56 protein-coding genes and 1 pseudogene (1 of these 57 only partly in view) are annotated in these 55,236 nt (G+C 64.8%); 32 read left to right on the plus strand and 25 right to left on the minus strand.

The window, feature by feature from the left end; genetic code table 11:
• Positions 1-59: 59 nt before the first annotated feature.
• The 7 genes from GFD32_RS00875 (at position 60) to GFD32_RS00905 (ending at position 3,290) form a co-directional block, all read left to right on the plus strand.
• The gene (locus GFD32_RS00875; protein WP_240455503.1) at positions 60-401 is read left to right on the plus strand and encodes a RidA family protein; all 342 of its coding nucleotides are present in this window, start codon (positions 60-62) and stop codon (positions 399-401) included.
• A 103-nt stretch (positions 402-504) separates the two neighbouring features.
• Complete coding sequence (locus GFD32_RS00880) at positions 505-915, plus strand: VOC family protein (RefSeq protein WP_163574409.1); 411 nt, start codon at positions 505-507, stop codon at positions 913-915.
• A gap of 57 nt (positions 916-972) precedes the next feature.
• The gene (locus tag GFD32_RS00885; RefSeq protein WP_240455504.1) at positions 973-1,137 is read left to right on the plus strand and encodes a GNAT family protein; all 165 of its coding nucleotides are present in this window, start codon (positions 973-975) and stop codon (positions 1,135-1,137) included.
• A 40-nt stretch (positions 1,138-1,177) separates the two neighbouring features.
• Positions 1,178-1,582, plus strand: a complete 405-nt coding sequence (locus GFD32_RS00890) for a hypothetical protein (protein WP_205598993.1) — start codon at positions 1,178-1,180, stop codon at positions 1,580-1,582.
• Between the two features lie 167 nt (positions 1,583-1,749).
• Positions 1,750-2,010 carry an SdpI family protein gene (locus tag GFD32_RS00895; protein ID WP_163574411.1) on the plus strand — a complete coding sequence of 87 codons (261 nt, stop codon included), beginning with the start codon at positions 1,750-1,752 and terminating at the stop codon, positions 2,008-2,010.
• A 182-nt stretch (positions 2,011-2,192) separates the two neighbouring features.
• The gene (locus GFD32_RS00900; protein WP_163574413.1) at positions 2,193-2,582 is read left to right on the plus strand and encodes a VOC family protein; all 390 of its coding nucleotides are present in this window, start codon (positions 2,193-2,195) and stop codon (positions 2,580-2,582) included.
• 93 nt (positions 2,583-2,675) lie between these two features.
• Positions 2,676-3,290 (plus strand): LysE family translocator, encoded by a 615-nt coding sequence (locus tag GFD32_RS00905; protein WP_163574415.1) that lies wholly within the window; start codon positions 2,676-2,678, stop codon positions 3,288-3,290.
• A gap of 69 nt (positions 3,291-3,359) precedes the next feature.
• Here the strand turns inward: GFD32_RS00905 and GFD32_RS00910 are convergent, their stop codons facing one another.
• The 8 genes and pseudogenes from GFD32_RS00910 to GFD32_RS00945 form a co-directional block, all read right to left on the minus strand.
• A complete protein-coding gene (locus tag GFD32_RS00910) occupies positions 3,360-5,450 on the minus strand; it encodes a diguanylate cyclase (RefSeq protein WP_163574417.1) in 2,091 nt (696 codons plus the stop codon).
• A gap of 336 nt (positions 5,451-5,786) precedes the next feature.
• Positions 5,787-5,957: pseudogene (locus tag GFD32_RS00915) on the minus strand (hydroxymethylglutaryl-CoA lyase); the annotation flags it as partial.
• 28 nt (positions 5,958-5,985) lie between these two features.
• Positions 5,986-6,885: a hydroxymethylglutaryl-CoA lyase gene (locus GFD32_RS00920; protein ID WP_163574419.1), complete on the minus strand. Its 900-nt coding sequence runs from the start codon at positions 6,883-6,885 to the stop codon at positions 5,986-5,988.
• Between the two features lie 4 nt (positions 6,886-6,889).
• Positions 6,890-8,956 carry an acetyl/propionyl/methylcrotonyl-CoA carboxylase subunit alpha gene (locus GFD32_RS00925; protein WP_163574421.1) on the minus strand — a complete coding sequence of 689 codons (2,067 nt, stop codon included), beginning with the start codon at positions 8,954-8,956 and terminating at the stop codon, positions 6,890-6,892.
• Positions 8,953-9,798, minus strand: a complete 846-nt coding sequence (locus GFD32_RS00930) for an enoyl-CoA hydratase/isomerase family protein (protein WP_163574423.1) — start codon at positions 9,796-9,798, stop codon at positions 8,953-8,955. The genes GFD32_RS00925 and GFD32_RS00930 overlap by 4 nt, the downstream gene beginning before the upstream one ends.
• Before the next feature lie 133 nt (positions 9,799-9,931).
• Positions 9,932-11,539, minus strand: a complete 1,608-nt coding sequence (locus GFD32_RS00935) for a carboxyl transferase domain-containing protein (RefSeq protein WP_163574425.1) — start codon at positions 11,537-11,539, stop codon at positions 9,932-9,934.
• A gap of 104 nt (positions 11,540-11,643) precedes the next feature.
• Positions 11,644-12,813, minus strand: a complete 1,170-nt coding sequence (locus GFD32_RS00940; RefSeq protein WP_163574427.1) for an isovaleryl-CoA dehydrogenase — start codon at positions 12,811-12,813, stop codon at positions 11,644-11,646.
• 184 nt (positions 12,814-12,997) lie between these two features.
• Positions 12,998-13,939, minus strand: a complete 942-nt coding sequence (locus GFD32_RS00945; RefSeq protein WP_163574429.1) for a sodium-dependent bicarbonate transport family permease — start codon at positions 13,937-13,939, stop codon at positions 12,998-13,000.
• A 119-nt stretch (positions 13,940-14,058) separates the two neighbouring features.
• Here GFD32_RS00945 and GFD32_RS00950 point away from each other — a divergent pair, with 119 nt between their 5' ends.
• Positions 14,059-15,030, plus strand: coding sequence for a LysR family transcriptional regulator (locus GFD32_RS00950; RefSeq protein ID WP_163574431.1), 972 nt, complete (start codon positions 14,059-14,061; stop codon positions 15,028-15,030).
• A gap of 18 nt (positions 15,031-15,048) precedes the next feature.
• On the opposite strand, the gene GFD32_RS00955 is transcribed toward GFD32_RS00950, so the two are convergent.
• The 3 genes from GFD32_RS00955 to GFD32_RS00965 form a co-directional block, all read right to left on the minus strand.
• Complete coding sequence (locus tag GFD32_RS00955) at positions 15,049-15,861, minus strand: substrate-binding domain-containing protein (RefSeq protein WP_163574433.1); 813 nt, start codon at positions 15,859-15,861, stop codon at positions 15,049-15,051.
• A 67-nt stretch (positions 15,862-15,928) separates the two neighbouring features.
• Entirely contained in the window at positions 15,929-16,651 is a 723-nt protein-coding gene (locus GFD32_RS00960) for an ATP-binding cassette domain-containing protein (protein ID WP_163574434.1), read from the minus strand.
• Positions 16,648-17,352, minus strand: coding sequence for an ABC transporter permease (locus GFD32_RS00965; protein WP_089685218.1), 705 nt, complete (start codon positions 17,350-17,352; stop codon positions 16,648-16,650). The genes GFD32_RS00960 and GFD32_RS00965 overlap by 4 nt, the downstream gene beginning before the upstream one ends.
• A 179-nt stretch (positions 17,353-17,531) precedes the next feature.
• On the opposite strand from GFD32_RS00965, the gene GFD32_RS00970 reads away from it, so the two are divergent.
• The 7 genes from GFD32_RS00970 to GFD32_RS01000 all read left to right on the plus strand — a co-directional run bounded on the left by GFD32_RS00970 (position 17,532) and on the right by GFD32_RS01000 (position 22,784).
• Positions 17,532-18,425 carry a helix-turn-helix transcriptional regulator gene (locus GFD32_RS00970; RefSeq protein WP_163574436.1) on the plus strand — a complete coding sequence of 298 codons (894 nt, stop codon included), beginning with the start codon at positions 17,532-17,534 and terminating at the stop codon, positions 18,423-18,425.
• Between the two features lie 290 nt (positions 18,426-18,715).
• On the plus strand, positions 18,716-19,702 hold the full coding sequence (locus GFD32_RS00975; RefSeq protein ID WP_163574438.1) for a thiamine pyrophosphate-dependent dehydrogenase E1 component subunit alpha: 987 nt from the start codon (positions 18,716-18,718) through the stop codon (positions 19,700-19,702).
• 16 nt (positions 19,703-19,718) lie between these two features.
• Complete coding sequence (locus GFD32_RS00980; protein WP_089685224.1) at positions 19,719-20,765, plus strand: alpha-ketoacid dehydrogenase subunit beta; 1,047 nt, start codon at positions 19,719-19,721, stop codon at positions 20,763-20,765.
• On the plus strand, positions 20,762-20,998 hold the full coding sequence (locus GFD32_RS00985; RefSeq protein WP_163574440.1) for a lipoyl domain-containing protein: 237 nt from the start codon (positions 20,762-20,764) through the stop codon (positions 20,996-20,998). The genes GFD32_RS00980 and GFD32_RS00985 overlap by 4 nt, the downstream gene beginning before the upstream one ends.
• 76 nt (positions 20,999-21,074) lie before the next feature.
• The gene (locus GFD32_RS00990; protein WP_163574442.1) at positions 21,075-21,800 is read left to right on the plus strand and encodes a lipoate--protein ligase family protein; all 726 of its coding nucleotides are present in this window, start codon (positions 21,075-21,077) and stop codon (positions 21,798-21,800) included.
• 67 nt (positions 21,801-21,867) lie between these two features.
• Positions 21,868-22,311, plus strand: coding sequence for an antitoxin Xre/MbcA/ParS toxin-binding domain-containing protein (locus tag GFD32_RS00995; RefSeq protein ID WP_163574444.1), 444 nt, complete (start codon positions 21,868-21,870; stop codon positions 22,309-22,311).
• The gene (locus GFD32_RS01000) at positions 22,311-22,784 is read left to right on the plus strand and encodes an RES family NAD+ phosphorylase (protein WP_163574446.1); all 474 of its coding nucleotides are present in this window, start codon (positions 22,311-22,313) and stop codon (positions 22,782-22,784) included. The genes GFD32_RS00995 and GFD32_RS01000 overlap by 1 nt, the downstream gene beginning before the upstream one ends.
• A 44-nt stretch (positions 22,785-22,828) precedes the next feature.
• On the opposite strand, the gene GFD32_RS01005 is transcribed toward GFD32_RS01000, so the two are convergent.
• Positions 22,829-23,302 carry a LabA-like NYN domain-containing protein gene (locus GFD32_RS01005; protein WP_163574448.1) on the minus strand — a complete coding sequence of 158 codons (474 nt, stop codon included), beginning with the start codon at positions 23,300-23,302 and terminating at the stop codon, positions 22,829-22,831.
• 192 nt (positions 23,303-23,494) lie between these two features.
• Here GFD32_RS01005 and GFD32_RS01010 point away from each other — a divergent pair, with 192 nt between their 5' ends.
• The 3 genes from GFD32_RS01010 to GFD32_RS01020 all read left to right on the plus strand — a co-directional run bounded on the left by GFD32_RS01010 (position 23,495) and on the right by GFD32_RS01020 (position 25,637).
• Complete coding sequence (locus tag GFD32_RS01010) at positions 23,495-24,367, plus strand: class I SAM-dependent methyltransferase (RefSeq protein ID WP_163574450.1); 873 nt, start codon at positions 23,495-23,497, stop codon at positions 24,365-24,367.
• A gap of 205 nt (positions 24,368-24,572) precedes the next feature.
• Complete coding sequence (locus GFD32_RS01015) at positions 24,573-25,205, plus strand: TetR/AcrR family transcriptional regulator (protein WP_163574453.1); 633 nt, start codon at positions 24,573-24,575, stop codon at positions 25,203-25,205.
• Between the two features lie 54 nt (positions 25,206-25,259).
• Positions 25,260-25,637 carry a group I truncated hemoglobin gene (locus GFD32_RS01020; protein WP_163574455.1) on the plus strand — a complete coding sequence of 126 codons (378 nt, stop codon included), beginning with the start codon at positions 25,260-25,262 and terminating at the stop codon, positions 25,635-25,637.
• 122 nt (positions 25,638-25,759) lie between these two features.
• Here the strand turns inward: GFD32_RS01020 and GFD32_RS01025 are convergent, their stop codons facing one another.
• The 6 genes from GFD32_RS01025 to GFD32_RS01045 all read right to left on the minus strand — a co-directional run bounded on the left by GFD32_RS01025 (position 25,760) and on the right by GFD32_RS01045 (position 31,038).
• Complete coding sequence (locus GFD32_RS01025) at positions 25,760-26,041, minus strand: DUF503 domain-containing protein (RefSeq protein ID WP_163574458.1); 282 nt, start codon at positions 26,039-26,041, stop codon at positions 25,760-25,762.
• Positions 26,042-26,114: 73 nt separating this feature from the next.
• Positions 26,115-26,726, minus strand: coding sequence for a DNA-3-methyladenine glycosylase I (locus tag GFD32_RS01030; RefSeq protein ID WP_163574460.1), 612 nt, complete (start codon positions 26,724-26,726; stop codon positions 26,115-26,117).
• Between the two features lie 165 nt (positions 26,727-26,891).
• Positions 26,892-28,184, minus strand: coding sequence for a glycerophosphodiester phosphodiesterase family protein (locus GFD32_RS01035; protein ID WP_407081062.1), 1,293 nt, complete (start codon positions 28,182-28,184; stop codon positions 26,892-26,894).
• Between the two features lie 132 nt (positions 28,185-28,316).
• Complete coding sequence (locus GFD32_RS01040; protein ID WP_163574462.1) at positions 28,317-29,420, minus strand: GGDEF domain-containing protein; 1,104 nt, start codon at positions 29,418-29,420, stop codon at positions 28,317-28,319.
• A gap of 284 nt (positions 29,421-29,704) precedes the next feature.
• On the minus strand, positions 29,705-29,833 hold the full coding sequence (locus tag GFD32_RS20040; RefSeq protein WP_276208786.1) for a hypothetical protein: 129 nt from the start codon (positions 29,831-29,833) through the stop codon (positions 29,705-29,707).
• Positions 29,830-31,038 carry an MFS transporter gene (locus GFD32_RS01045; RefSeq protein ID WP_163574464.1) on the minus strand — a complete coding sequence of 403 codons (1,209 nt, stop codon included), beginning with the start codon at positions 31,036-31,038 and terminating at the stop codon, positions 29,830-29,832. The genes GFD32_RS20040 and GFD32_RS01045 overlap by 4 nt, the downstream gene beginning before the upstream one ends.
• Before the next feature lie 167 nt (positions 31,039-31,205).
• On the opposite strand from GFD32_RS01045, the gene GFD32_RS01050 reads away from it, so the two are divergent.
• The 7 genes from GFD32_RS01050 to GFD32_RS01080 all read left to right on the plus strand — a co-directional run bounded on the left by GFD32_RS01050 (position 31,206) and on the right by GFD32_RS01080 (position 37,133).
• Positions 31,206-31,403 carry a hypothetical protein gene (locus GFD32_RS01050; RefSeq protein ID WP_163574466.1) on the plus strand — a complete coding sequence of 66 codons (198 nt, stop codon included), beginning with the start codon at positions 31,206-31,208 and terminating at the stop codon, positions 31,401-31,403.
• Between the two features lie 157 nt (positions 31,404-31,560).
• Positions 31,561-32,595, plus strand: a complete 1,035-nt coding sequence (locus tag GFD32_RS01055) for a histone deacetylase family protein (protein WP_163574468.1) — start codon at positions 31,561-31,563, stop codon at positions 32,593-32,595.
• Between the two features lie 45 nt (positions 32,596-32,640).
• The gene (locus GFD32_RS01060) at positions 32,641-32,997 is read left to right on the plus strand and encodes a RidA family protein (RefSeq protein ID WP_163574470.1); all 357 of its coding nucleotides are present in this window, start codon (positions 32,641-32,643) and stop codon (positions 32,995-32,997) included.
• A gap of 1 nt (position 32,998) precedes the next feature.
• Positions 32,999-33,940 (plus strand): bifunctional Delta(1)-pyrroline-2-carboxylate/Delta(1)-piperideine-2-carboxylate reductase, encoded by a 942-nt coding sequence (gene lhpI, locus GFD32_RS01065; protein ID WP_163574472.1) that lies wholly within the window; start codon positions 32,999-33,001, stop codon positions 33,938-33,940.
• Positions 33,937-35,046, plus strand: coding sequence for a class II histone deacetylase (locus GFD32_RS01070; RefSeq protein ID WP_163574475.1), 1,110 nt, complete (start codon positions 33,937-33,939; stop codon positions 35,044-35,046). The genes lhpI and GFD32_RS01070 overlap by 4 nt, the downstream gene beginning before the upstream one ends.
• On the plus strand, positions 35,043-36,011 hold the full coding sequence (locus GFD32_RS01075; RefSeq protein WP_163574477.1) for a branched-chain amino acid transaminase: 969 nt from the start codon (positions 35,043-35,045) through the stop codon (positions 36,009-36,011). The genes GFD32_RS01070 and GFD32_RS01075 overlap by 4 nt, the downstream gene beginning before the upstream one ends.
• An 84-nt stretch (positions 36,012-36,095) precedes the next feature.
• The gene (locus tag GFD32_RS01080; protein ID WP_163574479.1) at positions 36,096-37,133 is read left to right on the plus strand and encodes an Lnb N-terminal periplasmic domain-containing protein; all 1,038 of its coding nucleotides are present in this window, start codon (positions 36,096-36,098) and stop codon (positions 37,131-37,133) included.
• A 211-nt stretch (positions 37,134-37,344) separates the two neighbouring features.
• On the opposite strand, the gene GFD32_RS01085 is transcribed toward GFD32_RS01080, so the two are convergent.
• From GFD32_RS01085 to GFD32_RS01100, 4 genes are all read right to left on the minus strand, one after another.
• Positions 37,345-38,079 (minus strand): RNA methyltransferase, encoded by a 735-nt coding sequence (locus GFD32_RS01085; RefSeq protein ID WP_163574481.1) that lies wholly within the window; start codon positions 38,077-38,079, stop codon positions 37,345-37,347.
• 205 nt (positions 38,080-38,284) lie between these two features.
• Positions 38,285-39,928, minus strand: a complete 1,644-nt coding sequence (gene groL / locus GFD32_RS01090; protein ID WP_163574483.1) for a chaperonin GroEL — start codon at positions 39,926-39,928, stop codon at positions 38,285-38,287.
• Between the two features lie 61 nt (positions 39,929-39,989).
• A complete protein-coding gene (locus tag GFD32_RS01095) occupies positions 39,990-40,283 on the minus strand; it encodes a co-chaperone GroES (protein ID WP_043518768.1) in 294 nt (97 codons plus the stop codon).
• 228 nt (positions 40,284-40,511) lie between these two features.
• A complete protein-coding gene (locus GFD32_RS01100; protein ID WP_163574485.1) occupies positions 40,512-41,027 on the minus strand; it encodes an FxsA family protein in 516 nt (171 codons plus the stop codon).
• Between the two features lie 312 nt (positions 41,028-41,339).
• Here GFD32_RS01100 and GFD32_RS01105 point away from each other — a divergent pair, with 312 nt between their 5' ends.
• Positions 41,340-42,101, plus strand: a complete 762-nt coding sequence (locus tag GFD32_RS01105; protein ID WP_163574487.1) for an SDR family oxidoreductase — start codon at positions 41,340-41,342, stop codon at positions 42,099-42,101.
• 71 nt (positions 42,102-42,172) lie between these two features.
• On the opposite strand, the gene GFD32_RS01110 is transcribed toward GFD32_RS01105, so the two are convergent.
• The 3 genes from GFD32_RS01110 to GFD32_RS01120 all read right to left on the minus strand — a co-directional run bounded on the left by GFD32_RS01110 (position 42,173) and on the right by GFD32_RS01120 (position 45,269).
• On the minus strand, positions 42,173-42,469 hold the full coding sequence (locus tag GFD32_RS01110) for a ComEA family DNA-binding protein (protein ID WP_163574489.1): 297 nt from the start codon (positions 42,467-42,469) through the stop codon (positions 42,173-42,175).
• A gap of 237 nt (positions 42,470-42,706) precedes the next feature.
• On the minus strand, positions 42,707-43,045 hold the full coding sequence (locus GFD32_RS01115; RefSeq protein WP_163574491.1) for a 4a-hydroxytetrahydrobiopterin dehydratase: 339 nt from the start codon (positions 43,043-43,045) through the stop codon (positions 42,707-42,709).
• Between the two features lie 271 nt (positions 43,046-43,316).
• Positions 43,317-45,269, minus strand: a complete 1,953-nt coding sequence (locus tag GFD32_RS01120) for a RecQ family ATP-dependent DNA helicase (RefSeq protein ID WP_163574493.1) — start codon at positions 45,267-45,269, stop codon at positions 43,317-43,319.
• A gap of 93 nt (positions 45,270-45,362) precedes the next feature.
• Between GFD32_RS01120 and GFD32_RS01125 the strand changes: the two genes are divergently transcribed.
• The 6 genes from GFD32_RS01125 to GFD32_RS01150 all read left to right on the plus strand — a co-directional run.
• Positions 45,363-46,760 (plus strand): hypothetical protein, encoded by a 1,398-nt coding sequence (locus GFD32_RS01125; RefSeq protein WP_163574495.1) that lies wholly within the window; start codon positions 45,363-45,365, stop codon positions 46,758-46,760.
• Positions 46,757-47,581, plus strand: coding sequence for a hypothetical protein (locus tag GFD32_RS01130; RefSeq protein WP_240455505.1), 825 nt, complete (start codon positions 46,757-46,759; stop codon positions 47,579-47,581). The genes GFD32_RS01125 and GFD32_RS01130 overlap by 4 nt, the downstream gene beginning before the upstream one ends.
• A complete protein-coding gene (locus GFD32_RS01135) occupies positions 47,578-52,482 on the plus strand; it encodes a coiled-coil domain-containing protein (protein ID WP_163574497.1) in 4,905 nt (1,634 codons plus the stop codon). Before GFD32_RS01130 ends, GFD32_RS01135 begins: the two co-directional genes overlap by 4 nt.
• A 3-nt stretch (positions 52,483-52,485) precedes the next feature.
• A complete protein-coding gene (locus tag GFD32_RS01140; RefSeq protein WP_163574499.1) occupies positions 52,486-53,592 on the plus strand; it encodes a Wadjet anti-phage system protein JetD domain-containing protein in 1,107 nt (368 codons plus the stop codon).
• 56 nt (positions 53,593-53,648) lie between these two features.
• Positions 53,649-53,957, plus strand: coding sequence for an MTH1187 family thiamine-binding protein (locus GFD32_RS01145; protein WP_163574501.1), 309 nt, complete (start codon positions 53,649-53,651; stop codon positions 53,955-53,957).
• Between the two features lie 114 nt (positions 53,958-54,071).
• Positions 54,072-55,236: the 5' portion of a sodium-dependent transporter gene (locus tag GFD32_RS01150; protein WP_163574503.1), read on the plus strand. Its footprint extends 296 nt past the window's final position; only the first 1,165 of its 1,461 coding nucleotides appear in the window; it begins with the start codon at positions 54,072-54,074; its stop codon lies off the right edge, out of view.

The raw sequence follows: 55,236 nt of genomic DNA on the forward strand, positions 1-55,236 counted from the left end.
TTCGTGTTCGAGACTCTGCCGAGGCTTGGCGAAGATGACGACCTCGACACGCTGCTGCCGTGGCACTGGAAAGACACTCTACCGGGCTGACTCACATCGCAACAGGTGGGGTTACTGGATCGTTTACAGAGGTCGGCCTATACCTTCTGGCGCTCATCAAAGAGGCGCTTGGAAGCTTCGAACGGGTGCAGAGTGTCGTCAAGGTTTTTGGCATGGTGAATGCCGACCCAAACTTCACTTCTCACACGGAAGTCATCAACGGCTGTTCTGACCTGCTTGTTGCAGTTCTTGGTGAGCGCGGTGAGCATGCCCGTTCCGCCATTGGTGTCGGCTCTTTGCCCAAGGGGTTTGCTGTGGAAATCGAGGCCATCGTTGAGTTCTCGGAGAATAGTGACGGCTAACCATTCCACGGAGCGGACGCTTTTCAGCGTGCTGCGCCCGCTTCCGGTCGTCACTCATGAAAGACGTTAGGCGTGATCAACTCCCCTCACCATAGAAGAGCGAATGGAAATCAAGTGCATTGCGGAGTTTGCTTCGATAACCCAAGACCCAAAGGCCAGTACGTCTCTATATCAAGATGCATTAGGGCTGCCGCTGGAGAAGATGGACGATTATCGCTTCATTGATAAATTCCCTGGGGAAAACCATTTTGGTGTATGGCCTGTTTCAATGGCAGCCCAGTCTTGTTTTGGGAAAGACAAATGGCCAGCGATTGTTCCTGTGCCTACAGCCACGATTGAGTTTGAGCTGGCGGATGGAGCGGCTGTCGAGGCGGCAGTGCTAGAAATGAAAGAGAATGGATATGAGTTCATTCACGAAGCCCGTACCGAACCGTGGGGGCAGATAGTCGCAAGGTTCATGAGCCCCGAGGGTATATTGGTGGGGCTGAGTTATTCGCCATGGCTTCATGAATGAACGCTTGGCCGCAATCTTTGTGGCACCAGATGTACAGGGAGAGGAATCGGAACGGCCTTGCTTGATGATGCCAAGAGTAGGCGAGAGAACCTGAAGCTCACTGTTTACAGAGAAGATGATTTGAGCGTTAATTTCTATGAGAAGCATGGCTTCATTTTGTTTGGCGATCAGATCGACAAGCATACTGGCCACTACGAGATCATTATGCAGTGTTGCCCTTAGTAGATCGCAGGCGTTCGTGGTTTGCGGTTGGCGGTGACTCATGAAATCGATACGCAGCCTTGGAGTTATAAGGCTCGTGGTTATGTTGATATTTAGTACTTTTACGATTAAGGGGGTTCGTGTGGCCTTTAGGAAACCTATATCTACGTTGGGCGGTTTGATGTGGTGGAGCAACATCAAGCAGGATGATCACTTCATTATGCAGGAGCACAAGGTCGGTCTTCCGGTTTGGCCTTATAAATATAGAATTTCTCTTCGTGAGAACCGAATGGAAATCGCGAACTCAAATGACAGGGAAGAAATTTTGCGTGACTGGGATTATCTGCAGAGCCACGCTGTTCCCCAGATCAATGAGAGCATAGATGTCGGTAAAACGCTGAAGGATATTGACTACGTTGGTATTGTTAAAGAAGTCGTGTCGGTCTATCGTGGTATCGGCCAATGAGGGCACGCTAGCCACATTGGTTGAATCGCCCATTTGGGTTGCCTGTTGTTAGCGTTTTTTGAAGCAATGGTGTGAGCATGGAAAACATAATTTTGGGAGTCGTCAATATTTCAGTCTCCGCTTTAACCATATTGCTTTCTATCCCGCTCGTTAGACGAAAGATTCGCATGAATGGAATCTACGGAGTCAGAACCAAATACTCATACCATTGCGATGAAGCTTGGTACGAGATCAACGCGTATGGAGGAAAGCAGTTCATTTTTTGGTCGATGATTCTCGCTTTGGTTGGGGTGGTCGCCTTTTTTGTCGAGCTTGAGGATCATCCTGCGTTGACTATGCTATTTGCATTCGCGCCGCTGGTACTCATCGTACCTGCAGTCATGAGCTGGCACTATGGAAAGAAGCTCAATGTTGTAGAGAAAAGATGATGGTCAGTTGCGGCTGGGCAGATTGTGCATTTTATTTACGGCGGCAGGTGAATGGCTGTGGTGAGAGTGTTGGGAGAATGCCCGAGATAGCGTGGCGCTACTTATATTTTTTCTTCTCTATTATATAGGTATTTACCCTGCAATATTGATGCAGTGAGAAGCTTTAGTCTAGGAGAAAGAACGTGATCGCTTTTGGAAGGATGGTCATCCTCGTCAAAGGCTATGAGGAGGCTCTTGATTTTTATGCCGGAAAGCTTGGTCTTGACGTGAAAGCCGATATCGATGCAGGGGAACGCCGTTTCGTTCACCTGACGTTTCCGGGTCAGGAAAGTGCCGGATTCTGGCTATTGAAAGCGGAAACCGAGAGGGATTTGGCCGTCGTTGGTCGGCAGGCGGGTGACCAGCCTTTTGGGGTGATCTATACGGACGATTTCGACGCGGAATACGAGCGGCTTCAAGAGGCGGGTATCGAGTTTCTGGAGCGGCCGGTCAACGGTGAGGGGGCAATTTCCGTTCACTTTTCGGACTTGTATGGGAACAAATTTGTGCTCGTGCAGGTGACGAATGCATGATCGAGTCATGCCAGTCACTACCCACGGTCGCTGAACGCGGGTGATCTTGCACCGTTGATAGCGGCGTTGGGTCTCATAGGAGAGTCACCGTTCATGTTCTCTGCCGAATTCCTGCTTACGTCATTGGTCGTCGTGCTCATTCCTGGTACCGGTGTGGTATTTACCGTTTCCACCGGTCTGATGCAGGGTCGTCGGGCAAGCCTCTACGCGTCGCTCGGATGCACACTCGGTATCGTTCCGCACCTGTTGGCCACCGTTCTGGGGCTGGCGGCCATCCTGCATACGAGCGCGGTCGCCTTTCAGGTACTCAAGTATGCCGGTGTGGCGTATCTTCTCTACCTTGCTCTCGCCACATGGCGCGACCGGAGTGCTTTCTCCGTTCAGGAGGTGCAGGGGAAGGCGGGCGCTGTTTCGTTGGTGATCAAGGCATTTCTGCTGAACATCCTCAATCCCAAGCTCACCATTTTCTTTCTGGCGTTCTTGCCGCAGTTCGTGGCGGCCGAGGCGGTGTCGCCGATGGCTCAGTTGCTGGGCTTGAGCGCCATCTTCATGGTCATGACCTTCGTCGTCTTCGTCATCTATGGGCAACTCGCCCATGCGTTCCGAGCCGTCGTCATCGAGTCCCCAAGGGTGCAGGGTTGGTTGCGACGCAGCTTCGCCGCGGCGTTCGCCGGGCTCGGTGCGCAGCTCGCTCTGTCGGAGCGGTGAGGCCATGAAGTGACCCTCTCCAACGCCGCACAGGCAATGTAGGTACTACGGCCTGGTTCTCACCCTAATCTATCCGCTCGGTGCTTTTGGCGTCAGCTCGGGCGGAACTTCGTCAGCGTCGACGATTCGATTTCGGCCCGTTTGTTTGGCTTGATAGAGCGCAATGTCGGCCGCCTTGAGCAAGCTATACACGTCGTGGCCGTGCGTAGGGTAGAGGGCTGTGCCGGCGGAAACGGTGACTTTCTCGGCCAGCCCAGGCACTTCCAGCGTCTCGATGCGGTTGCGCACCAGCTCGGCCAGGGCGCGCAGGCCTTGTGTATCGGCCTCGGGGATGATCAGGGTGAATTCCTCGCCGCCGTAGCGGCAAGCGATGTCCTCGCGGCGAACGGTGCGCCCGAGCAGTTCACCGACTTTGCTTAGTACCTTATCGCCGATATCGTGGCCGTAGCAGTCGTTGAATCGTTTGAAGTGGTCTACGTCCAGCATGACGATGCCGATCTGGCCACCATGACGTTGAACTCGGGAAATCTCGTTAGCGAGGGCCTCCTCCAGCCGCCTGCGATTGAACAAGCCGGTCAGCGAGTCCTTGATGGACTGTTGGTGCAAGCGCTCGCGGAGCCGCAGGTTGGTGACGGTGAGAGCGGCATGTTCGACGACCGTCGTCATCAGCGGCTGACGGTTGCCGAGCACCCGAGTCATGTCTTCGCCGCGCTCGGTGGCCGGGATCAATTTGATGATTCCGATCATGGCGTCTTCCGTTCGCAGCGGTATGCACAGGCTCGTTACCCCTTCGTCTTGGCAATGGCGGCAGGGGGAGTCATCGGCGTTGGGAACGTGGCGTTGGGCCTTGCCGAGTCGAAACGCCGAGCACGACGGGTCGGGTCCATCATCTCGGGAGTGGTGACAGTTATCGCCCCATTGAGCTGACAGTTGCAACTGGCCGTTTGAGTCCGCCAGGTAGGCGCGGCCGGCGTCATGTGGAAAAAGCGCCTGGCTAGTTCGGGTCACGGCAGCGAAAACCTGCTTTTCGCTGGAGCAGGACAGGAGCCGTTCGCCCATGCTGGTGAGTTCGGCGTTCTCTCGGCTGCGGTCTTCTAGGCTCCGGACCGTTTGGGCCAGTGCGGTGGTACGCTCCGCCACGCGGTGCTCCAAGTTGTGAAACTGGTCCCGGAGGCGGGCGATCATGGTGTTGATGGCCTTGGCGAGAATGCCGATCTCATCGTTGCGGTCGATGTCCGAACTCGCTGAGAGCTCGCCGTCGCCGACTCGGGTTGCGGTTTCGGCGAGCCGGCTGATCGGCGTGATAATTCGGCACAGAAAGAAGTAGGCGCCGATGAAAGTAACGATCAGGATCAGGCCGGCGATGAACAGGATTCTCGCAGTCAGTTGGTCCCCGGTACGCTGTAGCTCGTCGCGGTAGACCGAGGAGGCGATGTACCAGTCGAATTCGGGCAGATAACGGACCCAGGAAACCTTATCGTAGATGTAGTTTCCCGGATCGCTTGGCTTGTCCCACTTGTAGACGACCCGACCATCCGGAGTGTCCGCTGCCGTCATCAGTTCGCTCGAGAGCGAGCGGTTGCTGATCGGGTTCAGCAAATCACGGACGTTGGTGCCCTCGATATTCGGGTTGGGGTGGATGACCATCTCATGGTCGCCATCGAATACGAACAGGTAACCGGAATCGGCGATGCGTGTTTCGTGCAAGTGGCGGCGTAGGCGTTCGGTGAAGATGGCCTTCCGGGCCGCAACCTCTTCCTCTAGGTTGTCAACATAGTCGTTGTCCTGCTCGTATCCAGTATGGCGTATGCTCTCCAGCAGCTGTGTCGTGGCCACCCCGGCGTTGAGGTTTGGGGCCGCGATTGGCGTTTCCAGGCGATCGATGCCTGTCTCGACGAGTTGGAGTAGGTTGCGCCGTTCGTGGCGGCGAGAGCGCAAGGCGGATTCTTGCCACGCTTGGATTTCTTGATGCGCGCTGGAGGCAAGTTCGTAAACGTTGTCGAGGACGACCCTGCCGATGCTTTCCTCCTGCCGCTCGAGAAGGTTCCGAAGCCAGGGTACCGACGACAGGTAGCTGACGCCGGTGAACGCCAGTACACAGACGATAATGCCAGCATACGTCTTGAGAAAGAGCTTGGATTTTAGCACGTCATATTCCAAGGCGGGCTCATGACGGGCTGCGTTCTCTTCTATATGTTCGCGGGGCAAGCCATCGCCGCCGCAAATACCCATGCAACCAAACCGCTTTATGCAAAAAGGATCGCAGCCTCAATGCCTCGAAAGGCAGAGGTTGCCGGAGCACGGTGGCACCGGGAACTTGGCCGCAGACCATACAATCGTTGCGTGGGCTTCGTTTTGATTGAGGTCAAATGCCTATGTTGTTCTTCCGTATAGCGCCGCCGTGAACCGTGCCACGTTGCCCGGAAAACCGACGAGCTGCCATGAAGCCCCCGAGCCAGTGTACTGACTCGGGGGCTTGTCGTTTTTGCTGCGTGACTATTTGGCGGCGAGCGCCACGCCCACCTTGGAGCGGTTGGGCCGCCCGATGTTCTGGGTGATCCAGGTGCCGGTGGCGGCGAGCGTGTCGAGGTCGATGCCGGTCTCGATACCCAGGCCGTCGAGCAGGTAGACCACGTCTTCGCTGGCCACGTTGCCGGAGGCGCCCTTGTGGCTATAGAGAGTGGGCAGCCGCCGATCAGCGGCTGGCCAAGGCTACCCCCACCTTCGACCGGTTGGGCCGGCCGATGGTCTGGGTGATCCAGGTGCCGGTGGCGGCGAGCGTGTCGAGGTCGATGCCGGTCTCGATACCCAGGCCGTCGAGCAGGTAGACCACGTCTTCGCTGGCCACGTTGCCGGAGGCGCCCTTGGCATAGGGGCAGCCGCCGAGGCCGGCGACGGAGCTGTCGACCACCGCGATGCCTTCTTCCAGCACGGCGTAGAGGTTGGCGAGGGCCTGGCCGTAGGTGTCGTGGAAGTGGGCGGCGAGCTTGTCCATGGGGATGTCGCGACTCACGGCCTCGAGCATGCGCTTGGCCTTGAGCGGGGTGCCCACGCCGATGGTGTCGCCAAGCGAAACCTCGTAGCAGCCCATGTCATAGAGCGCCTTGCTCACCTCGGCGACCTTGGCCGGGGCGATCTCGCCTTCGTAGGGGCAGCCGAGCACGCAGGAGACGTAGCCGCGCACGCGCACCTTGGCCTCTCGGGCACGCTCGAGCACCGGGGCGAAGCGTTCCAGGGATTCGGCCACGGAGCAGTTGATGTTCTTCTGCGAGAAGGCCTCAGAAGCCGCGCCGAATACCGCGACTTCCTCCACGCCGCACTCCAGTGCCGCTTCCAGCCCTTTGAGGTTGGGGGTCAGCGCGGCATAGGTGACGCCGTCGCGGCGGGTGAGGCCGGTCATCACCTCGCGGTGGTCGGCCATCTGGGGTACCCACTTGGGCGAGACGAAGCTGGCCGCTTCGATGTAGCCGATGCCGGCCGCACCTAGGCGGTCGATCAGTTCCAGCTTGGTTGGCGTCTCGATCGGTTCGGGTTCGTTCTGCAGCCCGTCGCGGGGGCCGACCTCGACCAGGCGCACGCGTTTGGGAAATGTCATTGGCTTACTCCTCCGGCGCGAACTCGAGCAGCACATCCCCCTGGCCCACGGTCTCGCCGGCCTGGAAGTGGAAGCTCGCCACGTGGCCGTCGGCGGGGGCGGTCATGGTGTGCTCCATCTTCATGGCTTCCATGACCATCAGCGGCATGCCTTTCTCCACCTTCTGGCCGGCTTCCACCAGCAGGGCGACCACAGTGCCGTGCATGGGGGCGGTGAGGGTCGATTCCGCCTCGTGGTGGCCGTGGTCGATGGCGTCGATGCGCCGCCAGAACAGGCGCGTCTCGCCGCTGGGGTCGACCATGACGACGACGTTGCCGTCACGACGCGCCTGCAGGCGGCGGCGGTGGCCGTCGAGGGTGACCGCCACGGCATCGCCTTCCAGCGGTTGCAGGCTGGCGGTGAGCGTTTCGCCACGGATGGTCAGCTGCCAGCCGGTGTCGGTGCCGCGCTCGCGCCGGCCTTCCACCACCACCACGTTGTCGGAGCTCTCGTCGTCCTGCACGTGGGCGGGGTCGCACAGGGCGATGCGGATGGTGTGCGGGGCGTTGAGCCGGAAGCCGTCGTGGCGGTCCCACGGGGAGTCGCTCTCGCATTCGCGGGCCAGCTGGTTGAGGCCGACCAGCGCTGCGCCGGCATACTCTTTGATGCGATACTGGCGCGGGGCGAACAGCGTCGCCTCGTTCTTCTCGATGAAGCGGGTGTCGAGCTCGGCGCCCTGGAACGCCGGGTGGGTGGCCAGGCGCTGCAGGAAGGCGCGGTTGGTGACCACGCCCTGCACGTCCAGCGCGGCCAGGGCGCGGTTGAGGGTGGCCAGCGCCTGTTCGCGGTCGTCGCCGTGGACGATCAGCTTGGCGAGCATGGGGTCGTAGTGCATGGAGACGGCATCACCGGTTGCCACGCCGCTGTCCAGGCGTACCCGCTCGGGGTCGAGCCCGGCGCCTGCGAGGTCCATGGCGAAGCGCGTGAGCGTGCCGGTGGCGGGCAGGAAGTCCTGTTCCGGATCCTCGGCATACAGGCGTGCCTCGAAGCTGTGACCGGTGATGGTGAGTGCTTCCTGGGCCAGCGGCAGTGCCTCGCCCATGGCCACGCGCAGCTGCCACTCGACCAGGTCCTGGCCGGTGATCATCTCGGTGACGGGGTGTTCCACCTGCAGGCGGGTGTTCATCTCCATGAAGTAGAACGAGCCGTCCTGACCTTGTGAAAAGTCGAGCAGGAACTCGACGGTGCCGGCGCCCACGTAGCCGATCTCCTTGGCGGCGCGCACGGCGGCTTCGCCCATCTCGCGGCGCAGCGCTGCGGTCATGCCGGGGGCGGGGGCTTCCTCGAGCACCTTCTGGTGGCGGCGCTGCACGGAGCAGTCGCGCTCGAACAGGTAGACGCCGTTGCCGTGGCGGTCGCAGAACACCTGCACCTCGACGTGGCGAGGCTGGGTCAGGTACTTCTCGATCAGCATGCGGGTGTCGCCGAAGGCGGCCTGGGATTCGCGGCGACAGCCATCCAGTGCGGCCTGGAACTGTTCACCGCTCTCCACCACGCGCATGCCCTTGCCGCCGCCGCCGGCACTGGCCTTGAGCAGCACCGGGTAGCCGATTTCGTCGGCCTCGGCCTTGAGCAGAGCGTCGTCCTGATCGTCGCCGTGGTAGCCCGGCACCAGGGGCACGCCGGCGTTGGCCATGCGCGCCTTGGCGGCGGACTTGTCGCCCATGGCGGCAATCGCCGAGGCGGGCGGACCGACGAAGGTGATGCCGGCAGCGTCCAGCGCTTCGACGAAGGCGCCGTTCTCGGAGAGGAAGCCGTAGCCGGGGTGGATGGCGCCGGCGCCGGTGCGCTGGGCGGCTTCCACCACCGCCTCGACATCGAGGTAGCTCTCGCGCGCCGCGGCCGGGCCCAGGCGCACGGCCTCGTCGGCCTCGCGCACGTGGCGGGCGGTGGCATCGGCGTCGGAGTAGACGGCCACGGTGCGCAGGCCCATTCGGCGGGCGGTGCGCATCACCCGGCAGGCGATCTCGCCGCGGTTGGCGACCAGCAGGGTGTCGAACGGGGTGGTGCGGGTAGCGGGGGAGTGGCTCATGAGCGGCGCTCCGTGGCGGAAGTCGTGTCGTCGTCGGGGTCGGGAGTCCAGGCCGGGCGGCGCTTCTCGAAGAAGCTGGCCAGGCCCTCCTGGCCTTCGGCGCTCACGCGCAGTTCCGCGATCACCCGGCAGGTGTGCTCGCGGGTAGCCTGGCTGTCGGGCTCGCGGGCGACCTCGGCGAGCAGTCCCTTGGTGGCGCGCTGGGCCTGGGGCGAGCCGGCCAGCAGGTTATGGAGCATGGCGATCACCGCGGCATCCAGCACCTCGTGCTCGACCACCTGGTGCACCAGTCCCAGGGTCCAGGCGGTGTTGGCATCCATGACCTCGGCGGTGAGCGCGTAGCGGCGGGTCTGGCGCGAGCCCAGGGCGCGCTGCACGTAGGGGCTGATCACCGCTGGCGAGAGGCCGATCTTCACCTCGGAGAGGCAGAACCTGGCCTTCTCGGAGGCGATCACGATGTCGCAGCAGGCGGCCAGGCCCACGGCGCCGCCGAACGCCGCGCCCTGCACGCGGCACACGGTGGGGCAGGGCAGGGTGTCCAGGCCGTGCATCAGCTGGGCGAGCTTGCGCGAATCGGCCAGGTTGCCGTCGACGTCGTACTCGACCATGCGCTTCATCCAGCCGAGATCGGCCCCGGCGGAGAAGCTCTTGCCCTCGGAGCTCAGCACAACGGCGCGCACCTCGCCATGGCCGGCGGCATCGTGCAAGCGCTCGAGGTGGGCATTGAGCTCGGCGATCAGGCTGTCGTCGAAGGCGTTGTGCACCTCGGGGCGATCCAGCGTCAGCCAGGCGATGCCGCGCGCGTCGATCTCGAGTCTTGAGTAGGCGGTGTTATCTGACATCTCGGACCTCTATCGAAAAGGTTGAAGAGGGAAGAGCGGCACTCCGTGCCTGGAAGAAGGAAGAGAACTCCTGGTAAGTCGCGCTGATTCTTCCTTCTTCCCTCTTACGCCTTCCTTCTCGCGCGTAGCGCGCCTACATCCGGAACACGCCGAACCGGGTCTCTTCCACCTCGGCGTTCATGGCCGCGGCGAGCGAGAGGCCGAGCACGTCGCGGGTCTGGGCCGGGTCGATCACGCCGTCGTCCCATAGCCGCGCGCTGGCGTAGTAGGGATGGCCCTGGTGCTCGTACTGCTCGCGAGTGGGCTGCTTGAAGGCTTCTTCCTCCTCCTGGCTCCACTCGCGGCCTTCGCGCTCGTACTGCTCGCGCTTGACCTGGGCCAGCACGCCGGCGGCCTGTTCGCCACCCATGACGGAAATTCGTGCATTCGGCCACATGAACAGCAGGTTGGGGTCGTAAGCGCGGCCGCACATGCCGTAGTTGCCGGCGCCGAAGCTGCCGCCGATCAGCACGGTGAACTTGGGCACCTTGGCGCAGGCTACCGCGGTGACGAGCTTGGCGCCGTGCTTGGCGATGCCTTCGTGCTCGTACTTGGAGCCGACCATGAAGCCGGTGATGTTCTGCAGGAACACCAGCGGGATCTTGCGCTGGGCGCACAACTCGATGAAATGCGCCCCTTTCACCGCGGATTCGGAGAACAGCACGCCGTTGTTGGCGACGATGCCTACCGGATAGCCGTGGATGTGCGCGAAGCCGGTAACCAGGGTGTCGCCGTAGTAGCGCTTGAATTCGTCGAAGGCGGAGTCGTCGACGATGCGGCTGATCACCTCACGCACGTCGAACGGCTTTTTGAGGTCGGTGCCGACGATGCCGTAGAGCTCGCTGGGATCGAGCCGCGGGGGCTTGGGCGCCTGCATCTTGAGCTCGCCGCGCTTCTGCCAGTTCAGCCGCGACACGCAGGCGCGCGCCAGCTGCAAGGCGTGGGCGTCGTTCTCGGCGTAGTGGTCGGCCACGCCGCTCTTCTTGGCGTGCACGTCGGCGCCGCCCAGGTCCTCGGCGCTGATGCTCTCGCCGGTGGCGGCCTTCACCAGCGGCGGGCCGCCCAGGAAGATGGTGCCCTGCTCCTTGACGATGATCGACTCGTCGGCCATGGCCGGCACGTAGGCGCCGCCGGCAGTGCACGAGCCCATCACCACAGCGATCTGCGGGATGCCCTCGGCGGAGAGGGTGGCCTGGTTGTAGAAGATGCGCCCGAAGTGGTCGCGGTCGGGGAAGACCTCGTCCTGGCGGGGCAGGAAGGCGCCGCCGGAGTCGACCAGATAGATGCACGGCAGGCGATGCTTGCGGGCGATCTCCTGGGCGCGGATGTGCTTCTTGACCGTGAGCGGGTAGTAGGTGCCGCCCTTGACGGTGGCGTCGTTGGCGACGATCACGCACTCCACGCCCGAGACGCGGCCGATGCCGGTGACCACGCCAGCGGCGGGTACCTCGCTTTCGTAGACCTCATGGGCGGCCAGCGCCGAGAACTCGAGGAACGGCGAGCCTTCGTCGATCAGGTGGTCGATGCGGTCGCGCACGAACAGCTTGCCGCGGCTCTCGTGACGGGCGCGGGCCTTCTCGCCGCCGCCCTGGCTGATGGCGGCGGTCAGCTCGCGCAGCTTCATCACCTCGTGGCGCATCGACGCCTCGTTGGCCTGGAAGCCCTCGCTGCGCGGGTTGATTTGGGTAGTTAGCACTGCCATGAAATATCCTCTGACGAGCTTCGAGCTTCGAGCTTCGAGCTTCGAGCTTCGAGCTTCGAGCTTCGAGCTTCGAGCGGCTCGTGGCCCGAAGCCCGGAGCTGGGGTTAAGCCGATTCGTTGAAGATCTCGCGGCCGATCAGCATGCGGCGGATTTCGCTGGTGCCGGCGCCGATCTCGTAGAGCTTGGCGTCGCGCAGCAGGCGCCCGGTGGGGTACTCGTTGATGTAGCCGTTGCCGCCGAGCAGCTGGATGGCGTCCAGCGCCACCTGGGTGGCCTTCTCGGCGCAGTAGAGTATCACGCCGGCGGCGTCCTTTCGGGAGGTCCGGCCGCGGTCGCAGGCGGCAGCGACGCTGTAGAGGTAGGCGCGGCAGGCGTTCAGGGTGGTGTACATGTCGGCGATCTTGCCCTGCACCAGCTGGAACTCGCCGATGGGCTGGTCGAACTGCTTGCGCTCGTGAACGTAGGGCACCACCACGTCCAGCGCCGCCTGCATGATGCCGATGGGGCCGGCGGCGAGCACGGTGCGCTCATAGTCGAGGCCGCTCATCAGCACCTTGACGCCGCGGTTCACTTCTCCCAGCACGTTCTCGACCGGCACTTCGCAGTCTTCGAACACCAGCTCGCAGGTGTTGGAGCCGCGCATGCCCAGCTTGTCGAGCTTCTGGGCGGTGGAAAAGCCGGCCATGCCCTTCTCGATGATGAAGGCGGTGATGCCCTTGGAGCCGGCGTCCGGGTCGGTCTTGGCATAGACCACCAGCACGTCGGCGTCGGGGCCGTTGGTGATCCACATCTTGTTGCCGTTGAGCACGTAGTGGTCGCCTTCCTTGCGCGCGCGCAACTTCATGGAGACCACGTCGGAGCCGGCGCCCGGCTCGGACATGGCCAGGGCACCGACGTGCTCGCCGCTGATCAGCTTGGGCAGGTACTTGGCCTTCTGTTCCGCGTTGGCGTTGATCTTGAGCTGGTTGACGCACAGGTTGGAGTGAGCGCCGTAGGAGAGGCCCACCGAGGCGCTGGCCCGGGAGATTTCTTCCATGGCGATGCAGTGGGCCAGGTAGCCCATGCCGCTGCCGCCATCCTCGTCCGACACGGTAATGCCGAGCAGGCCCATGTCGCCGAACTTGCGCCACAGATCGTTGGGGAATTCGTTCTTCTCGTCGATCTCGGCGGCGCGCGGGGCGATCTCGTCGCGAGCGAAGGCGTTCACCTGGTCGCGCAGCATGTCCAGGGTTTCGTCGAGGCCGAAATCGAGCGGCTTGTACGGCGTTTGCATGGCGGAACTCCGTGGTGTGTCACGTCAGTGGTCGATGCCACAAGATTAGGCGAGGTTGACGTTAACGTAAAGTGCAGGTCTTCAAGGGTGCGACGAATGTCGAAGGGAAAGAAGAAAGAGGGAAGCGAGAAGAGGGAAGAGTGCGAGAGAGGCCGGCCACCCTTTGGTGGCCGGTTTGGAGCGTCTAGCCGGTCAACCACTGAGCGAGTTGGTGGTAGAGCGGGATGCCCAGGATCACGTTGAGCGGGAAGGTGAAGCCCAGCGAGGCGAGCATCGCCAGGCCGATGTTGGCATCGGGGATGGCGGTGCGCATGGCCGCCGGGGCGGCGATGTAGGAGGCGCTGGCGGCGAGCGCCGTGAGGATCAGCAGCGACCCCGCGGGCAGGCCCAGGGCCAGGCCGACTGCCAGCCCCGTGACGGCCAGCAGCGGCGGAGCCACCAGGGCGAAGGTGAGCAGACGCCAGTGGTACCAGGGAATCGGGCGCAGTGTTTCGGCGGCGGTCAGGCCCATTTGCAGCAGGAACAGGGCCAGTACGGCATGGAAGGCGCCCATGAAGAGTTCGGTGACCTTGGCACCCTCGCCGGGGCCGTACATGGCGCCGATCACCGCGCCGCCGGCGAGCAGGATCACGCCGCGGTTGGTCAATGTCTCGTGCCAGATGCCCTGCAGCGCTTCGCCGGAGCCCTTGCCGGCATGGCGCCGGTACAGGGCGATGGCGACCATGATTGCCGGCAGCTCCATCATCACCAGGTAGAGCGTGACCTCGGCGCCGATGGGCAGGCCGCGCCCTTCGGCGAACGCCAGGGCCACGGCAAAGGTGCCGGCACTCACCGAGCCGTAGTGGGCGGCGAGGCTGGCGCTGTCGGCGGCGGAAAGGCGTACCAGTCGGCGCAGCACCGGCATCAGGGCCAGCGGAATCAGCCCGCCCAGCGCGGCCACGGCAGCGAGTTCCGGTACCAGCGACCAGCTCAGGTTGCCGTAGAGCGCCATGCCGCCCTTGAGGCCGATGGTCAGCATCAGCAGCAGGCTCAGGGTGTCGTAGGCGGCCTTGGGAATGGTCAGGTCGGATTTCACCAGCCCGGCCAGCAGACCGAGCAGGAAGAACATCACCACGATATCGGGCATAGCATCGACTCGTTGCAGCATTGAAGGTGCTGCGGATTGTGCGGATGGCCGTGCATTGATACCAATAACATTCGCTCCATGCTTGAATAGACGATCATCCATACTAAGCGTGATCGCGCATGAATATCCGCCATCTGACCTTTCGTCTGTTGCAGGTCTACGTGACCGTGGTGCAAGCAGGCTCCATGAGCGAGGCGGCGCGCCAGCTGCACCTGACCCAGCCTACCGTTTCCCAGCAGCTCAAGCGGCTGACCGAAGCGGTGGGCGAACCGCTGCTGGAGGGACGTCACGGTCGGTTGATTCCCAGCGAGGCCGGCACTGAGCTCTACCGCGCCAGCCGCGAGGTGCTGGGGCGCTTCGCCGACTTCGACGATTATCTCTCGGCGCTGCGCGGCGGCGAGCGAGGGCGCTTTTCCATCGCCCTGGTCAACACCGCCCAATACGTGTTGCCGCGCTTGCTCGGGCCGTTCAGCCAGGCCCACCCGGAGGTGGACGTCACGGTGCACATCGGCAATCGTCGCCAGATGCTGACGCGCTTCGAGCGCCAGGACGACGACCTCTACGTATTCAGCCATCCGCCGTCGCTGGCCCATGCCGTGGCCGGTCGCTTCCTGCGCAACCCGCTGGTGGCGGTGGCACCGCACGGGCACCCGCTCGCGAGCCGCGAGCGGGTGGCGATGAGCGAGCTGCTGGGCGAACGCTTCCTGCTGCGCGAGCCGGGCTCGGCGACGCGCATGCTCTTCGAGAGCTGGCTGCAGGAGCAGGGGATGTCGTTGGGGGCGACTCTGCAGATGGCCAGCAACGAGGCGATCCGTGTCGGCGTGGCGTCGGGACTGGGGCTGGCCGTGCTCTCCGAGCACGTGTTGCCGCCGGAACATCCCGACCTGGTGATCCTGCCGGTGACGGGCCTGCCCATCGAGAGCCACTGGCAGTTCATCGTGCGCCGTGACCGACGCCTCCCGCACGCCGCGCTGGGCTTTCTGCGCTTTGCCGAGGGGCATCTCGGCGAGTGCGTCGAGCCGCGCTTCCTGGCCAATGAGATCGGCGATCTGCTGGTGGGGTTGGCCGCAGAAGGCGTGGCAAGGGCTTGAACGGCCCTTGCCGGCCGGTCACTTAGCGTTGGGGAAGAACAGCTGCTGCCCTTTGAGTTCGAAGTCGGCAATGGCCTGCTGGCCGTCTTCGGAGAGCAGCCATTCGTGCCACTGTTGGGCCAGGTCGTGCTCGAGGTGAGGGTGGCGTTCTTCGCTTAGCAGCAGGCTGCCGTATTGGTTGAACAGTGCCTCGTCACCTTCGAAGAGGATTTCCAGGTTCTGGCGGTTGTCGAAGGCGACCCAGGTGGCGCGGTCGGCCATCACGTAGGCGTCCATGCCGGCGGCGGTGTTGAGCGTGGGGCCCATGCCGCTGCCCAGCTCGCGATACCACTCTCCGCCGGGCTCCACACCGGCCGCTTCCCATAGGCGCCGCTCGGCGCGATTGGTGCCGCTGTCGTCGCCGCGCGAAGCAAAGGGGGCTGCGGCCTCGGCGATACGCGAGAAGGCGTCTTCGACCGTTTCGGCATCGCCGATGCCGGCGGGGTCGTCACCGGGGCCGATGACCACGAAGTCGTTGTACATCACGTTGGCGCGTTCGGTGGCGTAGCCCTCGGCGACGAACCGTTCTTCGCCGGCCGTGTCGTGAACCAGCAGGCTGTCGGCATCGCCGCGCCGGGCGATCTCGAAGGCCTGGCCGGTGCCCACGGCGACGACGCGGACCTCGATGTCGGTGGCTTCGGTGAACTGGGGAAGAATGGCGTCGAAGAGCCCCGACTGTTCGGTGGAGGTGGTGGAGGCGAGGGTAATGAACCGCTCGTCGTCCTGAGCCACGGCGCTCAGTGACCACCCCATCAGGCTTAGCGTGGCAAGTGCGAGTCCTAGTTTATGCATGTCGTCTTCCTTCTGTCGTACTCAGTGTCGTGGGAGGCGTGCCGCTCGAACGGCAGGGGCGGCCGGTCTACCAGACCAGCTCGCCTTCGATGAACGCCCTTGCGGTGGGTGACGAAGGCGTCGTGAAGAAGGTGGCGGCCGCGCTGTGCTCCACGAGACAGCCCTCGTGGAGGAGCACCACGTCGTCGGCCAGGCGCCGTGCCTGGTGAAGATCGTGGGTGGTCATCACGATGCGGGTGCCGCGCCGGTGGAAGTCCCGAACGGCCTCCTCCACCGCTCGGATCGAGGCCGGGTCCAGGGCGGCAGTCGGCTCGTCGAGAAACAGGACCTCGGGATCGAGCAGCCAGGCCCGAGCCAGCGCCAGGCGCTGCTGCTCGCCGCCGGAGAGCACCCGTGCCGGGCGTTTTTCGAGGTGCGCCAGACCAAAGTGCTCAAGTGCTTTGCGTGCTAGATTCTTTCGCGACTGCCAAGGCGTGCCATTGACGGCCAGGGCGTAGGTGAGGTTGTCCAGGGCGGAGCGTTTGAGCAGCACGGGGCGCTGGAAGACCATCGCCTGGCGTGGCGCGCCTCCTTGCCAGTGAACGCGCCCGGCGCTGGGTGTCAGCAGGCCGTGGGCGAGGCGCAGCAGCAAGCTCTTGCCGGCTCCGTTGGGGCCCATGACCAGGGTGCAGCGCTCGTCGCTCAGCGACAGGGTCAAGGGGCGGAGCAGGACCTGGCCGCGGTGAACGACGCTGGCACCCTCGAAGTGCAGCGTGGCTACGGTTGGCACCTGGTGCGACATGTCGTTCATCCCAGCCGTCTCCGCGCCGTCTCGCCCACCAGGTAGGCGCCGGCGTTGATCAGGGTGACCAGGGCCAGCAGCACGAGACCGAGCCCCAGTGCCAGCGGCAGATTGCCCTTGCTGGTTTCCAGCACGATGGCGGTGGTCATCACCCGGGTGACGCCGTCGATGTTGCCACCCACGATCATCACCGCGCCCACCTCGGCGCTGGCGCGGCCGAAGCCGGCGAGGATCACCGTCAGCAGGCCGAAGCGGGCATCCCACAGCAGGGTCGGTATACGACGCAACCGCGAAACTCCCAGCGACTGCAGCTGCTCGCGGTATTCGCCATGGAGCTCCTCCACCTGCTGACGGGTCAGCGCGGCGATGATCGGCAGGATCAGCAGTACCTGGGCCACCACCATGGCGGACGGCGTGAACAGCAGGCCGAACTGCCCGAGTGGCCCGGCTCGGGAGAGCAGCAGGTAGACGGTGAGGCCGGCCACTACCGGCGGCAGGCCCATGAAAGCGTTGAGCACGACGATGATGGCGCTGCGCCCCGGGAAGCGCCACAGCGCCAGGGCGGCGCCCAGCGGCAGGGCGACCAGGGCGGCGAGCAGTACGGCGGTGAGCGAGACCTGCAGCGACAGGGAGACGATGCCCAAGAGGGTATCGTCCAGCCCCAGAATCAGGGCGAGGGCGGTGGAGAAGGCGTTGTCGCTGGCGGTCATGGTCACCGTTTTTTCGCGTTGTTTGAGCCGCGCTCGCCGACTTTACCGGGCAAAGCCGCACAGTCGGCTTCGTCGGGGTCGTGGATGATTGTCTGCAGCATGTGCGGAAAAAGCGTTGCCTGCACGCTATGCTGAAATCCGTGCAGTCATAGACAGGCTAATGCGGAGCCGCCGGCGCCATGACCCCATCCACGACTTATGCCTACCTGACCACGACGGAAGTGGCCGACTACCTGCGATTGAAGGAGCGCAAGGTCTACGACCTGGTTCGCCAGGGACAGATTCCCTGCACCAAGGTGACCGGCAAGCTGCTCTTCCCGCGTCACAGCGTCGACCTGTGGCTGATGAACCATCTGGAGGGAGACCAGCCGAGTCAGCGGCCGGTGCCCAGGGTGCTGGCCGGCAGCCAGGATCCGCTGCTCGAGTGGGCGGTGCGTGAAAGCGGCTCGGATCTGGCCCAACTCTGTCACGGCAGCGGCGACGGCGTGCAGCGCCTGTTGGGCGGCGAGGCGATGCTGGCCGGTCTGCACCTGCTGGACCCGGCGAGCGGTCGCTACAACGTGCCCCAGGCGCTGGGGCTCGGCGGCATGCGCGACCTGGTGATCGTGCACTGGGCGGTGCGTCGTCAGGGGCTGTTGCTGGCACCGGGCAACCCTGCCGGGGTGGGCTCGCTGGCCCAACTCGCCGGCAGCGGTCTGGTGGTGGCTCACCGTCAGGCGGGAGCCGGGGCCGAGCGATTGCTGCACCACCTGCTGGCGTCGGCGGGCGTGGCACCGGAGGCGCTGACGTGGGCTGCACATCCGGCGCTCTCCGAGGACGACCTGGCGCTGGCGATTCGTCACGGCACGGCGGATGCAGGGCTCGGCGTCGAGGCTGCCGCACGGCGCCAGGGTCTGGCATTCGTGCCCCTGCACCAGGAGCGCTTCGAACTGGCCCTGCGCCGGCGCAGCTACTTCGAACCGCCCGTGCAGCGGCTGCTCGCTTTCGCCCGCGAAGCGCGCTTCGCCGAGCGGGCCGAAGCGTTGGGCGGCTACGACATCCGCGAACTGGGCGCCGTGAGGTACAACGCCTGAACGCTCGGTAGAAGAGCGCGCGTGGCCGTACGATCCGGTTGTATCGCGTTTGCGATGCGCTGGATCAACAAAGGCATCGAGAGCATGGCTTGGGTGGCTGCTGGGCACTACGCTAAGAAGACATCGAGAATGCCGAGCGGGCCATGCTCCGTACGGAATCGGCACCAAGCGCATGAGCCTGCGCCCTGAAGATCCCTCCCCTCCCTGACTATCGTTGTCCCTGGCGTCCTGCCAGGTCGACCGCATCGCTGCGCGAATGTCGTGCGGCGAGTCTCGATAGGAGCCAACCCATGCAACCGACAACCGAACAGCGCCTCTGGATGTACTGCCACATGGTGCTCAGCCGCTACCTCGAAGAGCGCATCGAGGCACTCTACATGGAAGGCAAGACGCCAGTCTTCAATATGGCCAAGGGGCCGATTCCCGGCGAGATGCACCTCTCCAATGGCCAGGAACCCTGTGCAGTGGGCGTCTGCGCGCACCTCACGCCGGATGACATCGTCACTGCCACCCATCGGCCACACCATATCGCCGTGGCCAAGGGCGTCGATCTCGATGCCATGGTCGCGGAGATATTCGGCAAGGCCACCGGGCTCTCCGGTGGGCGCGGTGGGCACATGCATCTGTTCGATGCCGCCGTGAACTTCTCCTGTTCGGGAATCATCGGCGAGGGCCTCGGGCCGGCGGTCGGTGCGGCTCTGTCCAGGAAGATGCAGGGCAAGGCGGGCGTTGCCGTGGCCTTCCTGGGCGATGGTGCGGCCAACCAGGGCGCCTTCCACGAATCGCTCAATCTTGCCGCGGTGTGGCGGCTGCCGGTGGTGTTCGTGATCGAAGACAACGGCTGGGGCATCTCGGTGCCCAAACAGGTTTCCACTGCCGTGCCGCGCAATGACCGGCGCGCCAGCGGTTACGACATACCCGGCAGGCACGTGGCCGACAACGATGTGGAGGGCGTGTTCGCCATGGCGGGCGAGGCCATCGCCCGCGCCCGCGAAGGTCAAGGGCCGAGCCTGATCGAGATCGAGACGTCGCGGCTCGCCGGCCACTTCATGGGCGATGGCGAGGACTACCGGCCCAAGGGCGAGAAGGAAAGGCTCGAACAGCGTGACCCCATTCCCCGCTATCGCCAGCAGTTGCTCGATGTCGGCGCGCTAGACGAAGCCTCGGATGCCGAACTGGTCGAGCGGGCGCAGACACGTATCGAAGCCGCCATTCGCTTTGCCCAGCAGAGCGAATTCCTGCCGCCCGAAGCGGCGCTCGAGGAAGTCTTCGCCTAACGCCAGGAGAACCGTGATGACGACTACTAGCAAGAGCACCAGCCGCAAGCTGACCATCGCCCGGGCCATGGCCGAGGCCATGGCCCAGGAAATGCGCCTCGACCCGCGGGTCTTCGTGATGGGCGAGGACGTGGGCCCCCTGGGTGGGGTTTTCGGTAACACCCGTGGCCTGTTCGAGGAGTTCGGCGCTGAGCGCGTGCGCGACACGCCGATCTCCGAGACCGCCTTCATCGGCGCCGCCGTGGGGGCCGCCTCCGACGGCATGCGTCCCATCGTCGAGCTGATGTTCGTCGACTTCTTCGGCGTGTGCATGGACGCCATCTACAACCTGATGGCCAAGAACACCTACTTCTCCGGCGGCAAGGTCAAGGTACCGCTGGTGCTGATGACCTCCACCGGCGGCGGCTATTCCGACGCCGGCCAGCACTCCCAGTGCCTCTACGGCACCTTCGCCCACTTGCCGGGCATGAAGGTGGTGGCGCCCAGCAACGCCTATGACGCCAAAGGGCTGATGACGGCAGCGATCCGCGACGACAACCCGGTGGTGTTCATGTATCACAAGTCGCTTCAGGGAATGGGCTGGCTGGGCACCGAGAAGGGTGCCACCGTTCCGGTGCCCGAGGAGAGTTATACGGTAGAGATCGGCAAGGCCGCCGTGGTGCGTGAGGGCCACGACGTGACGTTGGCTAGCCTCGCCGCTGGGGTGCATCACTGCTTGCGTGCGGCCAAGATTCTGGAGGAAGGGGGCTTCTCCGCCGAGGTGGTCGACCTGCGCAGCCTGGTACCGCTCGACCGCGAGACGTTGCGTGAATCGGTGGCCAAGACCGGCCGCCTGATCGTGGTCGATGAGGACTACCACAGCTATGGCGTCAGCGGCGAGATCATCGCCAGCGTAGCCGAGTACTCCGGCTGCCGGCTCAAGGCCGCCCCCCAGCGTGTGGCCTATCCGGACATTCCGATCCCCTTCGCGCCGACGATGGAGCAGTGGGCGCTGCCCAATGCCGACAAGGTCGTTGCCGCCTTTCACGAGATGATGAAAGAGAACCGAGGAGAGAATTCATGACGTCCGATGTCCGTGTGCCGGAAGAGCTGTGGGAAGGCGACACGGAAGGCGTGATCACCGCCTGGCTGGTCGATGACGGCGCTACGGTGGCTCAGGGGGACCTGATCGCTGAAATGATGGTTGAGAAAGCGCAGTACGAGATCGAAGCGCCGGTCTCGGGGCGGCTCGTCATCGCCAAGGAAGAAGATGAGGTGGTCGCCAAGGGAGCCGTCATCGCTACGGTGGAGACCTGAAAGCCCATGAAGATCGAGATGACGACTCGCCCCGCTTGCCTCGCCCCTGGAGGGCCGGCGCCCCGATGAGGTGGTGATGAACGCTAGCTTGGAGACGTTCGAGCTACAGCGGCCCGCGGTCGAGGCTGGCTTGGCGCTCGAGGAGGCGCTGCTGGAGACGATCTGCCAGGGCGAAAGCCGCTTCGGCCTCGTTGCCTGGTCGCCCACCGATCGGGCGCTGGTAATGCCGCGCCGCCACGAGCGTGTGGCGGGCTTCCCCGAGGCGCGTCGCATCCTGCTCGACAGGGGTTGGCCGATTCGTTTTCGTGCCACCGGCGGCACGCCGGTGCCTCAGTCACCGGCGGTAGTCAACGTGGCGTTGGCGCTGCGCTGCCAGGTGGGCAGCTCAGCGGCCCACCTGGAATGGGGCTACCGGCGGCTCGGCGAACCCTGGTGCGCCTGGCTCGAAGCGCTGGGCATCCAGGACGTCGATCTGGGTTCGGTCCCGGGCGCCTACTGCGACGGGCGCTTCAACGTGCGCATCGGTGGACGCAAGCTGGCCGGCACCGCCCAACGCTGGCGTCGGGTGCGCGGCAGCCGCGACATGGCCATGCTCGCCCACGGCGCCATGCAGGTGGGCGACACCCCCGAGGCGCTGGTCGCGGTGGTCAACGCCTACCAGGCGGCCATCGGCGACCCCCAGCGCTTTGCGGCGGGTAGCCATGTGGCATTGGGCCAGGTACTGCCCGAGCTGGATGTCGATGTGGCGTTGCCGAAGTTGCTGCATGGGCTGGCGAGCCTGGTGTCATGCTGTGTATTTTGACGTTCCTTAGACTTCAATATGATGTAAGGTGTCAGACTATTAAGAAGGCTGACACGAGGGGCTTGTCATGGCGCTGCTGGAGAAAGACTGCAATAGCGAAGAGGGCATCCTGGGAGTGAGGGTGCCTCCCGCGGTGTATCGCGACAAGGTCGCCTTCATCCAGACGGTGCGCGAGGGAATCTCGGGTAGTGTCGTCAAGCAGGCCATCCATGCCCTGGGCGACAATCGGGAGCTGTTCGTCAGACTGTTGGAGACTACCCCCGGGAACCTGCACCGCTTCTATAAGCGCAAGGCGCTGAGCCGTACCGACAGCGAGGAAGTGTTGGACGTGCTGCGTGTCTACTACCAGACCAGCAAGGTATTCGGTGACCGGGACAAGGCGTTGCGTTGGCTGAACACCTCGATCCCTGCCCTGTCCGGCGAGAAGCCTCTCGATCTGTTCGACACCTTCGAGGGACGCCAGCTCGTACGGGAAGTGCTGCGCAAGGTCGAGTACGGGGAATTCAGTTGATGCGGCTGTTCAGAATCGGGCCTGACCAGCACATCGACAACATGAGTGGCCTGGGTAGCAGCTATCGGGATGGTGCCAGATGGAACTCGGCTGGCGTGGCCGTGCTCTATTTCGGCACGACGCCAAGCGTGGCGATGCTGGAGCTTGGGAACTACATCCCTTCCCCGCGAGACCTTCCCGATAGCTACCGGCTAGCGGTTTTCGAGGCACCTGATGACGAGGTGGAAACCTGGCCGGTCGACCGGCTACCCGCCGATTGGGCGGAGTTTCCCTACCCGTCCTCCACCCAGCAGCTGGGTACGCAGTGGCTGCGGCGACGGGAAAAATTGGTACTGCTGGTGCCCAGCTGCGCCGTGGCGGGCGGTATGGAAAATATCGCGGTCGTCAATCCTCTCCATCCTGGCGTCTCGAAGATCCGGCTGCTTGAAAAGTACGATGCGATCTATAACGAGCGGATGTTCAAAGGGATTTGACAGTATCGAGCGAGCCGGGGGCACCTGCCTGCTCGGCCATCCGCTCACAGCAGCAGGTCGCCCTCGAGGGGCACGAAGCGCGAGGCCGACCGGATCAGCGCCCCGGCGGTGAGCGCGGGCACACCGTAGACCTCGACCTCTACACCGTGCTCGAGACGCAGGGTGTCGGCCAGCAGCGCGAAGTCGCCATCGCCTGAGGCCAGTACCACCACGTCGGCTCGTCCGGCGTGTTTCACCGCATCCAGGGTGATGCCCACGTCCCAGTCGCCCTTGGCCGAGCCGTCGGCCCGTTGGATGAAGGGCTTTAGCTTCACCTCGAAGCCGATGGCCCGAAGGATGTTCTGGAACTGGCGCTGCTTCTCGTCGCCGCGGTCGATGGCGTAGGCGAACGCTCCGATCACCCGGCGCCCTTCGGTCGCCCGGGCCCAGAGGGTGTTGTAGTCGATATGCCGACCGTAGGCATGGCGAGCGGTGTAATACAGGTTCTGCACGTCCACCAATAGCAGTACGTTCTGCATGATGAGGAACCTTTGGGTGATGAGGTGCGTCGTCCTGGGTGGTCGCTAGTCGTCTAGCGACCATGAGTGCACGGTAACTGCTAGAACTGATAGTGACAGCGTCTCGGCCAGTGAGTTGGGTGGATGCTGTCTGCGGGCGCCGCGCTCACTGGCTGCGGCGCTTCCCCTGACATGGCACTGGGAGGTACCGCCATGAATACAACAACAGACCAGCCTGTCAGCGAATACGTGGCCTTCTGGAACGATACCCTGGCGGAGAAGTTCGAGCGTTTCCAGGAGATCCTGATGAATGGCCTTAGCTACCACAGTCGGGTTCCCTTGGAGAAACTCGACGTCCCGGCGGGTTCGCGCATCCTCGATGTGGGTTGCGGCTGGGGCGATACCGCCATCGAACTGGCGTGCAAGACCGGCCCCCAGGGGCAGGTGCTGGGGATGGACTGCGTCGAACCGTTTCTCGAGGAAGGCCGTTATCGGGCGGCGCAGCACGGCTTGGGCAACGTGCGGTTCGTGGCCGCCGACGTGGAGCGATACCCCTTCGAGCCACGCTATGACCTGTGTTTCTCGCGCTTCGGCATGATGTTCTTCGAGCACCCCGTGGTGGCCATGCGCAACATCAACAAGGCGTTGCGGCCGGGCGGCGAGCTGATGTTCATCGTGTGGCGCGACATCGAGGACAACCCCTGGCTGGGGCTGCCCAAACAGGTGGTGCTGGACTTTCTGCCCCCTCCTGGCGAAGACGCCCGCACCTGCGGCCCGGGGCCCTTCTCCATGGCCAACCCGGACGTGGTCGGCCAGCAGCTGGAGATCGCCGGCTTCGAGGCGATCGACTTCGAGCGCAACGACGGTCCCGTGGAGGTCGGCGACTCGGTGGAGAATGCCATGCGCTTCCAGCTCGCCCTGGGACCGGCGGGGGAGGTGTTCCGCGAGGCGGGCGAGGAAGCGGAACGCCAGCGTCCGCAGATCGAGGAGGCATTGCGTGATGCCCTGGCCCCCTATGAGCAGGAGGGCAAGATCGTGATGGGCTCGAGTTCGTGGACCATCACCGCTCGCAAGCCGGAGACTTGAGTGCGCTTGGAAGCATGGCACCCCGGCAGACGGCCCGCCAGCGACCTGGCGGGCCGATTCGACTCGTGCTGCTCCAGCGTGGGACTATGAATGCCATGCAATCGATGTCCGGTCTCGGCCCATCGGTCGTGTCGTGATTTCATTTGACGGAGTGCATGGCTGAGCCATGATGAGGAATAGACCAGTCGGTCTGCACGGAGTGCCCATGATACGAAATACCAAGGAGCGATTGCTGGAGGCGGGACTCGGCATGCTTCTACAGCACGGCTACAACGACCTGGGGATTCAGGCGCTGCTCGAGAAGACGCAGACACCGAAGGGCTCCTTCTACCACCATTTCAAGAGCAAGGAGGACTTCGCGCTGCAGGTCATCGATCTCTATATGGTCGATGTCCACAAGGGCCTGGACATGTCCCTGGGCAACCCGTCGCTGCCGCCCCTGGAGCGGGTGCGGCGATTCTTCGAGCTATCGCGGGACAAGTATCGGGACGAGGGATATCTGGGATGCTTGTTGGGGGGTGTCGGTCAGGAGCTGTCCGGGGTGAGTGAGGTGTTCCGGCGCAAGATCGAAACCTGCTTCAACGCCATTGCCGAACGTGTCGCCGAATGCTTGGAGGAGGCGCGCCAGCAAGGAGATTTGCCACCCGACCGCGAGCCTCGAAGGCTGGCCAACCTGTTGGTGGATTGCTGGGAAGGCGCCGCGCTGCGCAGCCGTCTGCGGGGGGCCCCAGAACCTCTGGATGCGATGCTCGATTTCTACTTTTCGGCCGCTTCTCGGAAGGGTTTTTCGTATGGGCCGCAACTGTACCGACTGGTCTATTCAAAGACCGGGCATTAGCCCGGCCGGAAACCAGTGACTAGGGCCGGGTCGATCCGGCCCGGGAGGTGCAAGATGAGCAGTGCAACCCTGTACGAGCGACTCGGCGGCGAGAGCGGTATCGCCGCGCTGGTCGATGATATCGTCGAGGCCCATATGCAGAACCCGACGATCCAAGCCCGTTACCTGCCGACTCAAGACGATCCGGTGCATTTCGAGGAATTGAAAGGTCATCTGCGTGATTTCCTTTCCGCCGGTAGCGGTGGGCCCGCGGAGTACCGGGGGAGGAGCATGCCCGAGGCACATCGTGGCATGAACATCGGCGAGGCCGAATACATGGCGGTCACGGACGACATTCTGGCGGTGCTCGATCGCCATGGGGTGGATCCCCAGACCCGTCAGGAGATGCTGGGCATCGCCTACTCGCTCAAGGACGAGATCATGCATCTGTGACGCCAGGACGACATTCCTTCCGGGTGAGGAGGAAACCGAAGCGCATGGATGAATGCGCTTGCCGCCGAATGGGTTGGCCAAGGATGGCCGCTCAAGGCCCGGCAATCGATGCCGGACAAGGGTTACAGCCACTCCCGCGTCATGTCGCCCAACCGCCCATCGACGCTACGCAGCAGTTTCTCCTCGATCTCGCTGCACAGCGACTCGACCTTCTGCGACTCGTTCGCCGCCACCACGAACGTCCATTCGCTGGCATCCAGCCGTTCCCGCTCGCCGCTCTCGCACACGGCGACGGCGGGGTTGCGTCCGAAGCGCTCGTGAATGCCACCCATGCGCTGACGCTTCTCCTTGAGTGAGCGGCAGCCGGGCAGGGAAATCGAGACGGTCAGGATGGCAATGTGCATCGGCGCACCTCTCCTTCGCTATTCCTCTTCCCTTCGACATGGCCGCTGGGCCAACAGCACGGCGCTGCGACGGTCAACGCTCGGGGCGCGTGAACGCCCGGCGGGCGTGGGCCACGTCGCTCCTGAGGAAGCAGTCCTCGGCATGATCGTTGATCAACCCCATCGACTGCATGAAGGCATATAGGGTGGTCGGACCCACGAATCGCCAGCCGCGGCGTTTCAGCTCCTTGGATAGTGCATGAGACTCCGCACAGGTAGTGAGCGTCTGCGGAGCTGGCAGGGCTTCGGGGTCGGGCTCGTAGCGCCACAGGAAGGCGGCCAGCGAACCTTCCCGCTCGATGAGTTCCCGAGCGCGCCGCGCGTTGTTGATCACCGCTTCGATCTTGCCGCGGTGACGGATGATGCCGGGGTCGGCCAGCAGGCGCTCGACGTCGTCCTCGCTGAAGCGGGCGATCTCGTCGATGTCGAAATCGCGGAAAACGGCACGAAAATTCTCGCGCTTGTTGAGAATGGTGCGCCAGTTGAGCCCGGCCTGAAAACCCTCAAGACACAGCTTCTCGAAAAGGCGGCGGTCATCGCTGACCGGAAAGCCCCATTCCCGATCGTGGTATTCGATCAGCTCCGGCACGCTACCGCACCAGAGGCAGCGCGGTCGGCCGTCGGGGCCGGTGATCGTGGTGGTCATGGTTGGCGTATCCTTGGCGTAGTGGCTGGCGATACCCACCAATCACTACCACAGATTCTGCCTGCTGTCCGGTTGATGCCGGATCCTCGGCCGATGATGGCGAAGCGTGCGGCAGTTGGAAAGGGGTGGAATAGGGGCCGCGCTGGGCGCGGCCCGGCAGGAGATTCAGCTCTCGGCGTTCATGCAGTTGTCGTAGAAGGTGACGGTGGCTGGCCAGTCGCTGAACAGGCCGATGATGCCGACGTCGCGGGCCAGCACGTCGAGGGTCAGCAGCTTGTCGCCGTCGTTGTCGATCACGTCGTCGGTGGTGCCGTGGTACCACTCGCCGTCTTCGGTGAGCGGGCCGGAGCGCTCGAAGGTCCAGGCGATGAGGTCGAGCCCTGCCGCTTTCGCCCGCTCGGCATAGACCGAGGGCACGATGCGGCTTTCTCCGTCACCGGCTTCGGGGTTGGAGGACAGCAGCATCCACATCGGCGGGGCGAGGATCTGCACGCCTTGCTCGGCCAGTTCTTCCATGCTCGGCGACCAGGTGGCCGGATCGCTGTGGTCGAAGTCGTCTAGTCCATAGCGGTCGTCGAGGTACACGGCTTGCTCGCCGAATTCGGGGTCGTTGTCGATCCAGTAGCGTACGTCGTCGAGCTCGAACGACTGGGCATAGACGTCGCTCGCCGGTACGTCGGCGGCCTTGTACTCGTCGATCATCTTCTGGGCGTAATCTTCCTGGCTCATGCCCTCGAACGGCATCTCGACGCTGGGCGCCTTGAGCTCCGGAGTCATCTTCACGCCCAGTGCCTTGAACAGTTCGATGCTCTCGGCGTGGGTCATCAGGGTGCCGCGGGTAGCGTAGAGGTCGGTGCGCCAGCCGGGCGTGCCGGCGAGGTACGCCTCGGTGCTGGTGGCCTCGGTGTTGGCGCCTTCCATCTTGCCCTGGAGCGTACGGAATTCCGCCAGGGTGATGTCGCTGGTGCAGCACTGGATGTCTGCGGCGTTGGTCAGCTCGCCCGCTTCATTGAAGGCCGGGGGGACGCTGCATTTCTGGGCCAGTTCGGTGTCGACGATGTTGGTGGTGGTGTGAAGATCGCACTGGGAGTGGCGGCAGACGAGCTCCTGGTCGGCGGTGAAAGTGACGTCGCACTCGAGGATGCCGGCACCCATCTGGGCACCGGCGAGGTAGGACTCGCGGGTGTGCTCGGGAAACTGCAGCGCCGCGCCGCGGTGGCCGATGCTGAAGTCGCTGCGCTGCCAATTGCCGGTGTTCGCCGCACAACTTTCCAGTTCGGCCTTGAGCTCGCGTGAGCGCTGGGTGTCTTCGTCCATGTCCTGGACCAGAAAGAGCGGGCGGGGCCCGAGGGTGACGTGGTCGGCAGCGGCGATGTCGTCCTGGGCGGCCATACTGGTAGGGGCGAGCAGCAGCATCGCCAGCCCGGCGAGCGTGAGCATCAAGGGTGGGGTTTTCATCGGAATCCTCGCTTTTTTTCTTTGCCGAAAGTGGAGAGCCAACGCGGTCAGCCTGAACGCTTGGCATGACCGCATGGTTACGACCGGATGTCAGGCCGGGCTCGATTCCAGCGTAGAAGGAATTGCGGGGCGCTACCCATGTTCCTCGGCGAGCGATGGCCATGGCCGAGCGTCTGCCACTACGCGATTACGGCCTTGCGCCTTGGCTTGATAGAGGTATTCGTCGGCGCGCACATACAGGGTGTTGAAATCTAGCGCCGAAGCCATGTCACTGGCCACCCCGATGCTGATCGTTACCGTGAGCGTCTGATCTTTGACGGTGATTGGCGTCTCGCCGATGGCGCGCCGGATGCCATCGGCCCGGGCTTGGGCGTCATCGCTACGGCAATTGACCAGGAGCACGCCAAACTCTTCCCCGCCCAGTCGGCCGACCAGGTCTTCGGCGCGCACGGCTGCAGCGATCCGTCGTGTGATGGCAATGATGACTTCGTCGCCAATGGCGTGGCCGTAGGTGTCGTTGATGCGCTTGAAGTGATCGATATCCAGCAACAGGAAGGCATAGGCCTGCTCTTGGGCGATCAGCCGATGGCGTGACCTGTCGAAAGCCTCGACGAAATGCCGTCGGTTGGCGATGCCCGTCAAGGGGTCTTTTTCTGCCAGTCGTTGGATACGGGCGTGGGCGGTTTCCCGGGCCCGCTCCTGGTAGAAGGCAAGGATGCCGAAGGCGAGCAGGGCGCCGAAGTGGTTGGCTAGCGAGGCGCTGTCCGCCAGTGCGGGCCACTCATGCCGCTTGAGAAGCACCGTCACGGTAACGATGGTCACGAAGAGCCCATACATGGGTGCGGCTCTCCGCGTGCCCAAGAGGACGAAGTTGATCATGGCGAACAGTGCCGCCCAAACGATGGCCGAGTATTCTGCCCGAACGTACCAGAAATAGAGAAGCACCATGCCGCCGGTGGCGATGACCGCGACCCAGGCGGCGCGCTGGGCGTTGTGGTTGCGGTAGAGATCTACCAGCGCGACCGCGCTGATGAGGCTCACTGCCAACTCGATGGCAGCCAGCCTGGGCTCATCGAAGTAGAGCCAGTTGAGCAGGCCGTACGTGAATGTAATGATCGCCACCACGGCCAGGCAGAACAGTGAAAGCGCGGTGTGGCGATAAGTAAAGGAGGACTTGGATACCCATGAGGCCGCGCCGTATCGCCTGAGCCATCTGGTGATCGTCGCTCTGAGCACGTGACAGATTCCTCGTCTGCTTGCCAGTGCCTGGCAAGGCATGCGTTCATCGTTTGGCGAGACGCCCAGCGAAGAGTGGCCGCTTCATGAGGAGCAGGCGTATAGTGACCGTGGCGTTTCTCTTACATACGATAGCGACATGCGCCGATATGAACCAATGAAAAAGAACTACAGTTCATGAGGCAGGTCAGTGTTGACTGCGAAACGAAAGACTCGGGGTTTTGTAGGCGGCTAGTACCGCATGGAGTGTCATCGTGACGCCGTAGCCGTTACCGGTTGGCCGTTCAACACAGCCGGCTGCCGAGCAGCAGCAGGCTGGCGTCGCTGGCCTGCCAGCCCCACCAGGCCAGCGCCAGGGCGCCGGCGATGGCGAGCGCGGCAGAAAGACGCAACACACGATGGCCGGTCATCATGCCCGCGCCTGGCTGGGAGAGGAGCGGTCGATGGGTCGCTCGCTGATGAACCAGTGCAGGGCGGCAGCCACCACCGCGAGCAGGATGGTGAGCTTCCATACCACCGCATAATCGCCGGTGATGTCGTAGAGGTAGCCACCCAGCCACACGCCCATGAACGAGCCCACCTGGTGAAAGAAGAAGACGATGCCACCGAGCATGGAGAGGTGGCGCACGCCAAACACCGAGGCCACGATACCGTTGGTCAGCGGTACCGTGGAAAGCCACAGCAGGCCGATGGCGATACCGAAGGCGTAGGCGCTGGCCGGGCTCAACGGCACCACCAGGAAGAGGGTGATCACCACGCCGCGGATCAGATAGAGCCAAGTGAGCAGGCGAGCCTTGGAGTGGTTCCCGCCCAGCCAGCCGGCGGTGTAGGTGCCGACGATGTTGAACAGCCCCACGAGAGCCAGCACGGTGCTGCCGACGTGAACCGCGATGCCGTTGTCGAACAGGTAGCCGGGCAGGTGTACGCCGATGAACACCACCTGAAAGCCGCACACGAAGAAGCCCAGGCAGAGCAGCCAGAAACCGCGATGGCCCGCGGCCTCGTCGAGTGCGGCACGCAGGGAGATGTCTCCACCGGCGGCCGGCGTTGGGCGGTCGCGCAGACAGGCGCCCAGCGGCAGCATTAGCGCGGCGATGGCGCCCATCACCAGCAGCGCCGATGACCAGCCCAGCCATTCCAGCAGCCCCAGGGTGCCGGGCAGCATGGCGAACTGGCCGAAAGAGCCGGCGGCGCTGACGATGCCCATGGCCAGGCTGCGCTTTTCGGGAGCTACGGCGCGTCCCACGGCACCCAGCACGACGGAGAAAGTGGTGCCGGACAGACCCAGGCCGATCAACAGGCCGGCGGAAAGCGTCATGCCTAGGGCCGACTCCGAGACGCTCATGAAGGCCAGACCCAACGCGTAGAGCGTGCCACCGAGGACGATGGCGCGAGCGGCGCCGAAGCGGTCGGCCAGGGCCCCCGCGAAGGGCTGGGCCAGCCCCCATGCCAGGTTCTGGACGGCCAGGGCAAAGGCGAAGACGCCTCGCCCCCAGCCCAGATCGCTGCTCATGGGCTCGAGGAAGAGCCCGAACCCGTGGCGCAGACCCATGGCCAGCGAGATGACGAGGCTGCCAAGCAGCGTCAATAACAGCGCGTGACGGCGGATGGCGTCCATGTTCGGCGAGACCCGTTTGCAGACTAAGGGTTCAGTACTATGGCGCGTGTTGCGACACTCTGCCACTGTCTCCATTAGGAGACGGTTGCGTCGCCGGTGTGCCACATGGGTAGAGGCAAGCGCCTTGGCTAGAATGGGCGTCGAACCTCACCACCCTGGAGCTTGGCATGTTGCGCACTCTTTCGTTCTCGTTCGTCGTCTTGTCGGCTACCTTGCTGATGGCCGGCTGCAGCTATCAGCCGGCGCGTATCCAGTCCGAACCGCTGGTGATCTTCGATGATGATCGGGGCCATCATGGCCATGGGCACCATCGTTCCGAACGTGGCTTCTGTCCGCCAGGGCTGCGCAAGCAGGGACGTTGCTGAGTGGACGGGATCCTTGGGGTGTTGCGTTCGCGGTAGGCGGCGCTAAAGTGGAACGGCTCCCCATGCCAGCCATGGTGCGACGCAACGGCGACAGAACCGGCGCCGTCGTCGCCGATCGGCGCGGTGATGACGAGACCGAACCACAAGGACCGAGACGATGCTGTTCTTCTACCACCCCGATCAGGAGCGCCATGCGCCGGGCAGCTTCCAGATTCGCGGCCGAACGACCGAGTCGCCGGAAGGGCCCGTGCGGGGGCGACTGCTGGCCGATGGCCTGGCCTCTGTCGGGCTGTCGCTGACCGCGCCCACGGAGGTGGACAGCCCTTTGCTGCGACAGCGTTTGTCGCGAATCCATACCGATCGCTACCTGACCTTTCTCGAGACCATCCATGCGCAATGGCGGGAATTGCCCGACGCCTCGGAGCTGGTGCTTCCCAACATTCACCCGTGCGGCGGCGGCCATCACTACCCGAGGCATCCCGTGGGGCGGGCCGGTTGGCATCTGCACGACATGGCCTGCCCGATCGGTGCCGACAGCTTCGCCGGCATCCTCGCCAGCGCGGCCAGCGCCCAGGCGGCGGCCGAGGCGGTGCTCGGCGGGCACGGCAGTGCCTATGCGCTGTGCCGCCCACCTGGGCACCATGCCGGACCGGACCGTGCCGGCGGTTTCTGCTTCTTGAACAATTCGGCGCTGGCCGCCACCGTGCTGCGCGAGCAGTTCCAGCGGGTGGCGATTCTGGATGTCGACCTCCACCATGGCAACGGCACCCAGGACATCTTCTACTATCGCGGCGATGTCTGGACCGGCTCGCTGCACGTCGACCCCAGCGACTTCTACCCCTTCTTCTGGGGCGGTGTCGACGAAGAGGGCATGGGCGAGGGACTGGGGGCCAACGTCAATCGACCTCTGCCTCTGGGCAGCGATATCGACGCCGTGCTGGCGACCCTGGATGAGCTGCTCGAGCGGCTGGCTGAGTTCAAGCCGCAGGCCGTGGTCATCGCCCTGGGCCTGGACACCCACAAGGACGACCCGCTGGCGGGCATGACGTTGACGACTCCGGATTTCACCGCCATCGGCGAACGCCTGGCTGGGCTTTCGTTACCCACCGTTCTGGTGCAGGAGGGAGGCTATCCCACCGACGCGCTGGGCGACAACCTGGCCGCCTTCCTGAGCGGCTATTACGCATTGTGACCACCCAGGTCCGGCGGGGCCGCTTGTCTACCCAAGGAGACGACCATGAGCGTGAGTTACCACGACAGCAATGCTCGCATGAGCCAGATCACCATCCACAACGGCACCGTCTATCTAGCCGGCCAGGTGCCCGGCGATGCCACGGCCGACATGCGCGGTCAGACCGAGCAAGTGCTGGCGCGTATCGATGAACTGTTGGCCAGAGCGGGCACCTCCAAGGAGCATCTGCTGGCCGCGCAGATCTGGGTGACCAGCATGGCCGAGTTCGATGCCATGAATGCCGTCTGGGATGCCTGGGTGGTACCCGGCCGGCCTCCGGTTCGTGCCGCCGTGGAAGCGAAGTTGGCCAAACCGGAGTGGAAGGTGGAAATCATGGTCACTGCCGCGCTACCGGAGGGCTGACATGCAGATCATCACCGGCGAACAGGTGGCGGCATCGCTGCCCTGGCCGGCGCTCATCGAGCGGTTGGCCACCACCTTCCGCGAAGGCGTGGAGTCGCCGCCGCGCCATCACCATGCCATGCATCGCCCGGATGGCGAGGCCACCATGCTGTTGATGCCGGCCTGGGAGCCGGCCGGCTACATCGGCGTGAAGATGGTCAATGTCTTTCCGCAGAACGCCGAGCATGGGGTGCCGGCCATTTCCGGCCTCTATGTGCTCAGCGAAGGTCAGCACGGCCAGCCGCTGGCCTGCCTGGACGGCAGCGAGCTGACCCGGCGCCGTACCGCGGCGGCCTCGGCGCTGGCGGCGCGCGAGCTGGCGCGCACCGATGCCGAGACTCTGCTGGTGGTGGGCACCGGCAAGCTAGCGCCCATGGTGATCGAGGCGCATGCCGCCGTGCGACGCATCCGTCGCGTCCTCGTCTGGGGGCGCAACCCGGAAAAGGCCGAGCGCCTGGCTGACGCTTACCGCGATCGCTTCGACAGCGTGGCGGTGACTGACTTGGCAGCGGCGAGCGCCGAAGCCGACGTGATCAGTTGCGTGACGCTCTCTACCGAGCCGCTGGTCCGTGGCGAATGGCTGCGTCCCGGCACGCATCTCGATCTGATCGGTGCCTTCCGCCCCTCCATGCGCGAGACCGACGGCGAATGCCTGGCCCGCAGCGAGGTGTTCGTCGACACCTATGCCGGCGCCCGGGGCGAGGCGGGAGACATTCACCAAGCCATCGACGAAGGGCTCTTCAGCTTCGAGGCAATCCGCGCCGATCTCGCTGAGCTGCTGAAGGAAGAGAAGCCCGGACGCTCCTCGGATGACGCGATCACGCTGTTCAAGTCGGTGGGGGCATCGCTGGAGGACCTGGCCGCCGCCATCGAGGTGTGGGAGCAGCGCGAGGCCCACGGATGAGCGAGGGGACCGGCTTCTACTGGCACGAGCGTTGCTTCTGGCACGATCCTGGCGCCATCGGCGTCTTTTCCGCACCGGGCGAGTTTCTTCAGCCCCAGCCCGCCTCGGAGAGCCCCGAGAGCAAGCGGCGGCTCAAGAACCTGCTGGAAGTGTCGGGACTGATCGACGAGCTGGCGGTACGCAAGGCGCCGCCGGCCAGCCGCGAGGATCTCGAGCGCTTCCATACCGCTCGCTACCTCGATGCCCTGGAAGCCGGCGAGCGTGAGCGTGGCGGTGACGGCGGCGACTGTGCGCCTTATACGCCTGGCAGCCTCGCTGCGGCGCGCCATTCGGCAGGGCTGGCCATGGCCGCCGTTGAGGCGGTGGCCACCGGTGAACTGGCCAATGCCTATGCCCTGTGCCGCCCGCCGGGGCACCATGCCGAGGCGGACCGCGGACGCGGCTTCTGCCTGCTCGGCAACGTGCCGCTGGCGGTGATGCGCGCCCGAGCGCTGGGCCAGGTAGGTCGCGTGGCGATTCTCGACTGGGACGTCCACCACGGCAACGGTCAGCAGGAAGCCTTCTTCGCAGACCCCGAGGTGCTGACGCTCTCCCTTCATCAGGCCGGCAACTTTCCTCTGGAGACCGGTGGCTTCGGGGAGCGTGGTGTTGGCGCGGGCGAGGGGGCCAACGTGAACCTCCCGCTGCCGCCGGGCTGTGGGCTCGGCGCCTACGAGTACGTCATGGGCGAGCTGGTGCTCCCGGTCATCGAGGCCTTCGCTCCCGAACTGATCGTAGTGGCCTGCGGCTACGACGCCTGCGCCAAGGATCCGCTGGGCAAGATGCTGCTCAACAGCCGCGCCTTCGGCGACATGACGCGACAGCTCAAGTCCCTGGCCGAACGCCTCTGCGATGGCCGCCTGGTCATGATCCACGAGGGCGGCTACTCCGAGGGCTATGCCCCGCTGTGCGGGCATGCCGTCGTCCAGGCCCTGGCCGGCAGCGCCATCGGAGTCCCCGACCCGCAGAACGACGAAATCGCCGCCTGGGCCTATCAGGCGCTTCAGCCGCATCAGCGCGAGCTGATCGACGGCTGGCGCCATGTACTTTTCGGGAAGCATGCATGACACCACTCTACGACCGCGACGGCTGGCTGTGGCACGACGGCGAATGGTTGCCGTGGCGCGAGGCGCGCACTCACCTGGTAACCCATACCCTGCACTACGGCATGGGCTGCTTCGAAGGCGTGCGCGCTTATGAAGGCCCTGACGGTAGCCACCTCTTCAGAGTGGCCGAGCACACCCGACGCTTGCTGGATAGCGCCCACGCTTTGGATATACCGTTATCTTTCAGTGCCGAGGCGCTGATTCAGGCGCAGAGGGAGTGTCTGGCACGCAACCGTCTGAGCAACGCCTATCTCAAGCCCACGGTATTCCTGGGCGCCGAAGGGCTGGGATTGCGGGCGAAGGGCCTCACCACTCACGTGATGATCGCTGCCTGGGATCTGGGCGACTACCTGTCGCCGGAGGCCGCTTCCGTGGGCATTCGGGCACTCACCTCTTCTTGGGCGCGCCACCATGTCAACATCAGTCTGTGCCGCGCCAAGACCAATGGCCACTACGTCAATTCCATGCTGGCGCTCAACACCGCTGTCAAGGCCGGCTTCGACGAGGCGCTGATGCTCGATCCCGAGGGCTACGTTGCCGAAGCCTCGGCGGCCAACGTCTTTCTGGTGCGCGATGGCGTGCTGCATACCCCCGAGGTGACCTCCTGCCTGCAGGGCATCACTCGCGACAGCGTCATCCAACTGGCCCACCATGTGCTGGGCCTGGAGGTGTGCGAGCGGCGCATCACCCGCGACGAGCTCTACACGGCCGATGAGGCCTTCGTCACCGGTACGGCGGCGGAGATCCTGCCCCTGCGCGAGCTCGACGGCCGCCATGTCGGTGCGCGGGCGAGGGCACCAGCCGTGGGCGAGCCCATCGCCGACGATTCCGTGACTGCCAGCCTGCAGCGTCTCTACCGACGCGTGACTCGCGGCGAGCTGGGCGACGAGTTAGCCGGGTTCCGCTCCTGGCTGACGCCTGCCTGAAAGGATGACGGGCGTCATCAGGGTGAGCCGAGCCGTCATCAAACGTGCTAGCCTGCCGGCAGTTTTGGGCAGGCATGAGTGACGATGGTACTGGCAATTGCATGGAGCACGTTTTTCACGTTGCTGACCCTGAGCATGACCTGGGGAGCGGCGGCGCTGTGGTTTCGGCTATCTTTGCCGACTCCTTGGCGTCAACTGACCCTGGTGCTGTGGGCCGTGATGGCGCTTGGACTGGTGACGCTGGGGTTCCAGGGACATCGCGGCTCGGCGCTGGGCGGGCAGATCGCGCTGCTGGCGGTCCTGTCGCTGTGGTGGTTTCGGCTGCGCCCTACCCATGACCGCCCCTGGGCGGATGATGTGCTGCACCTGGCCACCGGACGTGTCACCGAGGGACAACTGACGCTCGATCGTGTGCGCCATTTCGAGTGGCAAACCCGGGACCGGGCACGGGTCCACTGGGAGCCGCGCCACTATGATTTGGCCCGTCTCGATTCGGCGGACTTGATCGTATCGAGCTGGGGGCGGCCGGGTATCGCTCATGTGATGGTGTCCTTCGGTTTCGGCGGTGAGACGTTCGTGGTCTTTTCGGTGGAGGTGCGGCGCCAGAAGGGAGAGCGATTCTCCGAGATCGGCGGGTTCTTCCGTCAGTACGAACTGGCCATCGTCGCCGCCGACGAGCGCGATGCGGTACGCTTGCGCAGCAACGTGCGCGGTGAAACGGTGTGGCTCTATCGCCTCGACATGTCCCGCCATGCGATCCGCTCGCTGTTGCTGGCCTACGTGGATGAGGCCAATCGTCTGGCGCGCGAGCCACGTTTCTACAACACCATTACCGCTAACTGCACGACCCTGGTGTTCGCCATGGCGCGGCGGCTGGGTGCCGTTTTGCCGATCGACCATCGCCTGCTGCTCACCGCCAAGCTACCCGAGTATGCCTATCGGGTAGGCGGGCTGTGGCCGGGGTACAATCTGAAGGCCTTGCAGTATCGGGGCAATATCGTCGAGCGAGCACGGGCTGCGGATGGCGATCCGGCATTCTCGCAGCGCATTCGCGAGGGGGTGCCGGGCTGGGGGACCCCGTCTGGAGAGGAGGATTCCACCTCCGAACCGCTCGGCCGTTAGCGCCATACAAGAACGCCACGGGGCTGGCCCGTGGCGTGAGCGCTCCATCGGCATCGTCCCGATGCCATCTCTTCCTTGTCGGACTCCTTGCCCGGCTGCATCCGTGTCACTTGGTGCGGCAGTGTCCCTTGCACGAGGACCGTTATCGCCGATGTGAGTGACGATGGGGTGACGAGGGAATGACGTTTCGGAGACAACGGTCTTTTTCAGACTAGGCGTCTTTGGCGGTGGGTTCCAGTGCCTTGAGCAGGCCGCGCAGCAGAGAAAGCTCTTTGCGGCTCGGTTGGGCTCGGGCGAACAGCGCTTCGAGCTGTGCCTCGGTGCGGGCGTGGGGCTGGGTGAGAAAGCCGCTGTCGGCCAGCACGCGCGACAGGTGGGCATGAAAATGATCGAGCTGCTCGCGCGTGGGAGCGCGCTCGCTACGCGGGCGTGCGGGACGGTAGCTACTCGCCGGGCGCTGACGCCATGCCTTGAAGGTTTCGTAGGCGAGCACCTGCACGGCCTGGGCAAGGTTGAGGATGCCGTAGTCGGGATTGGCCGGAATGCTCACCTGATGCGTGCAGCGGCGGATCTCGTCGTTGGTGAGCCCGAACCGTTCGCGGCCGAACACCAGCGCCACCGGGTCGTTTTCGGCGCGTTCGATCAGGGTTTGCGCCATCGCTTCGGGTTCGTCGTAGTGGGGCAGGGGAAGGCTTCGCAGACGGGCGCTGGCGCCCACCACCTGGACGCAGTCGTCGACGGCAGCGTCGAGCGAGGCCACCACGCGAGCGGCATCGACGATGTCCTCGGCGCCGGCGGCAAGCCGTGAGGCTTCCGAGTCGGGAAACTGGCGCGGATTGACCAGCACCAGGTCGGAAAGGCCCATGGTCTTCATGGCCCGGGCGGCCTGGCCGATATTGCCGGGGTGATAGGTCTGGACGAGGACGATGCGGATGTTCGAGAGCATCTCGTAGCCGTGCGTTACCGAAAATCAGGCCGGTAGTGTACTTGGGCTACGGGCTACGGGCTACGGGCTACGGGCTACGGGCTACGGGCCGAAACCAAGAACGCTCGCGACTCGCTGCCCGCAGCCCGCGGCGGCACGAAAAAACCCCGCCGGCTGTCGCCGGCGGGGCTCGTCTCAGGCAAAGCCTGGGGCAGTGGGGGCTGGCTTACATCATGCCGCCCATTCCACCCATGCCGCCCATGCCGCCCATGTCCGGAGCGGCTTCCTTCTCGTCCGGATCGTCGGCGATCATGGCTTCGGTGGTGATCATCAGGCCTGCCACGGAGCCGGCGGCCTGCAGGGCAGTACGGGTCACCTTGGCCGGGTCCAGCACGCCCATCTCGAACAGGTCGCCGAACTCGCCGGTCTGGGCGTTGTAGCCGTAGTTGCCTTGGCCTTCCTTGACCTTGTTGATGATCACGGAGGCTTCGTCACCGGCGTTGGTCACGATCTGGCGCAGCGGGGCCTCGAGGGCACGCACGGCCAGCGCAATGCCATGGTTTTGGTCTTCGTTATCGCCCTTGGTTGCGGCGACCTTGCCCAGGATGCGTACCAGGGCGGTACCGCCGCCGGGCACCACGCCTTCCTCGACCGCGGCACGAGTGGAGTGCAGGGCGTCCTCGACGCGAGCCTTCTTCTCCTTCATCTCCACTTCGGTGGCGGCACCGACGCGGATGACGGCCACGCCGCCGGCCAGCTTGGCCACGCGCTCTTGGAGCTTCTCGCGGTCGTAGTCGGAGGAAGTCTCCTCGATCTGGGCGCGGATCTGGCTGACGCGGGCCTCGATGTCGGCCTCGGCACCGCTGCCGTCGATGATGGTGGTGTTTTCCTTGGACATGGTCACGCGCTTGGCGGTGCCCAGGTGGTCCAGGGTGGCCTGCTCGAGAGTCAGACCGACCTCTTCGGAGATCACGGTGCCGCTGGTCAGGATGGCGATGTCTTGCAGCATGGCCTTGCGGCGATCACCGAAGCCGGGCGCCTTGGCGGCGGCGACCTTGACGATGCCACGCATGGTGTTCACCACCAGAGTGGCCAGGGCTTCGCCTTCGATGTCCTCGGCGATGATCGCCAGCGGCTTGCCGGCCTTGGCGACGGCTTCCAGGGTCGGCAGCAGTTCGCGAATGTTGGAGATCTTCTTGTCGACCAGCAGGATGTACGGGTCTTCCAGCTCGACCTGCATGGTGTCCTGATTGGTCACGAAGTAGGGCGACAGGTAGCCGCGGTCGAACTGCATGCCTTCGACGACTTCCAGCTCGTCTTCCAGACCGCGACCCTCGTCGACGGTGATCACGCCTTCCTTGCCGACCTTCTGCATGGCGTCGGCGATGATCTCGCCGATATTGGCATCGCCGTTGGCGGAGATGGTGCCGACCTGCGCAATGGCCTTGGAGTCGGTGCAGGGCACGGAGAGCTCGCGGATTTCCTTGACGGCCGTGGTGACGGCCTTGTCGATGCCGCGCTTGAGATCCATCGGGTTCATGCCCGCGGTCACGCCCTTCATGCCTTCGGTGACGATGGCCTGGGCCAGCACGGTGGCGGTGGTGGTGCCGTCACCGGCGTCATCGGAAGTGCGCGAGGCGACTTCCTTGACCATCTGCGCGCCCATGTTCTCGAACTTGTCCTTCAGTTCGATTTCCTTGGCGACGGAGACGCCGTCCTTGGTGACGGTCGGCGCACCGAAGGACTTCTCGAGCACGACGTTGCGACCTTTCGGGCCCAGGGTGGCCTTGACGGCATTGGCCAGGAGGTCGACCCCGCGGGCCATGCGCTTGCGTGCATCATCGGAGAACTTGACTTGTTTCGCTGCCATTTTTCGTGTCTTCCTGTGAGTTCGTGAACGTCTTGGGAATCGGATTGGGAGCCGTGGCGGCTTAGCCTTCGACGACGGCGAGAATGTCGGATTCGCTCATGATCAGGACTTCTTCGCCATCGATCTTTTGCTTCTCGACGCCGAAGCCTTCCTTGAAGATCACGGTGTCACCGACCTTGACGTCCAGCGGACGGACGTCGCCGCTGTCGAGAATCCGGCCGTTACCGACGGCGAGGACTTCACCACGTGTCGGCTTTTCCTGGGCATTGCCCGGGAGCACGATGCCGCCAGCGGTCTTCTGTTCTTCCTCAACGCGACGGACGACGACGCGATCGTGCAAGGGACGGATGTTCATTGCTCACGTTCTCCTGATGGTTTGCTGTGCCGGGAAGGCTCCCGGCGGTTCATCATCAACCCTTCCAGATCCCCTGGAAGGGGGAGGCGAAGATCGCCTTCCCTGTCGAAAGTGTCGAGCGGTGTCGACACCAAAATCGCTTGCTGACCGTGAAATGGGGACGGGGCGATGCCTTTCAAGGGGGCGACGTGAAAAAAATTGCGCCCTTTTGCCGGCAGAGAACCGTGGTCAGCGACGTGGCTCGTCGCGGCCGATGAAATCTCCCTCCAGCGGGCTTTCGTGGTCGCCATCTCGGGCCTGGGAGTCCCGTCCTCCGTCGCCCGGCCGAGAGTCGGCCTGCCAGTCGCTTTCGCCACCGGCGCGGGTCGAGCGGTGTGCGTAGGCCATGCCGCGTACGCTGAGGTTGAGGCGAGCCAGGATGCGCCCTGTCAGGCGTCGTGCCCCGGGAATGACGCATAGGAAGCCGAGGGCATCGGAGACGAATCCCGGCGCCATCAGCAGCGCCCCGCCGAAGATCAGGGCGGCACCAGTCAGCAGTTCGCTCGAAGGGACTTCGCCCAGCTCCAGCCGCTGGCGGGCGCGCGCGAAGGTGGCGGCGCCTTCACGGCGGACCAGGTGCAGGCCGAGAAAGCCGGTTGCCAGTATCAGTCCGAGTGTCGTCAGCAGGCCGATCTGGCCGCCGACGGAAAAGAGGATGACGAAATCGAGCAGGGCAAACAGAGTGAAGAAAAGCAGGAAAGGCATGTCGTCTCCTGGCGGTCGGTTCCCCTGAAAGTGGGGGTGACCGCGGGAAATTCAAGGGACGGGAGAGCCGTCATGATCACCGGCAAGGCAGGTGGGGCGATAGCCGTTGGTGACTGCGACAGTGATGGCGAGGCGTGACGAGGTAATGATGCGGTGCACAATAAGTGCTAGTCTGTCGTTCAAGTTCGCCACCTCGTCTGCCGAAGAACAACGCTGATGGCAGCAGTGTTTCGTGCTCATCGTGTCCAGCACTTCATCTCGCAGGGTGTCGGCAATCCATTTTCGTAGCGAATTTCAAGGTCTGGGGGAAACATGCAACTCGACAAGCGCGTGGTAGCGATCACCGGAGGGGCCCGTGGCCTCGGTTTTGCCATGGCCGAGCGCCTGGGCCGTGAGGGCGCCCGGCCGGCACTGCTGGACGTCGATCGTGAGGCACTCGACGAAGCCGTGACGCGGCTTCACCAGGCAGGCATCGACGCGAGCGCCTTCGTGGTGGACGTCGCTGACGAGGCGTCGGTGCAGCAAGCGTTCGCCGACGTTGCCGAGAATCTGGGACCGGTCAGCGGCTTGGTCAACAACGCTGGCATCCTGCGTGATGCGCTGCTGATCAAGGCGCGAGACGGCAAGGTCGAGAAACGCATGTCGCTCTCGCACTGGCAGCAGGTGATCGACGTGAACCTGACCGGCGTCTTCCTGTGCGGGCGCGAGGCGGCAACGCAGATGATCGAGGCGGGCCACGCGGGGGTGATCGTCAACATTTCGAGCATATCGCGAGCCGGCAACATGGGGCAGAGCAACTATGCCGCCGCCAAGGCGGCCGTGGTGTCGCTGACCTCCACCTGGGCCAAGGAACTGGCGCGCTACGGCATTCGTGCGGGGGCGGTGGCACCGGGTTTCATCGAAACCGACATGACCGCCTCGATGCGCCAGGACATGCTCGACAAGCTAACCGCCGGGGTGCCGTTGAAGCGGTTGGGGCAGCCGGAGGACATCGCCGAGAGCGTGGCCTTCATCTTCGCCAACGACTACTTCACCGGGCGTGTGATCGAGTGCGACGGCGGCCTGCGACTGTAAGCCGACTTCGGACGCAGCGACGCCGTCAGCCCTGGCTGACGGCGTCGTGGTTTTGACCTGCACACGAATTGTCAGAACTCGATCTGGTCGGTGATTCCCTCCACGGTAGCTGAGCCGATTCCACTGACCCGGGTCAGGTCTTCGGCGTTCTCGAAGTTGCCGTTGGCATTGCGCTCTTCGATGATCGCCGCCGCACGGGTGGGGCCAATGCCTGGCAGCTCGGCTAGTAGCTCGGCGTCGGCGGTATTGACGTTGATCGGCGCCAGATCCTGAGCGATGCCCAGTGGTGCAAAGGCCAGCAGCGTACCGAGCAACAGGCCCCGTACCAGCGCTTGCCCTTTGCCTTTCAAGTTCGATGATCCTTGCATGTTCCCTCCCTGTGATGCCTGTGATGACGGCGGCGAAAGCGACACCGAAACGGTGTCCTGGTTCAACCTAGCTGAGGCAGGGCTGGCCGGGTCGAGTCCTCGAACCATGTCTTATGTAATATATTTCTTATCCTTGCGTTGGCTTTCGTCCGTTGGTGGTGTCCAACGACACGCCCCGACCTTGATGAAACCAGGGTCGGGGCGGAGTGGGCGTGTCGGGACAGGGGCTCGGGGCGGTCAGTCGGCAGCCTCGTCGGTGCGGGCGGCCATGACGAAGTCGTTCTTGTGCAGGCCCTTGATCTTGTGCGACCACCAGGTGACCGTGACCTTGCCCCATTCGGTGAGCAATGCCGGATGGTGGCCCGCCTCCTCGGCCAGGGCGCCCACGCGATTGGTGAAGTCGAGTGCCTGCTGGAAGTTGCGGAAGCTGAAGGCGCGCTCTAGCTGCGGGATACCGTCCCGTTCTACGACCTCCCAGTCGGGAATGTCGCGGCGATAGGTGGCGATCTCCTCCTCGCTCGCTTGCGGTGCCTCGGGGGTGCAGGCTTCGCACTGCTGCTGGGAAAGTTGGCTCATGGTGTCTCCTTGTCGTCGGGGATGCTGAAGTCATGAGGCGCGTGTTCGGGCATTGGCCCGGGCGTTGCTCGGCGGACGCAGCGTGGGGCGTGGAGGCCCCGTTCCGTGGCCCGGTTCACCCGCTCCATGATGTCCTGTCAGGAAAGGTCGTGCAGGGTTGCGTGATCGTCAAGCACGCAGCTGAGTGGCTACCGGATGTCGATGCGGCCGGTGGCGCAATGTTTCGACGGCGGCACCAACACGGCATCGGTGGGGAGGATGGGTAACGCCTCTACTGCACTGCCAGGCGGGCTCTCACCTCAGCGTAGGGATACACTTCGAGTGCCCCGAAACCGGGTAACTGCCGCGCCTTCAGGCGGGTGAGCAGAGGGCTCGTCAGGCCACACAGGAAGCGTGCGAGGCGGTCGGGCGTGGCCGGGTTATCGTCGCCATTCTCGGCCAGGCACTCTCGGAAGGGGGCGCAGAGTGCCGTGAGATCATGGTGCTCCAGCGGCTTGCCGGGTGCCGGGGTGGGTAGTGCCGCCACCTGGCCGCGACAGGCCGAGCAGTGGCCGCAGCGCAGTGGGGCGCGGTCGTCGCCGAACCAGTCGGCCAGCCGCCGGCTGAGACAGGTGTCGGCTTCGAAGAGCGCCAGCATGGCGTTGAGCCTCTCGATCTCGGCGCGCTCCTTGTCGCGGAAGTCGGCGTGCAGTTCGTCGGTCAGTGCCGCCGGGTCGAGGTCGCCGCGCAGCACCTCGTAGACTTCGGTCATCTGCTTGCTTTCGAGCGTCATCCAACCCTGGTCGACGAAGTAGTCCAGAGCGGTGAGCACCCGGGGGCGGGCGGTGTCCAGGCCGCGTTCGACGCCGAGACGGTCGAGGGCATCGAAGTCGAGGTCGTACCAGCTGCGCGCCTTGCCGGCCGCGTCGAGAATCGTCTGCACGAAGGCACGCCGCTCACCCTGGAAGCGTGCCACTAGTGCTTCCGGCTCGCCTTCGAGCTTGAACCGGTAGTCGGCGAAATAGCTGTAGCGAGGGGCGACGATGCCGCGCAGCTCGAGTTGGACGAGCAGGGTCTTGAGCGGCAGCGGGCGGATATCGCTAGCCCGGGAGAGGGCGTTGAGCATGATCTCCCATTGGGCCCCGGCATCCTGCAACTCGTCGATCACGCGGCGAATGCCATGGGGCTCTGGGGTGTCGCCATAGACGAAGTTTTCCAACACGTGCAGATGATCGCGACCGGCCAGCATCAGGCAGTCGGAAGCCTGGCCGTCGCGCCCGGCCCGGCCGACCTCCTGGCTGTAGTTCTCGATGGATTTGGGCAGGTCGAAGTGCACGACATTGCGGATGTCGCTCTTGTCGATGCCCATGCCGAAAGCGATGGTGGCGACGATGCAGGGCGTTTCACCCGTCATGAACGCGTGTTGGATGGCGTCGCGACGTTCGCCGTCGAGCCCGGCGTGGTAGGCGGTGGCGGGCAAGCCCGCCTTGCCGAGGTAGGCGGCCAGACGCTCGGCAGTCTGCTGCAGGGTAACGTAGACGACGGTGGGCTGGGGCGGGTTGGCCGCCAGCCGCGGGCGTAGCCACTCCACCAGGGCACGCGGGCGCGTCTCGGCCGGCACCGGGGCTACCGTCAGGTCGAGGTTGTCGCGGTAGAAGCCGGTGGCGGTCACGTCGCTTTCGGCAATGGCGAAGCGCTCGCGCATGTCGGCGATCACTTTCGGGGTGGCCGTGGCGGTGAGCAGCAGTACCTGGGGAATGGCGAACTCGCGGCGGTAGTCGGGCAGCTTGAGGTAGTCGGGGCGGAAGTTGTGGCCCCACTCGGAGATGCAGTGGGCTTCGTCCACCACCATCAGCGAGATGGGGACGCGGCGGATGAAGGCGCGGAAGCGCTCGTTCTTGAGGCGCTCCACCGAGACCATCAGGATGCGGAGCTCGCCGCGGGTCACGCCGGCCATCACCGCTGCGGCCTCCTCGCGACTCTGGCTCGAGTCGAGGCTGGCGGCGGCGATGCCGTGACGGCGGAGAAACGCCAGTTGATCCTGCATCAGCGCCAGCAGCGGCGAGATCACCAGCGTCAGGTGGGGCAGGTGCAGCGCCGGCAACTGGTAGCACAGCGACTTGCCCGAGCCGGTGGGAAAGATCGCCGCCGCCGAACGGCCTTCCATCAACGCCTCGATCACCGGGCGCTGGCCGGGGCGAAAATCGGGGTAACCGAAGACCTGCTGTAGTGTCTGCTGAATCATGAAATGCCACTCCCTTTCTCGCACATTCTTGCATATCGTCGACGTCGATGAGGGCCATTGGCATAATGCGCCTTTTGCCCTCAGGAAAGCCCCATGACTGCCTGGAGCAAGCTGCTCGTCGCTACCACGCGGCTGATCGACCTGCACGACAGCGGCCACGAGCCGGGGTCGCCGTTCGTGCAGGTCAGCCAGGAGCAGCGGCGAGGCTGGCGCGACGGCTACTGGCTGGACCTCGGCTGCCTGCTGCTCGACTATCTGCTCGACGTCGATTTTGCCACCAACAGCGCTTTCGTCTCCCAGACGCGCTGCCTGGCGCACTTGCGTGAGAGCTATCCCGAGTCCTATGCCGCATTGCCCCATGACGATCTCGTCTATGTCATCAATTTGCTGGCCACGCCCAGCGAGATCCACTTTCGCCAGCCGCAGGATGCCCGGGATGGCGATGTGGCGGGTCGCACGGCACGCAGCACCAAGCGTACGGCGCTGATCGAGAAGCAGGGCCAGACCGGCCAGGTGCGCCTCACCGCCAGCGGCCGCCAGGCAGTGACGCTCGCGGGTCAGGTGGAGGATCTGCTCTATTCCGAATATGACGCTGCCAAGGTACTGGCGGCTCTGGCACGGGGCGACTTCTCGCGCATTCCCGACATCACCAACCAGATCCTGCTGGCGATCCGTGCCCTGACCCAGGAGCTGCGTCGCGTGCGCGAGAATCCCACGCGGGAAGGCAAGCTCTCGGCGCTGCTCGACAACGAGCGCCACTACCACAATGCCTTGACCAGCATTCAGCAGACGCTGCTCGATGCCCGGGCACAGCTCTCCACGCCGCGGCTGATGGAGCGCTTCGATAAGTGGTGCGAGGAGCAAGCCGAAGAGTGGGATCTGCGCATGCTCTCCAGTGCCATTGGCCGTGTGCTCACCGCTATAGAGAACCTCTCGCGGCGTCTTTCCGAGCTGCTGGCCGACATCGCCGAGGGGCGTATTCAGTCCATGGGCGTGATCGACTTCCAGGCTCTGGCCCGTCGCCTCCTCGAGGCCCCTGGCGAATCGAGCCTTCAGCAGGCCCTGGTGGCGCGCCTGATGCCGCTGCACGCCCAGCCGGCTTTCCCGCGAGCGGTGCCGCTGATCCCGCTGCTGGAAAGCCGCCGTGCCGAGGCCAGTCACGCCGCTCTGGTGTTCGACGAGTCTCAAGATGCCGACCCCGAGGATCCGCTACTGGCCCGTTTCCTGGAAGCGCGCGGCCCGGCGCTGCGCGAGCGCCTGCGTGGCGGTCCGCTGCCGTTGCCCGAAGCGCTCGCCGAGGGCTGGCACCGTTTCGAGGGCGGTGACTGCCTGGCCCAGCTGCTCAACACCTTCGTGGATACCGAGTTGCTCGCTCCGGGGTTGACCGTGGGCATCGAGCCCCAGCCGTTCGAGCTGCGGCTGGACGATGGGCGACGCATCGAAGGGGCCGTGACCCCGTCACTCGGCTTCTTTAAGGAAGAACACGCATGAACATGACTGAAATGGGCGAGGTCGTCGCCTACCTGCTGCGCTACCGCAGTGCCGAACGAGCCCCAGGCAGCGGGCGCAAGCGCCGCGCCGCTCGCGAGGGACAACTGGCCGAACGCGATGTCTGCGCACTGATCGACGATGCCAGCGATCTCGAGCGCGAGGCGCTGCGCGATTTCCTGGCCGGTCAGGGGCTGCGCCTCAAGGTCTTCGAGGCCGGGGATTATCCAGGCATCGCTCCCGGCTCGCGCTATTACGCCCTGCTGCCCGACCCCGAACTCGAACAACCGCCGCTCTACACCCGCGACCCGGTGTTCGAGGCGCTGAAGCTGCGCCAGGAGAGCCGTGCAGAGCTGGCCCAGTGGTACCTGCAGTTGTGGCTGTTGATGCACACCCTGCTCTATACCCGCTACAACCGGGCGCTATCCGACGTCAGTCGCTACCAGGAAGCAACGTTCACCACGGCGGAGCTCGCCGAGCTGCTGCGCGAGCAACTCGAGGCGCTACGCGCGCTGGGTGAGGCGGCGCCGGAAACCAGTCGCCCCTTGCGGGAGGAGCGCGGCGAGGACGTCAGCCGTCGGGTGCGGGCCTTCATCGAGCTGCAGGCGCGGGCCGGCCTGCTCGAAGCCGTGCGCGGCGACGACCGCGAGGCCGAGGGCGAGATCTGGCAACAGACGCTGCTGGGTGCCCTGGAGAGCGAGCAGGTTGGCGTGCACCAGCTTGCCCATCTCCAGGCCTTGGCCCAGGGCGCTGCCGCGGAGACGGGCGGTGAAGCGGGCGGGGCAACGCCCGAGAACGAACGGGACCAGGAGGTCGCACCATGAGCGTGATCAACCGCATCGAGGTCGCCAACCTACTCAACAAGCATGGCGACGTGGCCTCGCCCTGGGATGCCAAGATGCGCCACCTGCTTCTCGATCTGCGCGGCCAGTCGAGTGCCATCAGCATGGAAAACGGTTTCGGCAAGACCACCCTGGCCGAAGCGCTGATCGGCCTGCTTTCGCGGGACCGCAGCCTGCTCTCGCGCACGCGGCGCAAGTGTTCCCCCGCTACGGTATCGGGGGAAGGGCGTAGCTGGAGTCACCTGCGCGTGGAGTTTCGCTCGCGCAGTGCCGCGCCCGGGCAGGACGACATGCTGGCCGCCGCCGGCGAGGAGGTGGCCGGCGAGACCTTCGTGTTCGGTTTCTACGGCTACAGTGACGGTAGCGGACTCTCCTTCTACCACTATCCCGGCCGGCTCGAGGACATTCCGGTCCATCACCTGACACGGGACGGCAAGCTGGCGCTGTATGCCAACAGCGACGTCAAGGCGATGATGGCCGAACGCGGGGTGCGACTGACCCACAACCGCGACGAGTGGCTGGAGGCGGTGGGGGCCCACGTATCACGGCGCGAACTCGTTCAACTTGCCGCCTTTCAGAAGGAAGGCGGTGCCGACAAGAGCCAGATATTCAATGCCATCAAGCCGCGCCCCGGCGAGAAGGCCGACCAGGCGTTCTTCTTCGAGGTGCTGGCTCCCGAGATTCTCTCCGGCGCGACCCGCGGCGAGACCGACGAAAGCGAGGAGCTGATCGAGGAGGTGATCCTCAACTCGGGCACCAACATCACCGAGCTGCGTCATCGACTCGAAGAGGCCGAGCACGACCAGCGCCGCGCCGGGGACAAGGTCGAACGTCTGGCGGCGCTCGAGGGGGAGGGCGAGGCGCTGCTCGCCGCTCGCCGGGAACTCGCCGACAGCGACCGCGAACTGGCCGAGAGCGAAGCCCTGCTGGGCGGGTGGGCCCTGGACGGGCTGGCCGGCGTGCCTCGCACGCCTGACCGGGACGCGTCTGCTGGTAGCGCCGGCTGCGCTGCGGGCCTGGCCTGGGCAGTGGGCGACACCGGACGGCCGCGGGTCTCCACCTGGCTGCTGGCACGGCTGGCGGGACTGAAGGAGCGTGCCGTCCGCGATGCCCTGGCCGAGCGCGGCGACCGGGTGGAGAGCCATCGGCGGCTCGTGCACCTGCCCGCAGCCGATTGGCCGGCGGCGCGCGAGGTGGGCCACGTGGGCTTTGCCGCGGCCCGCGAATGGCTCGCCGAGAGTCTGGCATTCGATGACGATGCGGCGCGCTATCGCGCTCTGGCGGAACTGGACGAAGGAGCCGAGACATTCGAAGGGTTGGATGGTAACCGCTTTCGTGAGGAAGTCATCGGCGATGCGGTCTACTTGGATGAGCTGAAGCGCGAGCTGAGCGACCAGGAGGTGCGTCTGGAAACGCTCGACCAGGAGCGTGAACGCCTCGAATCCCAGCAGCGCGACTTCGTCGACAACCAGAGCTTCTACACCCAGGCCCTCGCCGATGGCCTGTTCAGCGAGGCGGAGTTGGAGGCACCGGAGGCCACGGCGGAGGTCGCCCGTGATGAGGCCGCCGCGGCGCGAGCGGCCCTCAACGAACACCTGGGACGTATCGGTGAGCTCAAGCAGATGGCCGGCTGGCACGCGGCATTCCGACGCGAGCACCCAGACGAGACGCCGGCCGAACGACTGGCCGAGAAGCAGGCAACCGAAGCCGAGCTCGCTGAGATCCGCGATCGCCTGGGCGGCGAGCGCGACGACAGCATCGCTGCCTACGAGCAGGCCCGCGCCGAGCGCGAGCGCCTCAACGCCGAGCGTGAGCGCCTGAGCGGGGAACGCGGCCCCCTGGCCCACGGCCAGGCACCATGGCGCGCCTTCCAGGAAGGCTGGCCCGGCGAATCGGTGCAGGGCTTCTGGGGGCGGCGCAAGACGGCGCTGGCCGAGCTCGAGAGCCGTTGTCGCGATGCCGAACAGCGCCGCCAGGAGGCCGAGCGAACCCACGCGCGCCTCGCTCCGCTGGCCGAAGCGGCGGTCCGTTTCGCCGAATTGCATGGTGACGATGACCCGGTGCATTTGCGGGTGCGCCTGCGTGAGCGCGAGCGCGAGTTGGCCGATGAAGCACATCGGCTGGAGGCCGAGGAGGCCCACTTGCGCCAGCTGCATGCGGCCCGGCTCTCCTTTGCGGAACGCAATGATGCGAGAGAACTCTCCCCCGCGGCGTGGTTGGCCGATGCGCGGCGTCGTTATCCGCGATTGCTGCGCGAGGCCGAGACGCTGGCGGCGGACATCGCCGGCCGTGAGGCTTACCTCGAGCGACTGGCCGGCGATCCCCTGGAGCGCCGTGCTGCGGAAGCCGAGGCGCATCGCCACCTCGACGAGGCGGGCATCGCCTGGCAGCCGCTGCATGGCGTGCTCAACGCCGACGACGCGGCCGAGGCCCAGCGCCGCGAGCGGTTGGCTCAGGCGGCCGGTCTGCTCTTCGCGCCGGTGGTTTCGGGAGGCGAAGCGGCACAGCGTGCCGCCGAGGTACTGATCGAGGCGGGGCTGCCCGTGCCGGTGTTCGAGGCGCAGCGGCTGGCGGCACTGCTGGAGCGTGGCGAGCCGCCGCTGGGGGCCGTACGGGGGGTCGAAACGCTGGCGGTGAAGGCAGCTCTGGATCCCAGCTATCTGGAGGCCTTGCGCGAAGCCACCGAGACGCGGCTTGCCGCGGATCGCCAGCGACAGGAGGCGCTGACTGCCGAGTGCGAGCGTCTCGATCCCCACGGCGATACCTTTGCCTTGGCGATGCAAGCGCGCGAAGCCGACGACAGCGATGTGGAGAGTGCGCTGGAGCGGTTGGCCGAGGCGCAGTCGCTGCTGGCAGAGCGGCAGGCCAGCCTGGCGCCGCGGCTGAGCGAAGCGGCGCTGGCTTGCATCGACGACTACCAGCGCTACCTGCAGGAGGGTGGCGATCTGGCCCTGGAGCAGGCGGCCGAGGCTCGGGTCGAGGCTGACGAGGCCCTGGCCGAGCTGACGCCACAGCGCGAGCGAGCGGCGCGGGAGCTGGAGGCCCATGGCAGCACTTGGCTCGCTGCCGAGCAGTTCAACGATGCCGGCGGCGTGGAGCGCCTGGAAGCGCTGGATGAGCGCCTCGCCGAGCTGGAGGCGTGGCTGGCCGAGGCGGATGAGCGGTTGGCCGAGGCGGATGAACGGCGCGAGGCCTTGACCCATCGGCATGCCGAGGTCGAATCGCAGTTGCGCCAGCTCTTCGCCGATGGGGAGCGTGAACGCCTGCGTGCCCTTTGCGACTTCGAGGCCCAGGGCGGCGAGGCGTTCATGGCCACGGCCGAGGAGGTCCAGGAAAAACGAGAAACCGAGCTGGCGTTGGCCACCAGGCGTGCGGACTTCGACTTCTCGCGCATTCGCGCCTTCCTCGACGTTCGCGATGCCAGCGGCGGCAGCCAGCAACTCGAGCGCGAGATCTCACGGGTCAAGCGCGAGCTCAAGACCGTGCGCGAGGCTCGCAAGGCCAAGCAGCACGAACGTGACGCGGTGGCACAGCGACTCGCCGATCAGCGCCGCGCTCTGGAGTGGGTGGACCAACTGGCCGTGGACTGGCTGCGTACGCTGCGCGAGTTGCCGGCCGGCTGGGAGCAGCGGGTGGTGGAGCCCGCTCCGGAAACCTGGCCCGGAGACAATGACGACGAAGAGGAGACGCCGCGCAGCCGTGCTCTGGTCGACTGGCAACGGCTGGCCGGGGAAGCGATGGCCGACGAGGCGCTCGATCTGGGAGCCCTGGAGGCCTGTCAGCAGACCCTGCTGGATGCGCTGGCCGAGCTCAACCTCGGCGAGCGGGCCCGCCATCGCGAACGCCTGGCGAAGCGCGTGACGGAGGCCGAGCGGCAGCTGACGGCATCGCTGGGGGAGGCCGCTCACAGCCGCCTGTTCAGCGATACCGAACGGGCCCGTCTGGCTGCGCTGGCGGGCGCTAGCCAGGCGGGGCTCGACGATCTCGCCGCTCTGCATGCCCAACTGGCCGGTCAGCTCGATGCGCACCGCGAGCGGGTCGGTCGGCTGCAGGCGACCCGCGAGCAGATCGAAGGCACTCTGGTGGAGCGTTTGAGCTCGATCATCTCTGACGCCGCCGGCAATCTCGACATTCTCAAGCAGGTGGCGAAGAGCCATGGCTCCGGCGGTGCCTTCTTCGAGGTCAAGGCCGCCTTGATCGGCACCGAGCAACTGCGCGAACTCATCGCCACCCTGCTTGCCGACATCGACGAGCATCAGGCGGCGATGCGCCGGCGTGCCGAGCGTGATGGCGGCGTGGCCGACGGCGAGGCGCGGCGGCGCGACGACGACCTGCTGCGCCAGATCCGCCGGCGCATCTATCGCGGTCTCTTCCACGACGTCTCGATTCGCCTCAAGCACGATGCCATCCGTCCCCATGGCCGGCTTTTCTCGCTCAACGAGGAGATGTCGGAGGGGCAGCGCGAGGCAGTGTCGCTGATGTGGTTGGTCAAGCTTTCGGAGTTCGCCATCGAACGCGAGCTCCGCGAGCTGCCGGGGCATCACAAGCGTCGTGCCCGGGCGAGCCGCGAGAGTGTGATTCTGCTCGACGGGCTCTTCTCCAAGCTTTCCCACCGCCGCCTGATCCAGGACTCTCTGGAGTCGCTGCGCAACACCCGTGGGCGCTTTCAGATGATTGGCCTGATCCACAATCCGAACTACGAGAACGACGCCGAGATCTTCCCCACCTACCTGGTGGGCAGCGTAATCGGTGGCATGCAGGGGCAGGGCGGCCATGTCATGGTGCGCGATGGGCGTGCCGCACCGCCGGAGAGCCTCGGCCGCAGCCAGGGCGAGGCCAGCCTGTTCGGCATTCATGTCAGCGAACCGGCACCCCAGGAATAATCCATGAGCGATCCGGCTCTCATGCTGAGTGAGGCGGCCAGGCAAGCCTTGGCCTGGCTAGAGGGTGAGTGGCAACGCGCCTACTCGCGAGCCGGAAAGGGCAAAGGGTGGCGCTCATTGGCTTTGGTCAAGACTCTCCAGCAGAAGGGGGTGTGTCAGACCGAGCTGAACGCCTGGCAGGTGCTCGAAGAGTTAGGCCGTGCTCAGCTAATCCAGCTTCCGCCGGGGGTTGTGCTTTCGCCGCATGCAAAGCTGTCGGTGAAAGTGGAACTGGCTGCCACTCGCAGGGACGCTCTGGTAACGGCTGCCCCTTCCCTGGATCCACGGCTGGCTTTGACGACGTCGCAGCTGTCGGCCTGGCGTCGGGCACAGGAGGGGCCTCTCGGTAGCTGGAGCAGCGAGGATCAGCTAGCACTGGCCGAAGGGCTCAGGCGCCTGGCCAATGACTTACCGGGGGCGTATGCGCTGAGCCCCTTCGTGGCCAGCGCGCGTTACCTGCTGGGAAGCAGCAAGCTGCTCGAGGCGCTGCCGGTCGAGCTGGTGCGCGCGTTCGGTATCGAGCGGGCCAGCTTCCAGCCGGCCGAGACCTGGCTGCTGGCCAGCATCCCCGAGCAGCCCGAAGGACTTCTGCTGATCGAAAATGCCCAGAGCTTCACCCAGGCATGCCGCGTGGGATGCGATGAGCGCCTGGCATTGGTCTGCACGTTCGGTTACGGCCTCTCCCTTGCCAACGCCTTGGCGGGGGGAGATCGGGTGCGCTTGGTGGGGCAGGGCACAGCCAGTGTCACTTTGTTCGATCTACTGACTCTGCCCGGTCCCACCTACTGGGGCGACCTCGATCCCGAGGGCTTGCGCATCTTCCAGCGCCTGCGTTACTGCCTGCCAGAGCTGGCGCTTTCCGCCTTGTTCGGTCCCATGCAGACTGGCTTCGAGAGGGGGGCCCGACACCCGCTCGATGCATTGACGGGCAAGGCAGGTCAGCGCCCCTCCGCGGATTGGCAACATGGGCTCGACCAGGAGTGGCTCGAGGACGGCCAACTCATGTGTCTGGCAGGAAAACCGCTCGAGCCCGCCATGCAGGAGGTTCTGCTGTCCCGCCTGCGGGAATGATGCAGCCAAGTCGGATGCAATCAAGTCGAGAGTCATGTCCAACCGGGAGGGAAAGTATGCGCGTCATCATCGATCTCTGCGTAGTGCCACTGGGTGTCGGCGTGTCGGTCTCCGAGGAGATCGCCGCCTGTCAGCGGGTAATCGAGGATTCCGGTCTCGAACACCGGATGCATGCCTACGGAACCAACATCGAGGGGCCGTGGGACGAGGTGATGGCGGTGGTCAAGCGCTGCCACGAGGTGGTGCACGAGATGGGCGCACCGCGCATCACCACGACCATCAAGCTGGGGACGCGGACCGATCGCACGCAGTCCATGGCCGACAAGGTGGAGAGTGTCGAGGCGAAACTGCGCGACTCGCAGTGAACGCCGGGCATGTCGTGCTGCTGCCATTCGACGGAGGAATCCGGCACACTACGCACTCTTTTTTGGTCGGATCGCATGCCTTTTGGCTATTCAACAGCATTTTTACGGTGATACATGATGACTCCCCATTCCCCGCGCACCCAGTGGCTCGGTCGCTGGGGCTTCGTGCTGGCGGCTACCGGCTCCGCGGTCGGCCTGGGCAACATCTGGAAATTCCCCTACATGACCGGCGAATACGGGGGCGGCGCTTTCGTGCTGGTCTATCTGGCCTGCATTTTGGCCGTGGGGGTGCCGGTGATGATGACCGAGATCGCCTTCGGTCGACGTGGCCGCGGCAGCCCCATCGACGCGGTGCGCCGGGTGGTGAGCGAGTCGGGACGCAGCGGCGCCTGGTCGCTGCTGGGCTGGATGGCGATGCTCGCCGGCTTCATGATCCTGTCGTTCTACGTGGTGGTGGCCGGCTGGTCCTTCGCCTACCTGTGGAAGGCTGTGAGTGGTGGCTTGGCTGGAGCCAGCGTCGACGACATGGCGGCGACCTTCAAGGCCAACAACGCCAACCCGCTCAACCTGGGTTCATGGAGCACTCTGGTGACGCTCGCCACCATGCTGATCGTCGGCAAGGGGGTACAGGCCGGCATCGAGAAGAGCGTGAGCTGGATGATGCCGGGCCTGGTGATCATGCTGGTGATCCTGATCGGCTACGGGGTATTCTCTGGCGGTTTCATGGACGCGCTGCGTTTCCTGTTCGTGTTCGATGCCGGAAGTCTCTCCAGCGAGGGCATGCTGGCGGCACTGGGCCATGCTTTCTTCACCCTTTCCCTGGCTTCCGGCGCCATTCTCACCTATGGAAGCTACCTGCCGGCGCGGACGTCGATCGCCCGTACCACCGTCACGGTGGCCATCGCCGATACGCTGGTGGCGCTGATGGCGGGGCTGGCCCTCTTCCCGGTGATCTTCGCCAACGGCATGAGCCCCGCAGGGGGGCCGGGGCTGCTTTTCATGAGCCTGCCGCTGGCCTTCCAGGCGATGCCGCTGGGCGGGCTTTTCGCCATCCTGTTCTTCGTCATGCTCTCCATGGCGGCGCTCACCTCGGCAATCTCCATGGTCGAGGCCACGGTTTCCTGGCTTTGTGACAACAAGGGCATTGCGCGTCGCGACGCGGCTTGGGGCACCGGTATCGTGCTATGGCTGGTCAGTACCCTGGCGATGCTCTCCTTCAACGTCGGTGCCGACTGGACGCTGGCCGGTCGTCACTTCTTCGACTGGCTCGACTATCTCA

This window comes from Halomonas faecis, assembly GCF_010993975.1.
In the GTDB taxonomy this organism is placed as follows: domain Bacteria; phylum Pseudomonadota; class Gammaproteobacteria; order Pseudomonadales; family Halomonadaceae; genus Halomonas; species Halomonas faecis.

Coding starts and splice junctions, on each gene's coding strand:
- GFD32_RS01055 (WP_163574468.1), top strand. CDS start 31,561: ATGCTGTTCTTCTACCACCCCGATCAGGAGCGCCATGCGCCGGGCAGC.
- GFD32_RS01000 (WP_163574446.1), top strand. CDS start 22,311: ATGCGGCTGTTCAGAATCGGGCCTGACCAGCACATCGACAACATGAGT.
- GFD32_RS01125 (WP_163574495.1), top strand. CDS start 45,363: ATGACTGCCTGGAGCAAGCTGCTCGTCGCTACCACGCGGCTGATCGAC.
- GFD32_RS01045 (WP_163574464.1), bottom strand. CDS start 31,038: ATGGACGCCATCCGCCGTCACGCGCTGTTATTGACGCTGCTTGGCAGC.
- GFD32_RS01025 (WP_163574458.1), bottom strand. CDS start 26,041: ATGCACATTGCCATCCTGACCGTCTCGATTTCCCTGCCCGGCTGCCGC.
- GFD32_RS00940 (WP_163574427.1), bottom strand. CDS start 12,813: ATGCAAACGCCGTACAAGCCGCTCGATTTCGGCCTCGACGAAACCCTG.
- GFD32_RS00985 (WP_163574440.1), top strand. CDS start 20,762: ATGACGTCCGATGTCCGTGTGCCGGAAGAGCTGTGGGAAGGCGACACG.
- groL (WP_163574483.1), bottom strand. CDS start 39,928: ATGGCAGCGAAACAAGTCAAGTTCTCCGATGATGCACGCAAGCGCATG.
- GFD32_RS01030 (WP_163574460.1), bottom strand. CDS start 26,726: ATGACCACCACGATCACCGGCCCCGACGGCCGACCGCGCTGCCTCTGG.
- GFD32_RS01085 (WP_163574481.1), bottom strand. CDS start 38,079: ATGCTCTCGAACATCCGCATCGTCCTCGTCCAGACCTATCACCCCGGC.
- GFD32_RS01115 (WP_163574491.1), bottom strand. CDS start 43,045: ATGAGCCAACTTTCCCAGCAGCAGTGCGAAGCCTGCACCCCCGAGGCA.
- GFD32_RS00965 (WP_089685218.1), bottom strand. CDS start 17,352: ATGACCGCCAGCGACAACGCCTTCTCCACCGCCCTCGCCCTGATTCTG.
- lhpI (WP_163574472.1), top strand. CDS start 32,999: ATGCAGATCATCACCGGCGAACAGGTGGCGGCATCGCTGCCCTGGCCG.
- GFD32_RS01080 (WP_163574479.1), top strand. CDS start 36,096: ATGGTACTGGCAATTGCATGGAGCACGTTTTTCACGTTGCTGACCCTG.
- GFD32_RS00880 (WP_163574409.1), top strand. CDS start 505: ATGGAAATCAAGTGCATTGCGGAGTTTGCTTCGATAACCCAAGACCCA.
- GFD32_RS01070 (WP_163574475.1), top strand. CDS start 33,937: ATGAGCGAGGGGACCGGCTTCTACTGGCACGAGCGTTGCTTCTGGCAC.
- GFD32_RS01110 (WP_163574489.1), bottom strand. CDS start 42,469: ATGCAAGGATCATCGAACTTGAAAGGCAAAGGGCAAGCGCTGGTACGG.
- GFD32_RS00970 (WP_163574436.1), top strand. CDS start 17,532: ATGACCCCATCCACGACTTATGCCTACCTGACCACGACGGAAGTGGCC.
- GFD32_RS00980 (WP_089685224.1), top strand. CDS start 19,719: ATGACGACTACTAGCAAGAGCACCAGCCGCAAGCTGACCATCGCCCGG.
- GFD32_RS00930 (WP_163574423.1), bottom strand. CDS start 9,798: ATGTCAGATAACACCGCCTACTCAAGACTCGAGATCGACGCGCGCGGC.
- GFD32_RS20040 (WP_276208786.1), bottom strand. CDS start 29,833: ATGATGACCGGCCATCGTGTGTTGCGTCTTTCTGCCGCGCTCGCCATC.
- GFD32_RS01120 (WP_163574493.1), bottom strand. CDS start 45,269: ATGATTCAGCAGACACTACAGCAGGTCTTCGGTTACCCCGATTTTCGC.
- GFD32_RS01145 (WP_163574501.1), top strand. CDS start 53,649: ATGCGCGTCATCATCGATCTCTGCGTAGTGCCACTGGGTGTCGGCGTG.
- GFD32_RS01010 (WP_163574450.1), top strand. CDS start 23,495: ATGAATACAACAACAGACCAGCCTGTCAGCGAATACGTGGCCTTCTGG.
- GFD32_RS00955 (WP_163574433.1), bottom strand. CDS start 15,861: ATGCATAAACTAGGACTCGCACTTGCCACGCTAAGCCTGATGGGGTGG.
- GFD32_RS00895 (WP_163574411.1), top strand. CDS start 1,750: ATGAATGGAATCTACGGAGTCAGAACCAAATACTCATACCATTGCGAT.
- GFD32_RS00890 (WP_205598993.1), top strand. CDS start 1,178: ATGAAATCGATACGCAGCCTTGGAGTTATAAGGCTCGTGGTTATGTTG.
- GFD32_RS01005 (WP_163574448.1), bottom strand. CDS start 23,302: ATGCAGAACGTACTGCTATTGGTGGACGTGCAGAACCTGTATTACACC.
- GFD32_RS01015 (WP_163574453.1), top strand. CDS start 24,573: ATGATACGAAATACCAAGGAGCGATTGCTGGAGGCGGGACTCGGCATG.
- GFD32_RS00995 (WP_163574444.1), top strand. CDS start 21,868: ATGGCGCTGCTGGAGAAAGACTGCAATAGCGAAGAGGGCATCCTGGGA.
- GFD32_RS00935 (WP_163574425.1), bottom strand. CDS start 11,539: ATGGCAGTGCTAACTACCCAAATCAACCCGCGCAGCGAGGGCTTCCAG.
- GFD32_RS00950 (WP_163574431.1), top strand. CDS start 14,059: ATGAATATCCGCCATCTGACCTTTCGTCTGTTGCAGGTCTACGTGACC.
- GFD32_RS01095 (WP_043518768.1), bottom strand. CDS start 40,283: ATGAACATCCGTCCCTTGCACGATCGCGTCGTCGTCCGTCGCGTTGAG.
- GFD32_RS01075 (WP_163574477.1), top strand. CDS start 35,043: ATGACACCACTCTACGACCGCGACGGCTGGCTGTGGCACGACGGCGAA.
- GFD32_RS01135 (WP_163574497.1), top strand. CDS start 47,578: ATGAGCGTGATCAACCGCATCGAGGTCGCCAACCTACTCAACAAGCAT.
- GFD32_RS01105 (WP_163574487.1), top strand. CDS start 41,340: ATGCAACTCGACAAGCGCGTGGTAGCGATCACCGGAGGGGCCCGTGGC.
- GFD32_RS00960 (WP_163574434.1), bottom strand. CDS start 16,651: ATGAACGACATGTCGCACCAGGTGCCAACCGTAGCCACGCTGCACTTC.
- GFD32_RS01050 (WP_163574466.1), top strand. CDS start 31,206: ATGTTGCGCACTCTTTCGTTCTCGTTCGTCGTCTTGTCGGCTACCTTG.
- GFD32_RS00945 (WP_163574429.1), bottom strand. CDS start 13,939: ATGCCCGATATCGTGGTGATGTTCTTCCTGCTCGGTCTGCTGGCCGGG.
- GFD32_RS00990 (WP_163574442.1), top strand. CDS start 21,075: ATGAACGCTAGCTTGGAGACGTTCGAGCTACAGCGGCCCGCGGTCGAG.
- GFD32_RS01020 (WP_163574455.1), top strand. CDS start 25,260: ATGAGCAGTGCAACCCTGTACGAGCGACTCGGCGGCGAGAGCGGTATC.
- GFD32_RS01035 (WP_407081062.1), bottom strand. CDS start 28,184: ATGAAAACCCCACCCTTGATGCTCACGCTCGCCGGGCTGGCGATGCTG.
- GFD32_RS00975 (WP_163574438.1), top strand. CDS start 18,716: ATGCAACCGACAACCGAACAGCGCCTCTGGATGTACTGCCACATGGTG.
- GFD32_RS00925 (WP_163574421.1), bottom strand. CDS start 8,956: ATGAGCCACTCCCCCGCTACCCGCACCACCCCGTTCGACACCCTGCTG.
- GFD32_RS01100 (WP_163574485.1), bottom strand. CDS start 41,027: ATGCCTTTCCTGCTTTTCTTCACTCTGTTTGCCCTGCTCGATTTCGTC.
- GFD32_RS01140 (WP_163574499.1), top strand. CDS start 52,486: ATGAGCGATCCGGCTCTCATGCTGAGTGAGGCGGCCAGGCAAGCCTTG.
- GFD32_RS01130 (WP_240455505.1), top strand. CDS start 46,757: ATGAACATGACTGAAATGGGCGAGGTCGTCGCCTACCTGCTGCGCTAC.
- GFD32_RS01060 (WP_163574470.1), top strand. CDS start 32,641: ATGAGCGTGAGTTACCACGACAGCAATGCTCGCATGAGCCAGATCACC.
- GFD32_RS00905 (WP_163574415.1), top strand. CDS start 2,676: ATGTTCTCTGCCGAATTCCTGCTTACGTCATTGGTCGTCGTGCTCATT.
- GFD32_RS00920 (WP_163574419.1), bottom strand. CDS start 6,885: ATGACATTTCCCAAACGCGTGCGCCTGGTCGAGGTCGGCCCCCGCGAC.